This window comes from Acidimicrobiales bacterium, assembly GCA_040219515.1.
In the GTDB taxonomy this organism is placed as follows: Bacteria; Actinomycetota; Acidimicrobiia; order Acidimicrobiales; family Aldehydirespiratoraceae; genus JAJRXC01.
In genome coordinates this window covers 1-56971 of record JAVJSI010000016.1, presented here as the reverse complement: position 1 = coordinate 56971, position 56971 = coordinate 1, and the positions used below count along the sequence as shown (strand labels likewise).

The window sequence follows — 56971 nt, the reverse complement described above, 5'->3', positions numbered from 1 at the left end:
GCGAGGGTCGACTCGAGTTCGCCACTGGCCGCGGCGAAGAAGTCCTTCACCCGGCCACGATCCGACGCGACCAGCGCCGGTTCCATCGAGCGGAGGTGGTCGACGAAGAACCGGTAGCCCTTGTCGGTCGGAATCCGCCCCGCGCTGGTGTGCGGCTGGGCGAGATACCCCTGCTCCTCCAGGGCCGACATCTCGTTGCGCACGGTGGCCGAGGACACGGCCACGCCGGGCGCGTCGGCGATGCGACCCGATCCCACTGGCTGGGCGGTCTGGATGTACTCCTGCACGACCGCCGACAGGATGGCGGCTTTCCGATCGTCGAGCATCCGGCCAGGATACCGGCCGAGCCCGGCCCGACCGGCATCAATCGTCGAGCTGGAGCGCCGAGATGAAGGCTTCCTGCGGAATGTCGACCCGACCGATCGACTTCATCCGCTTCTTGCCTTCCTTCTGCTTCTTCAGCAGCTTGTTCTTGCGCGTGACGTCGCCGCCGTAGAGCTTCTCGGTGACGTCCTTGCGGAAGGCTCGCACGGTCGACCGGGCGATGATCTTGCCGCCGATGGCCGCCTGGATCGGCACCTCGAACTGCTGGCGGGGAATGAGTTCTTTCAGCTTCTCGGCCATCTTCTTGCCGTAGTCGTAGGCCTTGTCCTTGTGGACGATGGCGCTGAACGCGTCGACCGGATCGCCGTGGAGGAGGATGTCGACCCGCACGAGGCTGTCGATGGCGTAGTCATCGGTCTCGTAGTCGAGGCTCGCGTAGCCCTGGGTGCGGCTCTTCAGCTGATCGAAGAAGTCGATCACGACCTCGGCCAGGGGCAGCCGGTAGTGCAGCTCGACGCGCTCGGGCGAGAGGTATTCCATCTTGCTCATCTCGCCGCGCCGGGTCTGGCAGAGGTCCATGATCGTGCCCGTGTAGTCGGTCGGGGCGAGGACGGTGGCCTTCAGGTACGGCTCGGCGATGTGTTGGATCTCGCCGGCCGGCGGAAGCTGCGAGGGATTGGAGACGACGACCTCGGTGCCGTCGGTCTTGGTGACGTGGTACTCCACCGACGGTGCGGTGGAGATCAGCGACAGACCGAACTCGCGCTCGAGTCGCTCGCGCACGATCTCCATGTGGAGCAGTCCGAGAAAACCGCAGCGGAAACCGAACCCCAGCGCCCCCGAGGTCTCGGGTTCGTACGTGAAGCTGGAGTCGTTGAGCCGGAGCTTCTCGAGCGCCTCGCGCAGATCGGTGAACTCGTCACCGTCGATCGGATACAGCCCGGAGAACACCATCGGTTTCGGCTCGGCGTAGCCCGCCAGGGCGACGTCGGCACCCTTGCGGTCGGTGGTGACCGTTTCACCCGACCGGGCTTCGCCCACGTCCTTGATGCCGGCGATGAGATAGCCGGTCTCGCCCGGTCCGAGCTGGTCGACCGGCATGCTGTCGGGTGTCCGGACCCCGATCTCGTCGACCTCGTGACTCGTGCCCGCGTGCATGAAGCGGAGCTTGTCCTTGCTCGACAGCACACCGTTGACGACGCGAATGGACGACACCACGCCGCGGTACTGATCGAAGTGCGAGTCGAAGATCAGCGCCTGCAGCGGTGCCTCGGCATCGCCCTCGGGAGCCGGCGTGGTGGCGAGCACGGCGTCGAGGAGTTCGCTGACGCCCTCGCCGGTCTTCGCCGAGATGCGCAGGATGTCACGAGCGGGGATGCCGAGCACCTGTTCGATCTCGGCCGCGTACTTGTCGGGGTCGGCGGCCGGCAGGTCGATCTTGTTGAGACAGGCGACGATCTCGAGCTCGTTCTCCATCGCCAGATAGCAGTTGGCCAGGGTCTGCGCCTCGATGCCCTGGGAGGCATCGACGACCAGGATGACGCTCTCGCACGCGGCGAGCGAACGGCTCACCTCGTAGCCGAAGTCGACGTGGCCGGGGGTGTCGATCAGGTTGACGACGTGGCCGTCCCATTCGAGCCGCACCGACTGCAACTTGATCGTGATACCCCGCTCGCGCTCGAGATCCATCGAGTCCAGGTACTGGGCCCGCATGTCGCGGGCATCGACCGCGCCGGTCAGCTCGAGCATGCGATCGGCGAGGGTCGACTTGCCATGGTCGATGTGCGCGATGATCGACGTGTTGCGAATGCGATCGAGGTCCATGCTGACGGTGACGATACCGAACCGTGGGTGCGATCCCGTACCGCTTCCGGATACGCTCGTGCTGTTCTTTCGCACCCTCGGTGCACCATCTCCCGCTGCTCGCCAGCGGCGTAATCCGCTGCTCGCCAGCGGCGAAACGAGGCAGACGTGGCAAACATCAAGTCGCAGATCAAGCGCAACCGACAGACCGAGAAGCGCAACCTCCGCAACCGCAAGGTCCGTTCGGAGCTCCACACCCGTACCCGCAACGCCCTCTCGGCGATCGAGGACGACGGCGAGAACAAGACCGAGGCCGTCGAGGCCGCCATCAAGCGCATCGACAAGGCCGCGCAGACCGGGGTGCTCCACAAGAACACCGCGGCCCGCCGCAAGAGCCGCTTGATGAAGAAGCTCAACGCTTCCTGAAGCGCCCAATCGCAACGTTCGGCCGACCTTCGGGTCGGCCGTTCGACGTTTTGTGCTGCAATGGCCTTGGCGGGCGCCGCTACGAACGTCGGCCGGACAGGCTCGCGAGCCGGGCGACCAGCACCTCCATCACCAGCTCTGAGGGCCAGTCGACCGTGCCTCGCAACTGCATGTCGGCGGTGGCGAGCAGCTCGATCGCACGCGCCAGTCGCTCGGTGCCGAGCTTTCGGCTCTGCTGCATGGCCTTCTTGGCCGGGAAGGTCGACCCCTTCATGCCGAGCAGCGCCGCCGCCTGCTTGTCGGACCCGACACCGGCACCGTCGAGTCGCAGCATGTTGCTGTAGCGGCGGTGCAGCGTGGCCATCAGCCGAAACGCGGCACCGTTGCGATCAGCCGGCGTGCCGTCGTAGGGAATGAGGCGGGTCAACACGTCGAGCGCCTCGGCGACATCACCGCGGTCGATGGCGTCGTCGAGGGCCCACGGCACCGTGCCGCCCTTCTCGCTGCCGGCATAGGTCGCGATGTCGTCGACCGTCACGGTGGCGCCGTCGCCGAGTGCGCCCTCGAGCGTGCGGACGATGCCCACGACGCGTCCGGCATCGTCGCCGATCAGGTCTTCGAGGGCAGTGACCGCGGCCCGGTCGAAGTCGAGCGTGGACCGGCCCAGCTGATCGCGTAGCCAGACACCGGCCTCCTTGCCCCGCCCGGCCGAGGTCTTGACCGTCACCCCGCCGGCGACCTCGATCGCCTCCTTCAGCGCCTTGGGCAGTGCCGGCATCTTGTCGACCTTCGGCTCGACACCCTTCTCCCAGACCAACACGAGGTCGGTGCTGTCGAGGGGCTCGGCCAACATCCGCACCAGCGGGCCGTAATCGTCCTTGCGAGAGAAGCGGCTGACGTGGCGGCCCACCACCACCCGCCGGTCGGTGAGGAAGGGCGGCGTGCGGGCCGCGTCGATGAGCCGCAGCGGGTCGTGGCCGCCGTCGTCGTTCCGGTAGTCGGCCTCGCTCAGGACCTCGAGCATCAATCCTCGGTCGCCGTCGCCCACCAGCTCAGTGATCGCAGCCGTGACCGCCTCGCCGATCAGCACGGCGTCGTCGCCGAGAATGAGTTGCAGTGCCACGGCGTCAGCCTCGCCGATGGGTGAGCACTTCGCTCATCATGTCCGCCAGCCGGCGGTTGCCCTTCACGTCGTGCGCCCGCAGGACGCGACACCCCAGCGCGATGCCGAGCGCGTGCGCGCCGAAGGTGGCATCACGTCGATCGTCGACGTCGGTACCGGCCAGCTCCCCGAGAAAGCCCTTGTTCGACGCACTGAGGAACACCGGAAAGCCCAACTCGACGAGATCATCACTGTGACGGAGCAGTTCGGTGGACATCGCGGGGTTCTTGCCGAGATCGAGGCCGGCGTCGACCATGATGCGCTCACGGGGAATGCCGGCCGCGAGCGCCGCGTCGGCCCGGCGCCGGAGGAACTCGACCACATCGGTGCGCACGTCGTCGTAGATCGGCTCGGGGTCGGCGATGCGGGGCCCGATGCGTACCTGGGTTGCGACGACCGACGCGCCGTGGGCGGCGGCCACCGCCAGGTAGTTCGGGTCGGCGAAGCCCGAGATGTCGTTGCCGATGCACGCGCCGGCAGCCAATGCCTCCCGCAGCACCGAGGACCGGAACGTGTCGACCGAGATGGGAAGATCGAATCTGGCCCGGAGCGCCTCGACGGCGGGAACGACACGCTCGATCTCCTGGTCGGCAGTGACCTCGGGGCCGGGGCCGGCCTTCACCCCGCCGACATCGAGGAAGTCGGCGCCCTCGTCCACCAGGCCCTGCGCTTTGCGGAGGAAGTCGTCGAACTCCCAGTACTGACCACCGTCGTAGAACGAGTCGGGCGTTCGGTTGAGAATGCCCATCACCAGGGCCCGGGTGGTGATGTCGAATCGGGTGTCACCCAGCGCCAGATGCATCGGCGCCGACCATAGCGGCACGGGCGCCGCCGTCGGCCGCCACCGCAAGGGTCATGCGCGGTGTCACGTCGAGGACCTCGACCCGGATCCCGGCGGCGTCGATGATCTGCCCCGGGCCGACACGGCGACCGCCGGGCACGCTATGCAGCGGCGGTGCGGCGATCGGCAGTGGACCGAATCGGTCCCGCAGAGCGAGCACCGCGTCGGCATCGGCCCGATCGCCGTCGATCGCGACGACGAGCTCCGGCCGACGCACGCCGGCGAGGCGCAAACGCTCGAGCACGTAGCGGGCCGGACCGGGATCGTCGAGCACGACGATCGATCGGTCGCCGTGGTTGACGATCGTGACGCCGTCGCCCAGAACGTGGAGTCCCGGTGCGGGCGTCGGGGCCGAGAACATCGCAACGGCACACACCACGGTGATGACGGCCGCCGAGCCTCGGCCGGCGAGACGAGACCCCCGGAGCAGGGCGACACCGATCGCCACTGTGATGAGCGCCAGTGCAGGGCCATCGAGCGTGGCTGCCGGCGCAACCGCGGCGGCCCGGGCGACCTCCCCCACCCACCAGAGCAGCGCCGTGGTCGGCCAGTGGAGCACCGTGGCCGCGGTTCCACCGAGCAGACCGGCGAGAAGCCCGGCCGTGCAGCCCCAGATCATGACCGCCCCGCTGGCCGGCCCGGCCAGGACATTGGCCGGCAGTGATGCCAGCGGCATCGGTCCGAAGATGGCGATGAGCAACGGCGACACGGCGAGTTGCGCAGCGACCGTGGTCGCCACGGGCACCCGAAGCCACGCAGGACCGGGAAGACGGGCGGCGATGGGCCCGCTCATCCAGACGATTCCGGCGGTGGCCGCAGCCGAGAGCTGGAAAGCCACCACACCGACCAGGAACGGGTCGATCACCAGGAGCGCGGTGACGGCCCACGACAAACCGGCCCGCCCGTCGGTCGGGCGGCCGAGGGCCGACGACCCGATCGCCACCCCGGCCATCACGGTCGCCCGGAGCACCGAGGGCTCGAAGCGCGTCATCACCGCGAAGAGGCCGAGCAGCACGAGGAGCAGCAGCGCCCGCCCACCCGGGCGGAAGCGCCCGGCCACTGGCATGGCCACCGCGAGCACGAAGGCGACATTCTGGCCGGACACCACGAGGAGATGCCCGAGACCGGCGGCCCGGAAGTCGTCGGCGGTGACCGCGTCCTGTCCTCGGTCGTCGCCGATGACCATGCCGAGGAAGAGCGCGTGGTCGACGCGTGACAACGACGACGCCCCGTCGGCCAACGCGCGCCGAACGATGTTGGCTCCCGCAGCCACCGGCGCCGCCTCGGCGAAGCCGGGGACCTCTGCCACCGTGATGCGTCCGACCACGTGACGGCGAATCGAACGAACGTCGTCACGACCGACCGGTCGGACCGTGCCAGCCAGCCGAACACGCTCGCCCGCCAGTGCATCGTCGAGACGACCGCCCACGGCACCATGGGCCGTCGCGATCAGTCGCCGGTCGCCGGCTCGCACCGTGACCCGCACACCGATCGGCCCGCTGGCCCGGGGGTCGTCGACCAGCGTGACCCACCCGTCGAACTCGCCGGCGTCGGGAAAATCGAGACCCGCGGTGGCCCTCGTGGCCGACGCGCTCGTGACCAGGAAGATCGCGGGCACGAGAAGGAACCACGACCATCGGGAGCGACGGCCGAGACCCCAGACGGCCATGGCGGCGACCGCGACCCAGAGTGGTGTGGACGGCGCCACCCACGCTCCGGCCAGCGCACCGGCCATGGCGACATGGGCCTTCACACCGTGACCAGGTCTTCGAGCTGGGCCAGTCGCGACGGGCCGATGCCGGCCACCTCGAGAAGGTCCTCGACCCGCTCGAACGGGCCTTCGCGGTCACGATGCTGGAGGATCGCGCCGGCAATGCTCGGCCCGATGCCGGGTAGGGACTCCAGCGCCGCCTGATCGGCCCGGTTGAGATCGATCGGCCCGCTCGACCCCTGGTCGCCGCCACCGCCGGTTGCGCCGCCCCCGGCCACGCCGCCCTCGACCGCGATGACGGTCGGTTCCTCCTCCCCCACCCGGGGTATCCACACCCGTTGGCCGTCGAGGAGGGGGGCCGCCAGGTTGAGGCGCTCACGGTCGGCGTCGGCGAGGAGACCGGCCGCCGCGTCGATCGCATCGATGACCCGGGCGTCGACCGGCAGTTCGTGCACGCCGGGGCGGGCCACCGCCCCGTCGACGTGCACGAGGATGGTCGAGGCCTCCGCGACGGGCGCGTCGGCGGCCGTGACGATCGGCGCCATCTCTTCGACTCGCGGGAGCACTTCTTCGACCGGCGGCGGTGCCGGCGCGGCGAACGCCCACCACCCGGCAGCGGCTGCCGCCGCGACGGACAGCGTGCCGATGACGACGCTCCACGGGCTCACCCCGAGTCGATCCGCGAGCGAACCGAAGAACTCCGATACCCGACGACGAACGTCCACGCCCTTGCCTCTCCGGATGGCTCACAAGGGGGAAGTGGCGTTGGTGAGACCCTACTGCGGGGGTCGGACAGCGACGGGCGTCAGAAAAGTGCGGCGCTCAGCTTTCGGCGCCACTCGGCCGTGCGGGGATCCGCATTGCCGAGAACTTCGAGGAGGTCGACGAACTTCTGGCGAGCGTCCTCGTCGGTCTTCACCGAGCCGAGCAGCGAGGCGAGGGTGGCATCGACATCGTCGCCCACACCACCGGTGCGGGCGAGCGCGGTGATCCGGCGGGTGTCGGCCGATTCCGGAATGCGTTCGAGCAGCTTGAGACCGGTCTCGACGTCACCCTGGTCGACGAGGATCTCGGCGAGAGCCACCACGGCGGGCGGGTAGTCGGCCTGGATCTCGAGCGCCTTCACCAAGGACGCCTCGTCGCCGGCTTCGACGAGCTGGTCGATCTCGGGCAGTTCGCTCGGCGGCACGAGCTTGTCGATGAACTCCCTGACCTGCGCCTCGCCCTGCGCACCCATGAAGCCGTCGACAATCTGGCCGTCCTTCATCGCGTAGACGGCGGGAATCGACTGCACCTTGAACGCCTGGGAGACGCCCGGGTTGGCGTCGACGTCGACCTTGGCCAGCACGACCTGACCGTTGGTCTCGGCGACGACCTTCTCGAGGATCGGACCCAGCTGCTTGCAGGGGCCACACCATTCGGCCCAGAGATCCACCACCACGGGGACGGTCTTCGACCGCTCCACCACTTCGGCTTCGAATGTCGCGTCAGTTACATCAACCATGGTGACTTGCAACGTAGCGGGGCCCCGATCGATTCCCGTCACCACTTCGACGGGACCACCCTTCGCGTGCTCAGATGCTCCTCGGATGACCAAGTCCATCGACCCGACCGACCTCTACACCGTGCTCCGCACGCCCGACCTCATCGATCCCGTGCTGATCGTGCACTTCGACGGCTGGATCGATGCCGGGGTCTCGGCCGGTGCCGCCGTGCGCCACCTCGTCGACGCCACCGGCGCGGATCCCCTGGTCGACTTCGACACCGAATGGTTGATCGATCATCGGGCTCGGCGACCGATGATGCACATCGTCGACGGGGTCAACGCCCGCGTCGACTGGCCGAAGATCGAGCTGGCGGCGGGCCGCGACGAGAACGACCGCGATGTCCTGATCCTCCACGGGGCCGAGCCCGACCACAACTGGCGTTCCTTCACCACTGCGGTAGTCGATCTCGCCGACCGGTTCGGTGTGCGCCGAGTGGCTGCGATGGGCGCCTACCCCGCCGCGGTGCCCCACACCCGGGCGACGAGGTTGACCATCACCTCGCCCCGGGTCGACCTCGCCCGCAGCAATCAGCAACGGGCCACGCTCGATGTGCCGGCCGGACTGTCGGCAGTGCTCGAGCTCGCCTTCGATGCGGCCGACATCGAGGCGCTGACGCTGTGGGCCCAGGTGCCGCACTACATCCCGCCGGGCCCCTACCCGGCGGCGACCCAGGCATTGATCGAAGGGCTCGACGAGGCGGCCGGCGTGAGCGCAACGACCGGTGACCTCAGCGAACGGGCCCTGAACACCCGCACCCGGCTCGACGAGCTCGTCTCCGACGAGGACACGCACCGGGCGATGCTGCTCGAACTCGAGAATCAACACGACCAGTTCGGTCACGACGGCGAGACGCTGCCCACGAGCGATGAGCTGGCCGCCGAGGTCGAGCAGTTCCTGCGGGCCCAGGACGACAGCAACGGAGACGAAGATGAAGGTTGACGCAGGCATCATGGGCGATCTGCACACGGTGGGCGACCGTGCCGCCGCGATGGAGGCCTTCGGCTACGACGGTCTGCTCACCGCCGAGCTGAGCCACGATCCGTTCTTCCCGATCCTTCTCGCCGCCGACCGCACCGAGCGGGTCGAGTTGGCCACCGGTATCGCCGTTGCGTTCTCGCGGAATCCGATGATCCTCGCCAACATCGCGTGGGACCTCCAGGAGTTCTCGGGGGGCCGCTTCACCCTCGGTCTCGGGTCGCAGATCAAGCCCCACATCGAGAAGCGGTTCTCCATGCCGTGGTCGAAACCGGCGGCCCGCATGGAGGACATGATCGACGCGATCCACGCGATCTGGGACTGCTGGCGGACGGGCGAGAAGCTCGACCATCGCGGCGAGTTCTACCAGCACACGCTGATGACGCCGATGTTCTCGCCCGGCGTGAGCGACCATCCCGACCCGCGCATCACCCTTGCGGCGGTCGGCCCGCTGATGACGAAGGTGGCCGGGCGGGTCGCCGACGGTTTCGTCTCGCACTCGTTCCAGACCGCCGACTACCTGCGTGACGTCACCCTGCCGGCGATCGACGCGGGGCTGGCCGAGCGAGGTCGCACCCGCGACGACATCGAGATCTCGATCCCCATGTTCGTCGTCAGCGGCACCACCGAAGATGAGGTCGCCCAGCGTAAACAGGGAGTGAAGCAGCAGGTGGCGTTCTACGGGTCGACACCCGCCTACAAGGGCGTGCTCGACCACCACGGTTGGGGGGACGTGCAGCCCGAACTCAACCGCATGTCGAAGGAAGGCAAGTGGGTCGAGATGGCCGAGGTCATCGACGACGAGATCCTGTCCCACTTCGCCATCGTCGCCGAGCCCGGCGATGTCGCGGCCGAGGTCGAGCGACGCTTCGGCGGCATCGTCGACCGGGTGCAGTTCTCCGCCGACGGCGATCCCGAGGTCTGGGGTCCCGTGGTCGACGCGATCCGCGCGATCTAGCCGATCAGGGCAGCGCCCAGAGGGTCCCCTCGCCGAACTCGACGGCCGCGGTGGCGCCGTCGGGGGCCACGGCGTCGGGCGGCAACAGTTGATGTGTCACCGCGGCGAGCCGGTCGGTCGTCGTCCGGTCGAACCCGACCTCCCACGCCACCGCGCCCACCAGCGTCGAGGGCACCCGGCTGTCGACCAGCAGAGCGTCGATCTCCACATCGGCCAGCGACGTCTGCACCCAGCCCACGGTGGTCTGGTCCCTGAGCGAGTCGATCGTCGCAGTGCCCGAGATGACCGCCATCGCCACCAGGAGGGACATCACCACGGGTGCTTCCCACACGCCTCCTCGGGCCGCGGCCAGGATCACCAAGCCGGCGACAACCCCCACCGCGGCGGCGGCCCCCGGCTGGAACACCGAGCCGGCGAGTGGCGCGCCGCTGACGTCGACCCCGAGCATCATCACCGGCGTTCGGGGGTCGGCCCAGTTGTCGCCCCCACCCGCCCACGCGCCGTAGATCCCGGCGGCCACCACGGATCCGCTCAGCACCAGCGCGCTCGTTCGCCACGGCAGCCGGGCTGCCGCCACGACACCGAGCGTCACCAGCAGCGGCGCGAGGGTCTCGATGTAGCGGCCGTGCAGGTACGAGTCGGCCCGCTCGACACCGGCGAGGAACCACCCTGCCATCGCCACCGTGGCGACCACCATGGCCCCGTACGTGATCGCGATCGCGCGGTGGCGGGAGAGCAGGACCGCCCCCAGCACCGCCAGCCCTGCGGTGGCGAGCACGAGGTACGCCACCGTGCCGCCACCCTTCACGAGCATCTCGGTCGCGTCGTCGAAACCGCGCCGCCCGGCCAGGTCGGCGGCGTCATAGGTGGCGTCGGCCCCGAAGGTCCGGTCGGTGAGCGCCCGTCGGGCGATCTCGCCGAGGCCCACACCCACGGCGCCGAGCAAGGCGGCGGCCACACCGACCCGCAGGCTCCCGCGCCGACCGGCGATTCCCAGTGCCGCGAGCAGCACCACAGCCGCCACCACGATCGTTCGAGGATGAGTCGCGACCAGCGCAGCGACGACCGCTGCCACCTCGGCCCCGTGGCGCAGCGACGCCTCGTCCCGCACTCGCAGCAGCGCGAGGACGGCCAGCGCCGTCAGGAGCGGGAGCAACCGCTCCGTCCACACGATCGAGCCCGTGAGCAGGGCCGCCGGCAGCGAGGCGCCGATCGTCGCGGCACCGAGGGCCCGTCCGAACGACGCGTCGCTGAGTCGTCGCACCAGGGCGAAGAGCACCGGGAGCAGCGCTGCGCCGAGCACGGCGTTGACGAGCTGGGCGAACACGATCATCTGCGACTCGTCGAGCCCCATCAGCCACCCCGGCGCGAGCAGGGTCGGATAGAGGACGCCGTAGGGCGGTTGTGCCCCGAGCGGCGCCGCTCCCCCGCCCGCCAGAGTTCGCCCCATCGACAGATACGCCAGGTCGTCGATGGCCAGCAACGGGCCGGTGATCGAGGTCGCGATCCACGCCCCCACCACCGCATGCAGCACCGTTGCGGCAGCGAGGATCCGGCGGGGCGACGACATCCCCGCGACGCTACGCGTCACCCGGATTGCGAGGTGGGAGCCTCTGCCCCGCCTGCTACGATTCCGCTCCGAACACTTCGGGGCTATAGCTCAGTTGGTAGAGCGCTTCCATGGCATGGAAGAGGTCAGGGGTTCAATTCCCCTTAGCTCCACTCCCCGAAAGCCCAGGTCAGGCGTAAGCCCGGTCTGGGCTTCTTCGTTCTCCCATCGCCCTCACCCGGTGTGCAATGCTCGGGCAGCGGCGAGACGGAGGTAGCGAATGGCGCAGGCGTCGACCGAGCGGACCCAATGGGAGTACGTCCACATCCAGGCGGCGTCCACCAACGCCGCCGGATTCACCCGAGCGCTGAACGACGCCGGCGAGCGCGGCTGGGAACTCGTGTCGGTCACGAACAACGACCCGACCGTCGGCATCAACTCCATCCTTGCGATCTTGCGGCGCCTCATCGAGCCGCTGCCCGAGCCCGACGACCTCTCCGAGGACTGGAAACCCGACCCGTCGGGCCGGTTCGAACGTCGCTACTGGGACGGCGAGGCGTGGACGATGCGCACGACCACCGCCGACACCGAACATCGCGATCCGCCTACTCGACGGACGCCGGCGCAGGTGCCCCAGTAGGGCCCGTGCTCAGCCCGCCTCGGGTGCGCGCAGCGGTTCCCACGTGACGCGCGGCCGGTCGCCCCACAGCTTCTCGAGCTGGTAGAAGTCGCGCTGCTCCTGGTGGAACACGTGAACGACGAACGTGCCGTAGTCCATCAGGACCCACTCGCGGTCCTCCTTGCCTTCGACTCGGGCCGGCTTGGGCCCGCCGTCCCGCGTGAGACGCTCCTCGATGCCGTCGACGATGGCGTGCACCTGTCGGTTGCTGGAGCCGGAGGCGATCAGGAAGTAGTCGGAGACCGAGAACACCTCGCCCACGTCGATGATGATGACGTCGTTCGCCTTCTTGTCATCTGCTGCCGCGGCCGCGAGTCGAACCCACTGCCGGATCTCGTCGGTCGGACTATTCACTCAGGCTCGCTGACAGGTCGGCGGAATCAGCCCCCACGGTAACGGTGAGCTGGGCCGGATGGTCGAGTTGTTCGTCGAAACGCACCGACACGCCGAGCGAATCGGCGAGGTCGATGGCCGGCGCCTCGTCCACGACATCGTGGTACGCCACGAACGTCTCGGCGATGCCGAAGGTCGGGGCGTTGCCGATCACGGTGATCTCTGCGCCGGCGGCCACGACGGCCGGGAGGAACGCGTCGCGTACGGCGGCGTCGCCCGTCCCGTCGAGGAGCTGCACCGTGGGCCATACGCCGGCCGCGTAGGCGACGGGAAGGGGCACGATCCGTCGACCGGTTTCACGAGGCCAGTCCGTGTCGTCGTCGCCCAGGGCGTAGATCGGGTCGCCACCACCCAGGTCGTACGGGACCGCCGGAACCACTTCGAGGTCCGCAGTGCCGGTGGCGAAGGCCCGCAGGTAGGGCGGAAGACCGGCGTCGAAGGGCAGGGTGACCCGGATCAGATCGTCCTCGCCCTCGACCTCGCCGACCTGACCGAGCCACGCCTGCCAGACGGCGAGCTGCCGGGTGAACCGGCCGTCGTCGCGTTCGGCCGGGTTGCGCCAACGGTAGATCTCCGCCAGTTCCTCACCCCTGAACGTGCCGTTGCCGGACGGGTGGACGATCTGCTCGGTGCCCGACTCGTCGACCCGAACCAGGTCGTCGGCGAGGAAGTAGGGAATCGGTTCGACGAGCGTGAGGAACTCGGCGAGCCGAGCCTCGTCCATCAGCATCGGGTCGTCGGTGAATCCGAAGCCCATGTACTCCCCGATGGCCCGCTCGAGCCCCTCGGCCCCTTCGGCCGCATAGAGCTCGTCGAGGATCACGTCGTCACCCGAGAGGTCGACCAGCATGTCCGGCGAGTAGATGATCAGGGCGCCACCCTCGTCGAGGGTCGTTCGGGCCAGCACCGTGACGCCGACCAGTGCATCGTCACCATCGACATGGGCGACCAGCAGGGTCGGTGTGGGGGTGGCGAAGGCGAGGAATCCGGCCTCGGCCGGGTCGTCGACCGGTGAGAAGTCCTCGCCGTCGGTCGAATCGAGCACCGCTTTCGCGCCGTCTCGCCACAGCACAACGACGATCAACGCCGCCGCCAGGACCAACAGCGGGAATCCGTAACGGAAGAAGGCGTTGGCCGGCGGCGCGGGCCGGCGCCGCCGAGAGCCGGTGTCGGGTTCGGGTGCGTCGATCGTGGGAGTGGTCATGCGGGCGGGCGATAGAGGCCGAGACGGCGGATGCCGTCGCTGACCGTAGGCGGTAGAAACGCCTCGACGGGCGCACCCTGCGCGACGCGGTCCCGGATATCACTCGACGACACCTCCATCAACGGCACGTCGAGGACCACGTGATCCCAATCGGCAGGTGGCCGGCCGCCCTCGCGGCCGCCGCGGTCGACCACGACCGTCGTGGCGAGGCGCTGCACCTCGGCGGTGCGCTTCCACGTGTCCAGCCCGGCGGCGGCATCGGATCCGACGATGAGGAACAGCTCGGCCCCCGGCTCCGCCGCATGCAGCTCTGCGAGGGTGTCGACGGAGTAGGTGGCCCCGCCACGGCGGATCTCGAGGTCGCTCGCTTCGAGCACCTCGGCGCCCATCGTGTCGTTGATGCGGGCGACCTCGTCGACGACCATCGACAGTCTTGCCGCTGCCGGCGTGATCGCCCGCGCGGACTTCTGCCATGGGTCGTTGGCCACAACCAACAGCATCCGATCGAGGGTAAAGCGGTACCGGACCTCAAGTGCGATCATCAGATGACCGTTGTGCAGCGGGTCGAAGGTGCCACCGAAAACGCCGATTCTCACCCGATGCAGTCTACGACCGCCGTGTGAGATGCGCAGAAAGCGACGAAAAACCACGCAGAGTAGCCGAAGTGACGGAAGTCATACACCTTCGACCTGACAGAGCGGGAAGGATGTGCGCACAATGGCCAGGCTGGACCGGAGTGCGACGCGCGTATGTATCGCGAGGACACGGTACCGGCTTCCCCCCCAAACCCCACCCCAAGGCATTTCGCAAAAAGCAAGAAGTGCCAGAACGAAACCGGGAATACCGCGTGTGCGGTTCCCGTTGAGTGAGTTGTCATGAGCGATTCTGTAGGACAGTACCTGAACGAGATCGGCGCCGTTGCGCTCCTCAATGCCCAGGAAGAGCGTGAGCTCTCCCAGGTCATCGAGAAGGGCTTCGAGGCCCGTGCTCGGAAAGAAGATGGCGAGAAGGGCCGCGAGATCGATCGTGCGATCCGCGATGCCGCCGCAGCCAAGGACCGGTTCATCCGGGCCAATCTGCGCCTCGTGGTGAGCGTGGCTCGCCGATATCCCCTTCCCCCCGGCATGGAACTCCTGGATCTCATCCAGGAAGGCAACCTGGGCCTCGAGCACGCGGTCGACAAGTTCGACTGGCGCAAGGGCTTCAAGTTCTCCACCTACGCCACCTTCTGGATCCGCCAGGCCATCGGCCGGGCCCTCGACCAGAAGGCCTCCCTGGTCCGCCTTCCCGGCGACCGCTCGGCGTCGCTTCGTGCGGCCCTGCGTGCGGTGTCGGGCGACGGCGACGAGCTCGACGACGAGCACGCTCGCCTTCACCGGCTCACCACCCCCACCAGCCTCGACCGCACCATCGGCGACGACGACTCCAACGAACTCGTCGACCTCCTTCCCGACTCCAACCCCGGTCCCGAGATCGAGGTCATGGCGAAGGCCGAGGAAGAGATGGTCACCGGCCTTCTCGACATCCTCGACGAGCGGGCCAAGTACGCCGTCGAGCAGCGGTTCGGGCTCGGCGACGGTCGCAAGCGGTCCTACCGTGAGGTCGGCGAAGATCTCGGCGTCACCGCCGAAGCCGCTCGTCGTCTCGTGAAGCGGGCGATCAACTCCGTGCGCGAGCACGCCGCCAGCATCGCCGACACCGTCGACGCCGCGTAGCACCACCACAACCAAACGCTGATCCGAAGCCTCCGCCTCCGGGCGGGGGCTTCGGCCGTTTTCCAGGGCTTCTCGGGTAATTGGTTGGAACCCGGGACCCTGCGGCAGCAGACTTGCCGGGTGAGCACCACGTGGAGTCCCAGCAGCTGGCGATCGTTCGATGCCAAACACCAACCGGCATGGCCCGACTCCGCCGAGCTCGACCAGGCGCTGAAGACCCTGGCCGACCAGCCTCCGCTCGTCTTCGCCGGCGAAGCGCGCGATCTCACCGCCGGCCTCGGCAAGGTCGCCGAGGGCAAGGCCTTCCTGCTCCAGGCCGGTGACTGTGCCGAGTCGTTCGAGAGCTCGGCCGACTCCATTCGCGACCGCCTCCGCGTCATTCTGCAGATGGCGATCGTGCTCACCTACTCCAGTGGGTTGCCCCTCGTGAAGGTCGGTCGCATCGCCGGTCAGTTCGCGAAGCCCCGCTCGAGCCCCACCGAGACGAAGGGCGACACCGAGCTTCCCTCGTTCCTCGGTCAGATCGTCAACGACGTCGGATTCACCGAGGACGAGCGCCGCCCCGACCCACAGCGCCTCCTCGGCGCCTACAACCGGGCTGCGTCCACGCTCAACCTGCTCCGGGCCTTCACCAGCGGCGGTTACGCCGACCTGCGGCAGGTGTCGAGCTGGAACCGTGAGTTCGTGGCGTCGTCGCCGGCCGGTGAGCGCTACGCCCAAATGGCCGACGAGATCGACCGGGCCCTGCGGTTCATGAACGCCTGTGGCGTCAACGGCACCACGGTGCCGGCCCTCCACGAGGTCGACTTCTACACCTCCCACGAGGCGCTGCTGCTCAACTACGAGGAAGCACTCACCCGGCAGGACTCCCTCACCGACGACTGGTACGACTGCTCGGCCCACATGCTGTGGATCGGCGAGCGCACCCGCCAACTCGATGGTGCCCACGTCGAGTTCCTCCGTGGTGTCCAGAACCCGCTCGGCTGCAAGATCGGGCCCACGGCGACCACCGACGAGGTCCTCGGGCTGTGCGAGGCGCTCAACCCCGACCGGGTGCCCGGTCGCCTCACCCTGATCGTGCGCCAGGGCGCCGACAAGGTCACCGAAGGTCTTCCACCGCTCCTTGCCGCCGTGCGCGATTCCGGTCACCCCGTCGTCTGGGCCTGCGACCCGATGCACGGCAACACCTACACCGCCGAGGGCGGTCACAAGACCCGCCACTTCGACGACGTGCTCAAGGAGATCAGCGGCTTCTTCGCCGCTCACGAACAGGAGGGCACCTGGCCCGGCGGCGTCCACGTCGAACTCACCGGTGATGCCGTCACCGAGTGTCTCGGGGGCAGCGACGGCCTCGTCGATGGCGACCTCGCCCAGGCCTACGAGACGATGTGCGATCCTCGGCTCAACGGTCGGCAGTCGGTCGACCTCGCGTTCCGGGTGGCCGAGCTGCTCCGGGCCAGGGCCTGACCGTCAGCAGTTGAGCTGGAACGACCCGGGCAGTTCCTCGCCCAGGTCGAAGTTGGAGAACGTGAGACCGTCGGCGCTCATGACGGAGCCGTCGATCTGCACCGTCCCGATTTCGGCGGCGGCCCGGTAGCTGACGAGATCATCGGAGAACGGGTCTCCGATGTCGACGGTGATGTCATCGCCGGTGAACTGGCTTTCCTCGTCGTAGCGCGACACGTCGAGCAGGAGTTCGGTGCCGTCGGCATTGGTGCCGGAGCCCTGCCCGACGAAGAGAATCTTTCCGCCGCCGGCGGCCGCGTCCTGCTCCTCGAGGAAACAGCGGGCCGAGTCGAGCGTGATGGTCTCGTCGCCGAGGACCAGCGTGCCGCCCCCGCCAGCCGAGGGCGTTGCCTCTGCGCCGTCATCATCGGCCATGTCGTCGTCGGCCATCTCGGCATCGTCGTCGGCCCCGCTGCTGTCATCGTCGGCCGTGTCGGAATCGTCGTCGGCCGTGTCGGAATCGTCGTCGGTAGCGGCGTCGGTCGTGGGCTGCTCGGCGGTGTCGCCGCCATCGTCATCGCCACACGCAGTGGCCAACAAGGCCAGCACGGCGATGAGCAAGAGGAACCAGGACCGTCGGGCATTCATGGGTATCTCTCCGGGTAGCGGTTTCAGGTCTTCAACCTAGTGAACAGAGGACGAACTATTCGGGATTGTTTGCATCCACCGACACCGCGTGGTCCGTAGACCCCATTACAACCCATCCCTGGAAGGAAACAAGAAACCATGTCCAAGCGCTTACTCCGCATTCTGTCCGCCCTCCTCGCCTTCACGCTGCTCGCCGCCGCGTGTGGTGACGATGACGAGATCGACACGTCGACCGACACTCCCGAGGCCACCGAAGACGAGGCCACCGAAGACGAGGCCACCGAGGACGACATGGCCGAAGACGACATGGCTGAAGACGACATGGCCGACGAGCCGGGCACGATCGTCGACGTCGCCGTCGCCAACGACTTCACCATTCTCGTCGACGCCGTGCTGGCCGCTGAGCTGGACGGGACGCTGTCGGGCGAAGGTCCGTTCACCGTCTTCGCTCCCACCGACGAAGCTTTCGCCGCGGCCCTCGAGGATCTCGGTCTCACCGCCGAGGAGCTCCTGGCCGACCCCGGCCTCGGCGACATCCTCACGTACCACGTGATCGCCGGTGAAGTCGACGCGGCAACCGCCATCAGCCTCGATGGACAGTCCGCCGAGACCGTCAACGGTGCGGAGATCAACATCTCCGTGGTCGACGGCTCGGTCGTCATCAACGACACCGCCACCGTCGTCACCGCTGACGTCCCCGCCTCCAACGGCATCGTCCACGTCATCGACGCTGTCCTCCTCCCCCCGGCGTAGTAGGAGCCCCGCAGTGAACCACTCCCCCATGGTTCACTCCACCCGGCGAGCCGGCGCGGTCATCACCCTCCAGGTGACCGTGGCGGCTCGCCGTCGCGTGGGAGCTGACCCGACGTGATCTCCACCCTCGAACGGCCCGTCTCCCCCCAGGACTCCACATCCCTCTACGATGTATCCGTGACCTCCGCCGAAATCCGAGTTGTCGACGAGATCGACGCCGCCTTTCGGGAAGGCGGCGACGACGTACTCCGTCGGGCCTATGACGCCCACGGCAAACTGATCTACTCGTTCTGCGCCAGAACCCTCGGCCCCGAACGGGCGAACGATGTCACCCAGGAGGTGTTCATCAGCGCCTGGAGAGCGCGCGACCGCTTCGACCCCGCGAAGGGAAACCTCGCCGCCTGGCTCACCGGCATCGCCAAGAACCGCATCATCGATGCCATCCGCTCCGAGAAGCGACACAGCGATCGGCGAGCGCCGGAGTCCGTCGACACCGTCGCCACCGAGTCCGAGGCCGAGACCACGGCGGACAAGCTCCTCGTTGCCGATGCGCTCCGCACGCTCCCCGAGCGGGCGAGAACCGTCCTCACCCTCCACTACTTCGACGACCTGACCCACCCGCAGATCGCCGAGCGCACGGCGCTGCCGCTCGGCACCGTCAAGAGCGACATTCGCCGCAGTCTCGCCCACATCCGACAGCACGTCGAGGTCCAACATGTCTGACGAGCTCGCCCTCGACGGTGACGAGACCCGTGTCGACGCGATTCTCCGCTCGATGAGAGCGACCGACCTCGATCTCGACACCCCGCCCGACTCGGTCTGGGCCGGGATCCAGGCCGCCACCGCCTCGATCGTGATCACCGCGGACGACGCCGATGCCCCGGAGACGACGACGGCACCCGTGATCGATATGGAGAGTCGTCGGCGCCGGCCCGTGTTCATCGGCGCGGTGGCCGCTGCGCTGGCCGTGATCGCCGGTCTGGCGATCGTGCTCTCGATGGGTGACGCCGAACCCACCGAGCTCGCCTCGGCCCAGCTCGCCTATGTCGAGGGTGACCCCGCGTTCGTCGAGCTCGGTGCCGGACGCTCGGCCGCGGTCACACTCCTCGAGGAGTCCGACACCCAGATCGTGCGCGTCGACACCGCCGACCTCCCGGTCGTCGACGACGAGAACGACCTCGAGCTCTGGCTGATCGGCGTGAACGACGGCCAGATCGAGGTCATCCAGACACTCGGCATCGTCGCTGACCCCACCGACCCCGGCGAGTTCACGGTCCCCGCCGACTTCGACCGAGACGCCTTCGACACCGTGGCCGTCGACGTCAGCGTCGAACCCCACGACGGCGACGAGGCCCACAGCGGTCAGTCGATCGTGCGGGGACCCCTCACCAGCGCCTGACGCCGGGCCACGACCGGGCGGGCGCTTACAGCGTGTAGCGCATCTGCGACAGCAGGGCCCCAGGCAGCCTCGAGCTGTCGGTCGAACGCTGGTCGTAGGTCGAGGGGTCGAGGATCGTGTCGACCTCACTCGTCAGGGCCTCGAGGTTGTCGCCCAGCATCGAGTAGACCGTGTCGTCGAACCGAAGGACATCGATCGGGGCCACGATCTCACCACCTTCCACCCAGAACGTGCCGAACCGGGTCATGCCGGTGGTGCGACAGCCGGCCCGATCGGAGTAGTTGAGATACCAGAGGTTGCCGACATAGAGCCCCTCGCCGAGCGCCGCCAACGCGTTGCCCATCGGGAGATCACCGCCGGCCACGCTGATGGCGACCGGATACTCCTCGTCCTCGGCGCCGTTGGTGTCGACGTCGTACTCCATGGCCGAGCGTGGCGAGATCAGATGGCCCACGTAGCGGCCCCGATCGATGAGCGGGACACGACCGGGACGCCGGAAACCCCCGCCCTGGAAATCGGGCGATACGCCGCCACCGACGTCCTCGGCGATCGAGACGGTCGGGTGCAGTTCGACACCATCGGTGATCATGCGGAGGAAGGGCGTCTGCGTGGTCTCGTGACTTCGCAGTCCGAACCCGCCCCAGGCGATGAGGTCCACGATCTCGTTGAGCGCGGCCGGGGCCAGGAAGGTGCGATGGTCGCCGGGCGGCAACGGGTGCACCGGGCGGGACAGCGCGTCGAGCTCCGCAACGGAGCGATCCAGCTTGGTCGACAGGGTCGTGGGGTCCCAGTGGGTGCCGGCGTAGCCGCTCTTGGTCGCCTTGTCCCCCTGGTGATACAGCGACCAGTCGACGTTGAAGGTGGTGGCCGAGAACCAGTTTCGCTGGCCCAACGAGTTCGCAAAGCCCCGATAGGTCTCCCCCGCCGCATAGATGCCGACGAGATCCTTCCCGGCGACACCGTCGAGAACGGCGTCGATCGCGTCGGGCGCATCGAGCGCATCGCCCTCGACTCGCCGCTCGCTGCCGTCGAGCTCGGTGGCGTAGAGCAGATGCGGATCGTCGGGCACGGCCGAACGGATCTCGCGCAGCTCGGCCAGCAGTGAACGAACCCGCCCACGGTCCGTGGCCAGATCGCCGGAGAGCGTCAACGAGCCCTCGGCATGGCGACGGCCGAGGATGAGGTCGCAGGTCAGCTGGGCCTGTCGGACCGAACCGGCCTGGCGGATCGCGGCATGGTTGAACCGGACGAAGTCGGAGGTCTCTCCCGAGATGTTGACGAGCAGAACCTCGTCGCCCTGCAGGGCGGCCACCGCATCGTCGTGCACGGCCTCGAAGTGGGTCCGGGCATCGGCGCTCACTCTGCGCCGCCGAACACCTCGACCGCCGAGAACCGGCAGTGGGGCGAGGCATGCCCGACCCGGATCTGCTGGTTGGGCTCACCCTTTCCGCAGTTGCCCACGCCCATCACCCGCAACGAGTCGGTGTCGCCGACGCCGGTCAGGTTCCGCCAGAACGTGGCGGAGATGCCGCGATAGTTGGGGTTGCGGACGACGGCGCCGAGCTCACCATCGACGATGAGCCGGCCGAGCTCGCAGCCGAACTGGAACTTGTTGCGGCTGTCGTCGATCGACCAGCTGACGTTGGTCTCCATGAGCACGCCGTGCTCGATCCCACCGATGAGATCGGCCAGCGCGGTGTCGCCCGGCTCGACGTTGAGGTTGGCCATGCGGTCGATGGGAGGTCGATTCCAGCTCGACGCGCGGCTGTTCGCGACACCGTCCATGCCCGCTCGATGCTGGGAGATCGCCCCGCCGAGGGGCCGCTGGAGGATGCCGTCGCGGATCAGGTGGGTGCGCTCGGCCGGCGTGCCGTCGTCGTCGAAGCCGTAGGACGCAAGCTGCCCCGGCACGGTCGGATCGAACGTGACGTTGAGCAGTTCGCTGCCGTACCGATAGCTGCCGAACATGTCGGGTGTCACGAAGCTCGTACCGGCGTAGTTGCGTTCGTCGCCCAGGATGCGGTCGAGCTCCAGCGGGTGACCGATCGACTCGTGGATCTGCAGCACCATCTGGTCGGGCGCCAGGATCAGGTCCATCGTGCCACTGGGACAGTTGGGCGCGAGCAGGAGCTCGATGGCCTCCTCCGCGATTTGCGCCGGTGCATCGGAGAAGCCGTGGCGTCCGAGCACCTCGGCGCCGCCCTGGCCCACCAACGCCGCGCCGCCATAAGTCCGGGACTGGGTGTTGGAACCCTCGTTCGCCGTGGCCCGCAGGTTGGGGAACACCTGCGAGATCTCCTGACACACCCGACCACCGCCGTTGGTGACCAGGAGCGAATGGGTGTGGAACCGGGTGAGCGACGCGCTGCGATCGACGATGCGGTCGTCGCCGCCCATGGCTGCGTCGGCCGCCCGCAGCATCTCGATCTGATCGGCCGGTCCCAGCGTGTCGAAACCGACGTCGATCGGCGAGGCGTAGTCGCCCACCGTGTGAGCGAGGGGCATCCCGTGGACGAGCCCACCGCCGGCCGCGCGGGCCGCCCACTGCCCCGCCTCGTCGACGGCGCGGGCGAGACCGGCCTCGCTCAGATCGCTGGTGGCCGAGTAGCCCGAGCCACCGGCCCTCCAGACAGTGACCATGACCCCCTCGTCGCGACCGGTCCAGATCGGTTCGACCACGCCGTTGCGCACGTCGAGCGACACCGCTCGTTCGTGCATGTAGCGGGCGGACGCGAAGTCGGCGTCGTGGGGCAGGGCCGCCACCAATCGAGCCTCGAGCTGCTCGTCCGGAAACGCCATGATCAGGCCAGGTGTTCGACGAAGGCTTCGAGCTGGCGGAGGTTGCGGACCTCGAAGCAACCGTCGGTGTACTGGGCGTACTCGCCGACGATGGAGTCGCCGGTGTCCCAGTAGGACCGCGGCTCAGGGTTCAACCAGTGCACCTGGCGCGCCTTCTCCTTCATCTCCTTGATGATCCAGCTCTCCGACGCGTGGTAGTTGTTGCGCGCGTCACCCAGAATCATGATCGAGGTGCGGGGGCCGATGTCCTTGCCGTACTTCTCCCAGAAAACGCCGAGCGCGTGGCCGTAGTCGGAGTGGCCGTCGACCCACACGACGTCGGCCTCGGTGTTGACCCGGTGCACGGCCTCGTTGATGTCCTCCACCCCCTCGAAGTAGCGGGTGACCTCGTCGAGTCCGTCGATGAAGACGAACGCTCGCACCTTCGAGAACTGGCCCGAGATGGCGTAGACGAGGTGCAGGGTGAAGCGGGCGAACGCGGCGACCGAACCCGAGATGTCGGCGATCACGAAGATCTCCGGCTTGTGGGGCTTGGGATTGCGGAACTTCGGCTCGGCCGGAACGCCGCCGTAGGACAGCGAGGCCCGCACGGTGCGCCGGAAGTCGAGGGGTCCCTTGCGGCCGTGACGACGTTTGCGCTGGAGCCGGGACGCCAGCTTGCGGGTGAGCGGGTAGATGGCCTTGCGCAGGCTGGCCATCTCCTCGCGCGAGGCGTGCATGAAGTCGACGTCTTCGGGCAGCGGCTTGCGCAGTGTCTTGGCCATGGCCTCGACGCCGCGATCAGCCACCAGCCGACGGCGGATCTCCGCCTCGATCTCCTTCTGGAGCTGGTCGATACGGGTCTGGTATTCGTCGCGCTGGAGGCGTTGCTCGAACTCCGAGGCTTCGCCCTCGTCGTTCTGCTCCTGTTCGAGCAGGCGTTCGAGCACGCCCTCGAGGTCGAGGTTTCGCAGGGTGCGGTAGAGGTAATAGGTGCCACCGACCGGCCGCCCGGGCTCCATGCCCGCGTAGCGTTTCACCGACTGGCGGGCCACGCCGCGCATCATCTGCTGATCGCCCCGCATGAGCGCCTGGAACAACATCTCGGCCAGCTCCTCGGGCGTGAGGTTCTCTCCCCCGCCGCCGCCCTGCTGGTCGCCGGCGCCTTCCTGGCCCTCTTCGCCCTCGTCGTCCATCTCGGGCAGGTCGTCGGCACCGTCGCCGATCGAGTACTCCTGGCCCCGCAGCGAGAAGTAGACCTCGAAGACCGTCTCGAACGCCTTCCAGTGGTTGGCGTGCTTCACCAGCGTGGCGGCGAGCGCGTACTTGAACGTCTCGCGCTCGCCGATGGGGACGTGGCGCACCGCCTCCATCGCGTCGAGGTTCTCGGTGAGCGATACCGGCAGACCGGCATTGCGCAGCTCGACGATGAAACCGTTGAGCAGTTCGAGGATCGGGTCACCCAGCTCGGGCGGAACGGGCTCGGTGACGGCCACGGCTCAGACCGTGACGCCGTCGGCCGTGCTGAGTTCCTTGACGGCCTTGGTGATGTCGCTCTGGTACTTGAGCAGGATGTTGATGGTGTCGGTGGCCGTCTTCTCGTCGATCTTCTCGACGCCGAGCAGCACCAGGGTCTTGGCCCAGTCGAGGGTCTCGGACACCGACGGGTGCTTCTTCAGCTCGATCTGGCGGATCGAACGGACGACGCGAGCGACCTGATCGGCCAGATTCTCGGTGATGTCGGGCACCTTCGTGAGCACGATCTGCTTTTCGCGGTCGATGTCGGGATAGTCGACGTGGAGGTAGAGGCAGCGCCGCTTCAGCGCTTCGGACAGCTCACGGGTGTTGTTCGAGGTGAGGAACACCAGCGGGATCTGCTTGGCCTCGATCGTGCCGAGTTCGGGAATCGACACCTGATAGTCGGACAGGATCTCGAGCAGCAAGGCCTCGGTCTCGACCTCGACCCGGTCGACCTCGTCGATGAGGAGCACGACCGGTTCGTCGGCCGTGATCGCCTCGAGCAACGGCCGGGTGAGGAGGAACTCGTCGGAGAAGATGTCGTCGGAGATGTCGGCCCAGTCGTGATCGTCGCCACGTTCGGTCTGGATGCGCAGGAGCTGCTTCTTGTAGTTCCACTCGTAGAGGGCCTTGGCCTCGTCGAGACCCTCGTAGCACTGGAGGCGGATGAGGCGGGCGTTGCAGATCTTGGCGACGCTCTTGGCGAGCTCGGTCTTGCCGGTGCCGGCCGGCCCCTCGACCAGGATCGGCTTCTGGAGTCGGTCGGCGAGATACACCACGCCGGCGATGCCCTCGTCGGAGAGATAGTCGACCTTCTCCAGGTCGGCCTTGACGGAGGCGACGTCTTCGAATCGATATGACATGACTGCCCACGTTAGCGGGCGTTAACCGTGGTCCCGTAACCGATTTCGGCCACACCGCAGCGGTTCGGCCCCCGTCAGCCTCGAACCTGGCCCTCACCGCGGACGATGAACTTGCGGGTGGTGAGCTGCTCGAGACCCATCGGGCCGCGGGCGTGGAGCTTCTGGGTGGAGATGCCGATCTCGGCGCCGAAACCGAACTCTTCGCCGTCGACGAAACGCGTGGAGGCGTTGACCACCACCGCAGCCGCGTCGACTTCCCTGGTGAAGCGATCGGCGGCCGCGATGTCGCCGGTGATGATCGCCTCGCTGTGACCGGTCGAGGTGTCGTTGACATGATCGATCGCCTCGTCGAGGTCGGCCACGATCCGCACACTCATCTTCAGGTCGAGGAACTCGGTGGCGTAGTCGGCGTCGGTGGCCGGGCCGATCGAATCGACCAGGCCCTGCGACGCGTCGTCGCCCACCAGTTCGACCCCTTCGAGGGCCCGAGCGACCATGGGAAGGAACCGGTCGGCCACGGCGGCGTGGATCACCAGCGACTCGGCCGCGTTGCACACGCCGGGCCGTTGGGTCTTGGCGTTGACGACGATGTCGCGAGCCATGTCGAGGTCGGCCGCGGCATCGACATAGACGTGGCAGTTCCCGGCGCCGTCGATCACGTAGGGCACCGTGGCGTTGTCGAGGATCGACTGGATCAGGGCCGGTCCGCCGCGGGGAATGAGGCAGTCGACGAGGCCCCGCTGCTGCATGAACTCGACGGCCGCCTCACGACGCACGTCGTCGACCACCAACAGCGCGTCCTCGGGCAGGCCCGCCTTGCCGAGCGCCTCGCGCAGCACCGACGAGATCGCCATGTTCGAGTCGATCGCCGACGACGACCCCCGCAGGAACGCGGCGTTGCCCGACTTCAGGCAGAGTCCGAAGGCATCGCTCGTGACGTTGGGGCGGCTCTCGTAGATGATGCCCACCACCCCGAGCGGCACGTGGACCCGCTCGATCCGCAGACCATTGGGGCGTACCCAACCGTCGCTGATGCGCCCCACGGGATCGGCGAGCGCCGCGACCTGGCGCAGCCCCGCTGCCATGCCCTCGATCCGTGCCTCGTCGAGCCGCAGACGGTCAACGAGCGGCACCGCCATCTGATCGGCTTCGGCCCGGGCGACGTCGAGCGCATTCGCCTCGATGACCGACTCGGCGTTGGCGACGAGAAGATCGGCGGCGGCGTGCAGGGCGGCATCCTTCTCGGCCGTCGACGCCACCGCCAGGGCCCTCGACGCGACCTTCGCCCGGGCTGCGAGCTGAGGAACGGGCGTCGGCGTCTGGGCAGGAGTCGGCATCACGAGGCCCCAGGGTAGCCGTGGGCAGGACTAGCCTCGCAGCAGTGTCGCGTCGTCTCGAACCCACGGTCTTCCTGGCCATGATCTCGCCGGTCACGGTGGCGCTCGTCGTGGGGCTCGGCGCGCTGGCGCTCATCCTCAGCGGCTCCTGGGCGGCGGCGGTCGCCGTCGGTGTCGTCGCGTGGGTCGCCCGCGTCCTGCTCGCGACTCGCATCGCGAAACGGGTGAAGGGACTCGAGCGACGTATCGATCCGTTCGCCCTGCGCGAGCCGTGGCGCTTCTTCGTTCGTGATGCCCTCAACGCCCGTCAGCGTTTCGGCGACGCCATGCATGCGGCCGAGTCGGGTCCGCTCGAGGCCCGGCTGCGGGAGATCGGGGCCAATCTCGATCAGGCCGTCACCGTCACCTGGGATGTGGCGCAGCGGGGCCAGCAGATCACCGACGCCCGCCGCCGCATCGACGTCACTGCGCTGGAGCGCACGATGGCCGCCACACCGAGCGACGACGCCCGTCACATCGCGGCGGCCGCCCAGAAGGAGAGCCACGATCGACTGCGGGCCCGCGAGGAGCAGACCCGCGAGCGGCTCGAGATCCTCGATGCCCGCCTCGCCGAGACCATCGTGCGGGCCGATGAGCTCGCGACCCGCACGGGTGGCGCCATCGAACTCGACGAGATCGCCGGTCAGGTCACCGGCATGGTCGACGAACTGGACTCGTTGCGGATTGCGCTCGATGAGGTCGGGAACGACACGTGAGCGAACCCGAGTGGCGCGCTCGGAGACCGGCGCGGTCACGAGCGCTGAGCGGGTCGGCCCTCGTCGCCGGCGGGATCGGGCTGTCCCGCGTCGCCGGCCTGTTGCGCGAGATGGTCACGTCGCGCGTCCTCGGTCTCTCGCTCGCCGCTGACGCGTTCGCCACGGCCGCCCGCATTCCCAACCTGCTCCAGAACCTGCTGGGTGAGGGCGTGCTGTCGGCCAGCTTCGTGCCCGTTTACAGCCAGATGCTCGACGATGACGACGAGGCCGAGGCCAACCGGGTCGCCGGCGCCGTGGGTGCACTCCTCCTGATGGTGACCGGTGTCGCCGTGTTGATCCTGGTCGTCGCGGCCCGACCGATCACCGGAGTTCTCGCCCCGGGCCTGGCCGACGAGACCTTCGAGCTCGCGGTCAGCCTCACGCAGATCATGGCCGTGGGAGTCGGGTTCCTGGTGATGTCGGCCTGGTGCCTGGGCATTCTCAACAGCCACCGCAACTTCTTCCTGCCCTACGCCGCGCCGATCGTCTGGAACGCCGCCCAGATCGTCGCCGCCCTCTTCATCTGGTGGCGCGGCTGGTCGCTCGAGGACGCGGCCCGCGGCCTCGCCATCGCGGTGACCGTCGGCGGACTTCTCCAACTGCTCATCCAGCTGCCCACGGTGACCGCCCTCGCCCGCGGCCTCCGGCTACGCCCCGACAACCACCACTTCGCGGTCAAGGAGATCCGTCGACGGTTCGCACCTGCGGTCCTCGGCCGCGGCGTGGTGCAGATCTCCGCCTATCTGGATCTCTTCCTCGCGACCTTCCTCGCCGCCGGCGCGGTCGCCGCACTGTTCAAGGCCCAGATGCTCTACACGCTGCCCGTCTCGTTGTTCGCCATGAGCGTGGCCGCGGCCGAACTGCCGGAGATGTCCCGCCTCGTGGGTGACCCCGAAGCGCTCGTCGCCCGCACCCGACGCAGCCTGGACCGCATCGCCTTCTGGATGCTGATGGCGGCCTTCGTGATGATCGCGGCGGGCGACCTCGTCGTGGGCGTGTTGTTCCAGGGTGGCGAGTTCGACGCCACCGACGGGGTCCTGGTGTGGTTCATCCTCGCGGCCTACGCCCTCGGTCTGCCGGCCATCGGTGCGAGTCGCCTGCTCCAGAACACCTGCTACGCCGTGGGCGACACCCGGGGCCCTGCTCGCATTGCGGCGATCCGGGTCGGCATCGCCGCCACCGTCGGGGTCGTCGTCATGTTCCCGCTCGATCGCGTGCTCGTCGGCCCCGACGGACTGCTCGGCCTGGGCGATGTCGCCGCCTTCGGTCCCCTTGACGAGGTTCTGCGGGGCGCCGGCGGTCCGGTGCGCCTCGGCGCGGTCGGCCTCGCCATGGGCTCCGCCATCGGCGCGTGGGTCGAGCTCACACTCCTGTCCGCGCTCGTTCGTCGCCGGGTGCCCGGTATCGCCGACCCGCGACGCTCGCTCGTCGGACCGGCCGTCGCCGCGGCGGGAGCCTTCGTGCTCACCGCGGCGATCAAGCTCGTCGCCGCCCCCCTACCGTTGTTGATCGAGGCAGTCGTGGTCGGCGCGGTCGCCGTGGCCGCCTACGTGATTCTCTGCTTCCGCACCGGGGTTCGCAGCGCCGACCTGATCCTGCGGCCCGTTCGCCGCATGATCTGGCGTTGATCGACGCAACGCCGGCCGCTCGGCCAACTAGCATCGGGAGATGCTCAAGTACCTGAAGAAGCGCTGGAACTACATCGTCGCCAAGCTCAGCGGCAGTTTCGAGGAGTCCGCCGACCCCAAGGTTCAGCTCGAGCAGGCGATCACCGAGGCCAAGGACCAGCACAAGCGCCTCAAGCAGCAGGCCGCCAGCGTCATCGCCAACCAGAAGCAGACCGAGCTGCAACTCAACCGCCAGCTCGAAGAACTCGAACGGGTCAACGCCAACGCCCGCCAGGCCGTCACGATGGCCGACAGCGCCTACAAGACGGGTGACGAGGAGAAGGGCGCCCGCTACACCAATGCGGCCGAGCAGTTCGCCAACCGCCTGCTCACGCTCGAACAGGAGATCGACAGCCTGAAGAGCCTGCACTTCCAAGCCGCCGAGGCCGCGGAACAGGCCAAGGCCGCCGTCGAACAGAACAGCGACCTCCTCCAGAAGAAGATCAGCGAGAAGCAGGCGCTGCTCAGCCAGCTCGATCAGGCCAAGATGCAGGAGAGCGTCAACACGGCGATGGCCACACTCTCCGAAGCAGTCGGCGAGGACGTCCCCACGTTCAACGAGGTCCGCGACAAGATCGAGGCGCGCTACGCGAAGGCCAAGGCCAGCGCCGAACTCACCGAAGGCAACGTCGAGACCCAGATGCTCGAGATCGAAAAAGCCGCCCGCAACGTCGAGGCGCAGGGCCGCCTCGACAGCATCAAGGCCGAACTCGGCATCGGGACCACGCAGACCCCAGGGGAACTCAACGAGTGATCGCCCCTCAGTGGGGCAGGGTCACCAGGTCGTCGGCGTGCACGACGATGTGGGGCGCACCGTCGGGGAGTTCGTCGCTGCGCTGACCGGCGGCCGCCCGTAGCTCGCTCGCCGTGTGACGAGCGAGTCCCTTGGCGAAGATCTCCCCGTCGGTGTCGATCACCTCGACGGGCGAGCCGGCATCGAAGTCACCGACGATGTCCCGGACGCCGGCCGCCAGCAGCGACTTGCCCCGTTCGAGGGCTCGCCGCGCGCCGGGATCGACCACGATCGAGCCCCGGGCCACGACGGAGAACGCGATCCACAGCTTGCGGGCCGGCAATCGGGTCGGTCGCGCGTGGATCACCGTGCCGACTCCGGCCACTCCGGCGACGGCGTCGACGACCACACCGGGGCGGCTCGCGTTGGCGATGACGGTGGACACGCCCGACCAGGCCGCGATCTTCGCGGCGGTGATCTTCGATGCCATTCCCCCACTCCCCCGCGCGGTGCCGGAACCGCCGGCGAGCTCCTCGGTCTGGTGGTCGATCTCGATGATCTCCTCGATGAGTGACGCGTCGGCGTCGACCCGCGGGTCGGCGGTGTGGAGGCCGGCGATGTCGGTGAGCAGGATCAGCTGATCGGCGTCGACGAGATTGGCCACCAGGGCCGCGATGCGGTCGTTGTCGCCCCAGCGGACCTCGTCGTCGGCGATCGCGTCGTTCTCGTTGACGATCGGGATCACGCCGAGTTCGAGCAGACGTCGCAGTGTCTGCCCGGCGTGCACGTACTGCGTGCGCTGGATGAAGTCGAACGGCACCAGCAGCACCTGGCCGGCAATCAGGCCGTGGGTGCCGAGAACCTGCCGATACACCGCCATCAGCGCGCTCTGCCCGATCGTGGCCACCGCCTGCAACGTGATCGTGTCGGTGGGCCGACGCGCGCCGCCCATGCCGATCTCGGGCAGTCCCGCCGCGATGGCGCCCGAGGTGACGAGCACCACCTGATGGCCCTGGGCCCGCACCGCAGCCAGCTCGGCGCAGAGCTTCTCGATTGCCGCTACTGCGATCTCTCCGTTGGCGTCGGTGATCGACGAGGTGCCGACCTTCACGACGATGGTGCGGGTTGTCATCAGCGGGTCAGTCCTCTTCGTACTCGAACGCGAAGTCGCCGATGCGAACCTCGTCGCCCACGGCCACGCCGGCGCGCGCGAGGGCCCGGTTGACGCCCAGCTGTTGCAGGCGGTGCTGGGCGAACTCGAGCGCCTGTTCGTCGGTCAGGTCGCTCAGCGCCACGGCTCTCTGGGCGGCACGCCCGAGCACCTCCCACGACGCGTCGTCGTGGCGGGTGATCTCGATCTCGCTCGACACCGGATGGTGGATGGTGGTCGCCTCCACCAGCGGTTCGTTCTCGCGAGCGTCGGCGACCATCGCAACGAGATCGCCGACGAGCCGGGCCAGCCCGTCCCCCGTCATGGCGCTCACCGTGAACCCGTCGAAGTCGTGGTCGGGCGCCATGTCGGCCCGGCTCCCCACGACGAGGCGGGGCCGCTCGAGCAGGTCGGGCCGATAGTTGCCGAGCTCGGCGAGCAACACGCGTTCCTGCTCCTCCGGCGTGACGCCGTCGTAGGGCGCGAGGTCGAGCAGCAGCAGCAGTGCCCGCGCCCGCTCGACGTGGCGGAGGAACTGATGGCCCAGGCCTTTGCCGTCGCTGGCGCCCTCGATGAGCCCCGGGATGTCGGCCAGCACCATCTCGAAGCCGTCGTCGGTGCGAACCACGCCGAGATTCGGTTCGAGGGTGGTGAACGGATAGTCGGCGATCTTCGGCTTGGCCGCCGAGAGACGGCTGATCAGCGTGGACTTGCCCACGTTGGGAAACCCGACGATGGCGACATCGGCCAGCAGCTTCAGCTCGAGCCGAAGCCAGCGTTCCTGACCGTGTTCGCCCTGTTCGGCGAACGACGGCGCCCGGCGCTTGTTGGACAGGAAGCGGGCGTTGCCCCGGCCGCCCTCGCCGGCCTTGGCCGCCATCCAGCGGTCGCCGTGGTTCGTCAGATCGGCGAGCGGTTCGCGGGTGTCGTGGTCGAGTACGACCGTGCCGACCGGCACCGCGACCTCGAGATCCTTGCCGCGGTGGCCGTGCCGGTTCTGACCACTGCCGTGTTTGCCACTCTCGCCCTTGCGATGCGGGTGATCGCGGAAGGCGAGCAGCGAGGCGACGTTGCGATCGGCCACGAACCAGATGGAGCCGCCGTCGCCGCCGTCGCCGCCATCGGGACCGCCCTTCGCGACGTGGGCCTCGCGCCGGAAGGCGACGCAGCCCGCGCCACCGTCACCGGCCTGCACATTGATGTTGCACTCATCGACGAACGAGGACACACCGCAAGGCTAGGGGGTGGAACCGCCCGGCCCTGGCTCTTCGGCGCCGCCTACTCGATGAGGCGAATCGGATCGCCGGTGACCTCGGCCGACCAGGTCGTCGTGTCCGATGGAGTGCCGGTGAAGGACAACTCCGCGGTGACCCAGCAGCCGAACGGACTGGCGTCGTTGCACGTGTAGCCGACGGGGATGTCGATCACCGCGGTGATCGAGTCGCCATTGCTTCCGCCGTTCCGGAGCTGAGTGTTGTTCGTGTGACTGGCCGCGCAGTTCGAGTCGTTGAGGTCGACGGTAGCTCCGGTGCGAGAGTAGAAGATGAAGTCACAGCTGCCGAACGACCCGAGACCGGAGTCGGACGGGGGCACGAAGGCCACGGTGATGTCCGAGCCGTCGGTGAGGTCGAACACATCGAGGCTGAGCTTCTGACCAGCCCATTCCGGCAGTACCCGAGCGATGTAGAAGCAGGTCGGGCTGCCTGAGCAGGTCGACGGTGCGCCCGGGGGCACGTTCACGAACATCGGCAGGCGGCCGTCGGCCGAGATGGACACACCACTGCCGTAGGAGGCGTTCGACGACGAACCGAAGCCGGCCTTGAGACTGAAGCGGTTGCGCCCCCCTGTGTTGATCGAGGGGTCGCGGAGACTCGGGTTGGTGCTGTCGGCGTTGGTCCGGATCTGCACCACGTAGTCGCCCACGATCGGGCTGTTGATCGTGCAGAGATTTGCCCACTCACGGAAGTAGTCCCGGAAAGCGATGCTCGCTGCCGCAGGTGCGGGACCGGACGAGGCAACCGGCTGGCGTCCGGCGTCGTCGAGCAGGTCGTTCACGAACTCCGCTCGATTGGAAGGCTCGTCGTTGCCCCAACGGGTCCAGCACACGACCGGATTGTCGGTGTTGTCGAAGGGTGTGCCATCGGGTCCCCGCACGATGACGGTCATCTCGAAGTTGCCGCTCAGACCGTTGTCACCCGGGCACCATGCGGCACCGCCGGGATTTCCCGCCCCGCCACGTTCGTAGCGCTCCTCCGGATAGTCCGCGAGACCGCTGGTGTTGGCCGTGTACCAGGGCTCCGCTGCGACGGTCCCGTCGTTGAAGAGGTAGCCCACGCTGCAGAGATCCTCGTAGTCGTGGTGCACGGGGTCGAACATCTCGAAATTCAGCGGTGCCGCCTGTACCGCATCGACCGACACCGTGAAGTAGTAGCCGTCGGGTGCGTACTCGTCGTTCACGTTGCCGGAGCAGAAGATCGAGCTGCCGCACACTTCGGTGTGATACCGATCACCTGATTGCTTCGTCGTCTGCGGGCCGAACGTCGCCAGCCACAGGTTGGGACTGTCACCTTCGATGGGATCGTTGCCCAGGAAGTTCTCGGGGCTGCCCATCGGCACACTCTTGACGTATTCGGAGGTGGACAGGCGCCCGATGGACACGTTGTCAACGAACAAGCCGGCGAAGTAGAGATCCGCGTCGGTGTCGGTGATGCGCACCGACAACTGGTTCGTACCGGTGTTGAACACCTCGACGGTCACCCCGTCCACGCCGTGGGTGAAGCCGTTGCGCGACGCCGCGGCGCGCGCCTCGGCCTGTGCCTGGGTGAAGTCGGGCTGCCAGACGACGCCGGCGAGCGACGCAGCATCAGCCGCGCGTTGCAACGACGAGGCCCGGGAGTACCACGCACCGACGTCGATGGCGAAACCGGCGAATCCCATGAGCGGAACGAGAACCAGTGCGGTGAGGACCGCGGCGTAGCCGAAGTCCTTCCTGGCGACCCGGGCGCTACGAGCGGCGTCGGCGATGCGGGCGTGACGGTTCATCGTGGCTCCACTCTCATGACCGTTCGGTCGGTGATCGTCACCCCGTCACCGGGAATCAGTCCGGTGATGAAGTCGCGTTGTATTCGTATCCAGACACCCACGACAGTCGTGCCGGCCCCCTGGCTGTTGCTGCGACTCTGTGGACAGAAATTGGTCGCCCAACCGCTCGCGCAAGTTGCGTCGTCGGGGAACTCAGCGCAGGCGGAGGGCTTGCAGCTGATACCGGAGATCGCGTCGAGCTGGGCGGCGCTGTAGTAGTTGCAGCGCCCGGGTCGCGGAATCGGGTCACCGGCCGCATCGAAACAGCTCGAATGGGGCTCGCCGTCGGCCGCCGACGCCTCGTAGATGAGCACCCCTTCGATGTTGAGATTGTTGAGACCCGACATGCCGGCGTCCAGGGCGAGCAACGCTTCGTAGTCGGCGAGGTGATCGTCGCCGAGGTTGGATGCCACACGGGCCGCGGCACGGGTCGACGCCGATGCGGTCAGGTCGTCACGCCACAGCATCCCGTACTCCACGATGCCGCCGAGGATCAGGGCGAGAAGTGGTGCCACGATGGCCATCTCGACCATCGCCACACCGCGTTCACCGCGAGCGCGCCGCTCGGTGAGCGATCCCCGGAACAGACGACGGCAGCGGTTGATCATTGGTCCTGAGGCTCCACTTTGAGAATGAGTTGATCGTCGAGGTCGATCGACGATCCGAACAGCCCGGTGATGTACGTGTGGGTCGTCGTGATCCACACACCGACATAGTCCAGGCCCGTGCCGACGGAGACCTCCCGGTCCGTCGGACACCACGCGTCGTCGGGCGCGTTCGGCGTCACGGTCGAGGCGCCGTTACAGCCGAACTCATCGGCGGCCCGGGTGAAATCACTGGCGGTGTAGACGTTGCACAGATCGGTCTGGGAACCGCCAAGGCACGACGGGTCGGGAGTGTCACCGGGCCCGGTCGCCTTGAACACGATGATCTGTTCGATGGCGTCGTCGGGCAAGGATGCGGAGGCCCGCGCGATCGCCCGCAACATCCGATAGTCCGCATCGCCGGCATTGCCTGCGACGCTGACCTCACGGGCGCCGTCTCGAGCGGCGTTGGCCACCGTCAGATAGTCACGAAAGGCGAATCCGAACTCGAAGATGCCGAAGAGGAAGAGCATCAGGACAGGCGTGATGATCGCGGACTCGACAAGCGTCGCCCCTCGTTCTCCCTTGCACCGTCGCATGCTCACTGGGCTCCTCCGTGGCCCCCGCGCGAGAGCGCAGAGGTCCTGTTCCATTCTCCTTCGGCACACATTCCGAAGGGCATGAGTCATGTGGACGGATTCTTCGGCCTCTGGGTAGGGCTACCTGGGTCGTCGGGCCCAGGTTCGCTCCCGCGTAGGCTCGGTTGATGGCCTCGACCGACGGATTGACCGAGCGCGAGCGCGAGTGGGGATCGACGATGCACGGCCACGGCGCCGCCGGGGTCGAGGTCGCCCACGCCGACTCACATGCCGCCGTCGAACCCGGCGACGGCCTCGACCGAGCGGCACGCGAAGCCCGGGAGGACAATGCGATGCGGGTCGGAGCCACGCGAAGCCACGGCGCCGGCAACCGGGCGATCGAGGAATCGCCGGACCGCACCCGCACCTGCTTCGAGCGCGACCGCGACCGCATCCTGCACGCCACGGCCTTTCGGCGGCTGGCCGGCAAAACGCAGGTGTTCGTCTTCCCCGACGACCACCAACGCACTCGCCTCACCCACGCCCTCGAGGTCGCCCAGGTCGCCCGCAGCGTCAGCCGCGCACTGGGGCTCAATGTTCCCCTCACCGAGGCGATCGCTCTCGGCCACGACTGCGGGCACGGTCCGGGTGGCCATGCCAGCGAGGACGCGCTGGCGCCGTATCTGGCGAGTGGCTTCGATCACGCCGTGTGGGGAGCCGACGTCACCCTGGCCCCGCTCAACCTCTGTCGCGAAACCCTCGACGGCATCCGCAACCACTCGTGGTCACGCCCGGCGCCGGCCACGCCGGAAGCCGAGGTGGTGAGCTGGGCCGACCGGATCGCTTATGTCTGCCACGACTTCGAGGACGCGGCCACCGCCGGGGTCATCCGGGCTGACGAGCTCGACGAGCTCGTTGTTGCCCGATGCGGGACCAGCCGTCGCACGCAGCTGGCCGCGTTCATCGGGGCGATGATCGACGCCACCGAGCAGACCGGACGCATCGCCATGACCGCCGATCACGCCGAAGCGCTCGCCGCGTTCCGACGTTTCAACTACGAGCGGATCTACCTGCGCCCGGAGTCACGAGAACAGGCCGCTCGCGTCGTCGACATGCTCCAGGGCCTGGTCGAGCACCTCGCGGCCGACGCGACGAGGCTCCCCGCCCGCCTCCTCTCCGATGACTCGGAGGAAGGCGTGTGGAGAGCCTCGGTCGAATGGGTCGCCGGAATGACCGACCGCTACGCACGGCGAGCGGCCGGCGAATGGTTGGGCATGTCGCCCGACGCACTTCCTCGCGGCATCGACTGATGGCGCCGGGAGTTGCGAAGCAACTCCAAGCAACGCGGATCGTTGCCGCTACCCGGGGATGATGTCGACGAGCTTGCGGCCGCGCCGCTGCCCGAACTTCACCTTGCCGTCGGCGGTGGCGAACAGTGTGTCGTCGCCGCCCCGCATGACGTTCTCGCCCGGGTGGATCTTGGTGCCGCGCTGGCGGACGATGATCGCGCCGGCGAGCACCTGGCCGCCGTCGTAGACCTTCACACCGAGGCGCTGGGCGTTGGAGTCACGGCCATTGCGGGTCGACCCGCCGCCTTTTGTCTTCGACATGGGTCAGCCCTTCTTGATGCCGGTGATCTCGATACGGGCCAACGTCTGACGATGGCCGTAGCGCTTCCGGTTGTTCGACTTGTTCTTGTAGACGAACCCGTTGATCTTCGGGCCCTTCACTTCCTCGAGCACCGTGGCGGACACCGTGGCGCCCTTCAGCTGTGCGGGGGTGGCGAGGACGGTATCGCCATCGACAAGCAGGACAGGGTCGAGTGCGACGTCGGTGCCGGGCTCGCCCAGGCGCTCGACGTCGAGGGTCTGGCCCTCTTCGACGCGGTACTGCTTACCGCCGGTCTTGACTACTGCGTACATAGGCGGACAACTTTAGCGGTTCAGCCGAGCATTCCGTCGATCACGACATGGCCGCGTCCGTCACACGTCGGACACAGGTCGGACACCGATTCGAGCAGGCCTTCGCCGATGCGTTTGCGGGTCATCTCGACGAGGCCCAGCTCGGAGATGTCGAACACCTGGGTGCGGGTCTTGTCCCTCGCCAGGGCGGCGCGGAAGGTCTTGATCACCTCGGCACGGTTCTTCGCCACCTCCATGTCGACGAAGTCGATCACGATGATGCCGCCGATGTCGCGCAGCCGCAGCTGGTTGGCCACTTCTTCGGCGGCTTCGAGGTTGTTGCGGAAGACCGTCTCCTCGAGAGAGGACTTGCCGACGTTCTTGCCGGTGTTGACGTCGATCACCGTGAGCGCCTCGGTGCCCTCGATGATCAGCGATCCGCCCGACGGCAACCAGACCTTGCGATCGAGCGCCTTGCGGAGCTGCTCGTCGATGTGTTGGCGCTCGAAGAGGGGCAGCTTCTCGGCGTTCGTGTCGTAGAACTCCACGCGATCGGCCAGGGCCGGGGTGATGCTGCCGACATAGCCGCGAATCTCCTCGTAGAGCGCGCGGTCGTCGATGATGACGCCCCGGAAGTCCTTGGTGAACTCCTCACGGATGATGCGCACCGCGGCTTCGGGCTCGCGGTAGAGCAGCGCCGGTCCGTTGGTCTTCTTGGCGAGCGCCTCGATCTCGTCCCACTGGGCCACGAGGCGGCGCACGTCGCGCTCGATCTCCTCGGAGGTGACGTCTTCCGCGGCGGTGCGCACGATCACGCCGTGGTGCTTGGGCTTCGCCTTGTCGAGAATGGCGCGGAGCCGCTTGCGCTCGCCGTCGGGCAACCGCTTGGAGATGCCGTAGGTCGTGCTGTTGGGCACGAGCACGACGAACCGACCCGGCAGCGACACCTCCTGGGTGAGGCGGGCGCCCTTGTGGGCGATCGGGTTCTTGGTGACCTGACAGAGGATCATCTGCTTGGCCTTGAGGATGTCCTCGATGCGGGCCTGGGGCTTGCGGCTGCCCTTCTCGACATCGTCGGGGTCGTACTGCACGTCGCCGCGGTAGAGCACGGCGTTCTTGGGAGTGGCGATGTCGACGAACGCCGCCTCCATACCGGGCAGCACGTTCTGCACGCGCCCCATGTAGATGTTGCCGTGGATCTGGCTGACGTCGTCGGCCGGCCGCGAGACCTGGTGCTCGACGAGCTTGCGGCCCTCCAGCGTGGAGATCTGGGTGGCCTTGTCGCCCACCGACACACACATCATGTAGCGACCGATGGCCTGACCGTTGCGGGTGCGGCCCCGGCGGCTCTCGAGCGTCTTCTCGTCGAGTTCGACCGCATCGTCGTCGATGATGGCCTCCACCGGGGTGGGACGAGAGCCACGACCGTCGCCGCTGTTCCGGCCGGAACCGCGCTGGCCGCCCTGACGCTGCCCCCCACCGTTCTGGCCGCCGCCACTGTTCTGACCGCTGTTGTTCTGACCGCCCTGTCCGCCACCGCCCTGTCCACCGCGGCCGCGGCCTCGACCGCCTCGGCGCCGTCGCCGCTTCTTCGGGGCGCCGTCGCCGTCGCTCCCGCCAGAGGCTCGAGTGTCGCCGCCGGCGGCTCGGTTGTCGCCGGGGCGGCTATCGCCGACCTGGGGGGCCGGTCGGCTGTCGCCGATCTTGGGCTTGTTGTCGTCGGCCTGTGATTCGGCCATGGGTGAATTCCTTCGTTCGGGGCACCCTGCTCGGAGCGATCATGTCGCTCCCGCCGGTGCGGGCGACGCCGCGGCGCTCAGCGGATCGCTGCGCTCTGCGGTGTCGTCGTTCGTGATCCATTGATGAAGCCGTACTACTCGTCGCTCGGTGAGCGGTGGATCGAGGGCTGCGAGCAACTCTGCCACCCGAACCGCACGCGGTTGGGTACCCAGTTCTGCGACGAGCCTCACGCCGGCAACGGTGCCGGTGTCGTCTGCTTCAATCGGCCCGTGCACGTCGAGACTGAGCACGAGGGGTCGCAGGTCATCGGTGACCGGCTTTCCCTTGCGCTCTCGGGTGACGACGATGGTGTCGGCAGCGAGCGCACGGGCCACGGCGCCGGCTGCGGTTTCGGCATCGACGTCGTCGACGTCGATCTGCCAGGTACAACTGGTGACTGCTTCCTGCAGCGAGGGGGTCTGTCGGTCGATGAACGCCACCGTAGTGACCGCCATCCCCACCGGCAGGTGACCGGTGAGCTCTGAGGTGAGCACGTCGAGATCCATCTCGACGTCGGTACGGGCCGGGTCGAGCTCGATGTCGAGATACTCGACGTTCGACTCGTGACCGGTCGAGAGCGCCAGGCCGAAACTGAGCTTCGGCCGCGGCGAGAATCCCTCGCTGTAGGCGACGGGCAATGACACCCGTCGCAGGGCGCGCTCCCAGATGCGGGCCACGTCGCGATGCGAGGTGAACCGGATCTTGCCGTGCTTCGAGAACGCCACGCGGATCTTGAGATTGTCGTTTCTCACAATCCCTCCGAACTCATGGTGCCGCCTCGATCTTCGCTCGGGGTTGCAGCACCACGGGCACCGCACCGCCCGAGGACAGGTCGACCCCGGTCCCCTGGCTGCCGCCCGCCGGCGGAGTGGCCGACGCCACCCGGTGTTCGATGCCGTAGCCGGTGCACGCGCCACAGTCGTAGCACGGGGTCCACCGGCAGTCCTCGAGGCCGAGTTCGTCGAGCGCGTCGCGCCAGTCCTGCCACAGGAAGTCCTTGTGGAGACCGGCGGAGAGGTGATCCCACGGGAGCACCTCGTCCTCGGTGCGGTGCCGGTGGACGTACCAGTCGACATCGCAGTTGTGGGCGGCCATCGCCTCGAGCCACAGGTCGTAGCTGAAGTGTTCGGACCATTCCTGGAAAGTGCCGCCGTGGCGCCACACGTGTTCGATGACGGGACCGAGCCGACGGTCGCCGCGGCTGGTGATGCCCTCGACGAGCGTGGCCCTCGGGTCGTGCCACTTGAGCTGCACGCCTTTCGACGGGCGGGTGTCGTCGCGCAGCAGGCCGATCTTGCGCTGCAGCTCGTCGACGGTGTTCTGCCCGAACCACTGGAACGGGGTGAACGGCTTGGGTACGAAGCCACCGACGGACACGGTGACCGATGCCGAGCTCTTGTGGGTCTTGCCCAGGGCCACGCAGTTGCGGGCGAGTTCAGCGATCCCGAGGGTGTCCTCGTCGGTCTCGGTGGGGAGACCGGTGAGGAAGTAGAGCTTCATGCGTCGCCAGCCCTGCGAGAAGGCGGACTCGACCGCGCCGTAGAGGTCCTCTTCGCGTATGAGCTTGTTGATGACCTGGCGCATGCGCCACGAGCCCGCCTCGGGGGCGAAGGTGAGGCCGGTGCGCCGGGCCCGTTGGATCTCGGCCGCGATGCCCACGGTGAACGCGTCGACCCGCAGGCTCGGCAGGGCCACGGAGATCTGGCCGGTGCCCCTGTCGGACACGGCACCCTTCACCACGCTCTCGATGCCGCTGAAATCGGCGGTCGAGAGGCTCGTGAGGGCGACCTCGTCGTAGCCGGTGCGCTGGAGCCCCTCGGAGATCATGCGGCTGACCTGCTCGGCCGGGCGCTCGCGCACCGGACGGGTGATCATGCCGGCCTGACAGAAGCGGCAGCCCCGGGTGCAACCGCGGAACACCTCGACCGAGAGGCGGTCGTGCACGACCTCGGTCATCGGTACCAGCTGCTGCTTCGGATACGGCCATTCGCCCAGGTCAGCGATGGTGCGTTTCTCGATCGTGGTGGGCACGTCGCTGTAACGGGGCGTGATGCCGGCCAGGAACGCACCGTCGTACTCGACCTCGTACATCGAGGGCACGTAGACCCCCGGCATCTTGGCCAGTTCCCGCAGCAGCCCTTCTCGGGTGCCGCTGTTCTTGCCGGACTTCTTCCACTCGCGGACGAGTTCGGTGATCTCGCCGACGGCTTCCTCGCCGTCGCCGAGAACCACGAAGTCGACGAAGTCGGCGATCGGTTCGGGGTTGTAGGTGCAGTGGCCGCCCACCCCGATCAGGGGGGCGTCGTCGGCCCGGTCGGCCTGACGAACCGGTACGCCGGCGAGGTCGATGCAGTTGACCAGGTTCGTGTAGGTCAGCTCGGCGCTGAGATTGAAGGCGATGATGTCGAAGTCACCGGCGCCGCGATGGGTGTCGACGGAGAACAACGGAATCCGCTCGCGGCGGATCACGGCTTCCATGTCGGTCCACGGCGCGTAGCTGCGCTCGGCGGCGCCGTCGGGGCGTTCGTTGATGATCTCGTAGAGGATCTGGAGACCCTGGTTGGGCAAGCCGATCTCGTAGGTGTCGGGATAGGTGAGCAGCCAGCTCACGATGCCCGGGCCGTGCTCGGGCGTCTGCATGCCGTCTTCACAGCCGATGTAGCGGGCCGGCTTCTGCACGTGGGGCAGCAGCGGTTCGAGCTGCGGCCACAGGGAGTTCATGCCCCTACGCTACCGGTGCCCCCAGCCGGTCCGGTGATCCCCCGCGACGTGGGGGGTCAGTGACGTTCGGTGTAGTCGTAGCGGCGGCGGTGCACGCCGAGGACGAGGCCGATGGCGACGAGCGACGTGACCATCGACGAGCCGCCGTACGACACCATGGGGAGCGGAATGCCGGTGACGGGCATCATTCCCATGGCCATACCGGTGCTCTGGAAGATCTGGAACAGGAACATCGCCATCACGCCGACGGTGATCAGCCGGTCGAACGAGTCGGTGGCCCGCAGGGCGATGCGCCACATGCGAAACAGCAGCAGGGCGTAGACCGCGAGGAGCAACCCGGCCCCCCGGAAGCCCAACTCCTCGCCGGCCACCGAGAAGATCCAGTCGGTCTCCTGGAACGGCACCAGTCCACTGCTGGTCTGGGTGCCCTCGAACAGTCCCTGCCCGCCGAGCCCCCCGTTGCCGATGGCGATCTGGCTCTGCTCGGCGTTGTAGGCCACGCGGAGCAGGTCACGGTCGTCGAGGGCATCGAGCTGGTCGTCGTTCAGCAGGAAGACGGTGAGCCGGTCCTGCTGGTACTCGGCCAGGATCTTCGATTGGAAGAGTCCGACCACGAGGGTGAGTCCGATGATCGCCAGCAGGGCGATCACCCGGCCCTTGGTCTCGCTCATCAGGATCATCACCGCCACGATCGCCATGTAGACGAGCACCGTGCCGAGGTCGGGTTGCAGCAGGATCATCATCACCGGCAGGCCGGCGAGCCCGAGCGTGAGGGCCAACCGGCCGACGGTGACCCCCGCCGCACCCAGGACCGCGGCCAGCGCCACGATCAGGACGAGTTTCCCGGGTTCGGAGGGCTGGAACGTGAAGCCGGCGACTCGATACCACGCCCGCGCCCCATTGATGTCGACGCCGACCACCAGCACCCCGGCGAGCAGGACGAAGAGTCCGGCGTAGGCCACAGGGATGAATCGGCGCACCCGACGGATGTCGACGAGGGCCACGCCGAACGCGAGTCCCATCCCCACGACGGCGAAGAACGCCTGTCGTTCGAGGAACGAGGTGTCGGCCGGCTGGAGCTCGTTGGCCGGACCCCGGGTGGCGGAGTAGACGAGCACGATGCCGAGCAGCGTGATGAACACCGCCGACGCGATGAGGATCGGGTCGACGACGAACCACCAGCGCTCATCGTCGTCATCATGGCGAACCCGGGGCGGGCTCGTGTCGTAGGTGCCGACGACCGTCACTCCGCCACCTCCGTCTGGTCGCCGGTCGACTCAGGATCGTCGTCGGGATCTTCCGTGGCGACCTCGTCGAGCGTGCGAGCCACCGGGAGGGTGTCGTTGGCGAACATCTCCATCAGACTCCGCACGATCGGGGCGGCGACGGCGCTGCCGAAGCCCGCTTCCTCGAGCACTGCGGAGATGGCGATCTCGGGATCTCGGCCCGGTAGCACCGGGCCGTAGGCGGCGAAGAGACTCGTGTCGGCCTTTCCGTCGACCTGTGCGGTGCCGGTCTTGCCCGCCACCGGCCAGGTGCTCAGCGGGAAACCGAGAAACGCGGACTCCCCGGTGCCCGAGACCGGCACGCCCAGAAGTCCCCTCTCGACTTCCGCGAGATGGGCCGGATCGACGTCGAGGTCGTTGAGCTTGCGGGGCAGGAACTCGGTGACGTTCTCACCGTCGGCCGACTCGATCCGAAGCGCGACGTTGATCTGGTAGAGCTGGCCGCCGTTGGCGATCGTGGCGTAGGAGTTGGTCAGCTGGATCGGGGTGACCAGGGTGCCGCCCTGCCCGATCGAGAGCAGCACGGTGTCGCCGGCGAGCCAGAGATCACCATCACGGATGAAGATGCCTTCCTCGAAGCCCGCGTCGAGGTAGGCCCGGTCGGGAATGACACCGGATGCCTCCGACGGCAGCTGCACCGCAGTGGTGCTACCCATCCCGAAGCGTCTCGCTACCGTCTGGATGAACTCGTCACCGTCGGGGCCGCGCGGCTCGGGGAAGAAGGCTTCCGCCCCGAGCTTGTAGAAGAACACGTCGCTCGACCCGGTCAGGGCCTCGATGAGCGTGTAGGAGACGGCGCGTCCCGGGTTCGGTCCCGGACTCGTGAAAGTGCAGGTGTCAGAGGCCTCGAAGTCGGATCGGCACTGGGGCAGCTCGTAGGTGTGGTTGTCCTCGATGTTCCCGTTGCGGGCTTCGACAATGGGGCTGTTGGGGCCGAGGTAGTCCTTCTCCAGCGCCGCGAATGCCACGAACGGCTTGAACGTGGATCCCGGCGCGTAGGCGCCCTGGATGGCCCGATTGAGGATCGGGTTGTAGTTCTCCGGGTCGTTGAGCACTGCGAACTGGGCGAACGAGATGCCGTTGACGAACTCCGACGGGTCGTAGGTCGGGAAGCTCGCCATGGCCAGCAGCTGACCGGTCATCGGGTCGGTCGCGACGATGGCGCCGGCCGGTGCGGCGATGTCGTCCTCTCCCCCGCCCGGGAGCGGGTTGCGCACGGCGGCCAGGCCCTCGGCCAGCTGGGCCTCGGCCTCGGCCTGGAGGTCGATGTCGATGGTCAGGTAGAGGTCGTCGCCGGGGACCGGGGTGCGAGAGAACTCGGTGCGTTCGCCGATGATCTCGCCGACGTTGTTCACCTCGACGTAGCGCACCCCGGGTACGCCGCGCAGTGACGCCTCGAAGGTTCGCTCCACGCCGGTCTTCCCGATCTCGTCGCTGAGTTGGTAGATCTTCGCGTCATCGGCGGTCCCGTCGATCCGGGCGTTGCCGGCCTGCATCTCCTCGAGGCTGACACTGCCGACATAGCCGAGCAGATGGGCGGCGAGGGAGCCGTAGGGGTACGTCCGCACCGTGCGCGACACGACGTCGACGCCCGGGAACTCGTCGGGCCGTTCACCCAGATAGATCAGCAGGCTCGAATCGACATCGACGGCGACCGGGACGACATCGAAGGAGCCGTAGTCGGCGCTGAGCATCTCGTCGCGGATCGTCTCGACCTTCGTGAGTCGACCCGACCGGCTGATGGTGGTGGCCAGCCGCTCGAAGAGGGCCTGTTGCTCGTCGGCGGTCAGATCGTTGATCACCGACTTGTCGAGGGTGACGACGTCGACGACCTTGTTGTCGACGAGCACCCGTCCGTTGCGGTCGAGGATGCGGCCGCGGGGCGCCTGCTCGAACACCTCGCGGATGACGAGTGCTTCGGCTTCGGCCTGGAACCCCTCGGACTCGATGCCCTGGAGGAACCAGAGCCGAGTGAACAGCGCGCCGAAGAGAATCAGCGCCACGAAGGCGAACATGCGGAGCCGCAATTGGCCGGCGTCGTCGTCCACGGCCACGAGATCAGCACACCCTCATGAGCGAGTGGGCGCGGCGGCGCCGAACGTGGTGCGGGTACGCAGGGCCCACCGCATCGGCCGGGCCATGATCGGGGCGATCAGCGCGTTGAGCAGGCCCGCGATGGACGCCACGCGAAGGAGTTCGAGATCGACGAGGCCACGTTGACCGACCACTTCGCCCAGCAGCGCGTAGGAGAGGACGGCGGCGAAGGTGCCGAGGAAGGCGAGACCGGCCACCTGCAGCCGGGAGTCGTGGAACAGGCCGGCCTCGATCGATCCCATGGCGAAGGCGACGATGGCGAACGAGATGGCGGCCAGGCCGAGTGGGGTCGGGAGCCACACGTCCCAGACGAGGCCGGCACAGAAGGCCACGGTGGCGCCCCTCTCGGGGCCGGCGAGGAATCCGGCGAGCACCGCGACCAGGGCGAGGAGCTCGGGGGCGACGCCGGCCACGCGCACGTCCACGAAGAGCGAGATCTGCAGCACGATCGAGATGACGAGTACGACACCGACCTTGGCGAACGTCATCCGTCGGCCTCCTCGTCACCGGCGCCGCCGTCCGTGGCCTCGTCGGGATCTGCGTCGGGATCGGTGCCCGCCGGCACGACGTCGAGCACGGGGTCGAGCAACGGGAAGTCGGTCGGCGGAGCGAGCACGATCACGCTGACGAACTGGAGGTCATCGACCGCGTTCGACAGCTCCACCTCGACCCGCATGGAGGCCTCGTCGGCCGAGCGCTCGACCGACAGGACCCGGCCGATCGGGATGTCGGCCGGGTAGCCGCTCTCGCCGGCCGTGACCACCGCCGAGCCGACGGCTGGAATCAGTGCCGGATCGTCGGTGGCCGGGTAGTCGAGGCCGCGATCGATCACGAAGAGCCCGCTCCCCCCGGGATCGGCGTGACCCAGGCCGACCTTGTCGGTCGAGACGAGGCGGGCGCCGACGAACACCGACGTGTCGCTCAACAACTTCACCGTCGCCGTGGTGTTGGTGACCGCGTCGACCCGCCCGACCAACCCCGCGGCGGTCACCACCGCCATGCCCGGTGCCAGTCCTTCATCGGCGCCCTTGTTGATGGTGATGAGATGGTCGTCGAAGTTGCCGATACTGCCGTACTGGACCTCGGCTGCGACGGTCTCGACATCCCCGACGTAGTCGAGTTCCGTGGCCTCGAGGAGACGGCGCAGGGTCTCGGTGTCGGCCTCGCCGCGGATCGCCGCCCCCCGCAACTCCTCGACCTCGGCCCGCAGTGCCGCGTTCTCGTCTTCGAGCTCGCCGTAGTTGAACACCGAGTTCCAGGCATTGCCCACCGGCGAGAACACCGACGCGGTGAGCGATGTGACCGGGTTGAGCATGTCCCGGGCGAGACGCTGCGCGCCGGCGATCGGCCCGAAGCCGTTGAGATCGACGGTGAGGAGCGTGATGGCCGTGAGCGCGAGAAGGATCAGCCGGTGCCGGGACCGCCCGGTCCGCGGAGCCAATGCCATGACGGGTCTGGGATCAGAGCTCGCCGGAGCCGAAGACGACGCCTCGCAGCGCCTCGAACTCCTCGAGTACCTGGCCCGAACCGATGGCCACGGCGTAGAGCGGCTCGGGGGCCAGACGAATCGGCATGCCGGTCTCGTTGGCCAGTCGCTGATCGATGCCCTGCAACAGGGCGCCGCCGCCGGCCAGCGTGATGCCACGTTCCATGATGTCGGCCGCGAGCTCGGGTGGCGTCTTGTCGAGTGTCGACTTCACCGCATCGCAGATCGCGGCCACGGGCTCCTCGAGTGCGTCGCGGATGTCCTCGGTGCCGATGATGATGGTTCGGGGCAGACCGGTGACGAGGTCGCGACCGCGGATCTCGGCCCGCAGTTCCTTGAGGAGCGGTGCGGCCGAGCCGAGCTGCATCTTGATCTCTTCGGCGGTGCGCTCGCCGAGGGCGAGGCTGTATTCCTTCTTGACGAACTGCACGATGGCGTCGTCGAGCTCGTCGCCGCCCACACGGGCCGATTGGCTGGCCACCACGCCACCGAGGGAGATGACGGCGACCTCGGTGGTGCCGCCGCCGATGTCGACGATCATGTTGCCGGTCGGCTCCTGCACGGGCAGGCCAGCGCCGATCGCCGCGGCCATGGGCTCTTCGATGATGTAGGCCGGCTTCTGGGCGCCGGCGAACTCGGCGGCTTCCTGCACGGCGCGTTGCTCGACGCCGGTGATGCCCGACGGCACGGCGATGACCATGCGGGGCTTGGCCCACTTGCGCTGGTGCACCTTGTGGATGAAGTAGCGCAGCATCTTCTCGCAGATCTCGAAGTCGGCGATGACGCCGTCCTTGAGCGGCCGGATGGCCTGGATGTTGGACGGTGTGCGGCCGATCATCCGCTTGGCTTCGTGGCCCACGGCCAAGGGCTTGCCGTCGTGGACGTTGATGGCGACCACCGACGGCTCGTCGAGCACGATGCCCTCGCCGCGCACGTAGACGAGCGTGTTGGCGGTGCCGAGGTCGACCGCCATGTCACGGCCCATCACGGAGCGGAAGCCGCTGCCGAACGAGTTGAGAAATGCTTCAGCGGCCATGCTCTGATGCCTCGAGTGCGATGGTGGACGACCAACACGAAAGGACACGACCCGTACGGTCTCCCTCCGCTGGACCGCAGTGTAGGCGCGTGGTGTCACCGAAACGCAACAGAACGACGAACTGTACCAGTCGGCCCACTCTGCGTGAGCGACCGTGCTCGCGCACCAGCTGCGAGGGACCGCTCAGAGACCCGGAAAGAAGATGCCGATTTCGCGCTGGGCGGAATCGAGCGAGTCGCTGCCGTGGATCAGGTTCTCGGTGAACAGCGTGCCGAGGTCGCCCCGGATGGTGCCCGGATCGGCGTCGAGCGGGTTGGTCGCACCCATCATGTTGCGCACGACCTTCCATGTGTGATCCGGACCTTCGAGCACCACCACGAACACCGGTCCCCGACTCATGAACTCGACGAGTCCGTCGTAGAACGGCTTGCCGGCGTGCTCCTCGTAGTGACGAGCCAGTGTGTCGGCGTCGAGGGTGCGGAGATCGGCGGCGACCAGCGTGAGCCCCTTGGTCTCGAAGCGGCCGATGATCTCACCGACGAGGCCACGTTCGACGCTGTCGGGCTTGCAGATGACGAGAGTGCGATCCATGGCCGGGAGGCTACCGCTGCGCTCTACCGGTTGATCGTGTAAGTGGCCGGCGTCGGCGTGTAGGGCTCACCGTCGTCATCGATCCAGTCGATCGTGATCTTGACGGGGAAGTCGTCGCGATCGAGGCCACTCCAGCTCGGCGTCTTGTTGCCACCGTTGTTGGTGGTGTACTTCCGGACCCGTGTGTCGCCGTTGGCGGTGACCCAGGTGATCTGGAAGTCCGTCCGGCGAAGCTTGTCGCCGTTGTCGTCGTCGAGCGTGATCTTGACCCGAGCCCGCCAGCCGTCCCGGCGCTCGCTCGTCTTGTTCTGAAAGCCGATCTCGGCCGGCGGATCGGAGGGAGCAGCCGTCGTCGTGGGAGCAGCCGTCGTCGGCGGCGCCGTCGTGGCCGGGACCGTCGTCGTCGCCACCGTGGTGGTGGAGCACGGCGAGCAGGTCGTGGTGGTCACGTCGAAGTAGGCGAGGTCGGCCTGGCCGATGTCGGAGGCCGTGTCGTCGTAGTGCTCGGACACACGGTCGTCCATCATCTCGAACGTTGCCGTCGAACCCGTCAGCAGGAGCGCCACGATCAGGCCGTACTCGACGCCGCTCGCGCCTCGTTCGCCACTTCGACGCAGTCGGTTGATGATGTCGGTGATGTTTCCCACACCATGGTTAACGGAGAGCCGCCGTCCTCAACCGATAGGCAGGTCGTCCCATTTGCGGTCTTTCGCGCTGGGCCGCCCGACCCAGTCGTCCTGGGCCGGGCGGCCTGGCCCTGCGACATCTCCCCAGGTCAGAGCTTCAGAACGTAGGTGTTCACGTCCGGTGTGTACGACTGCGACCCGTTGGTCACCGAATCGATCACGACGGTGACGGGGAAATCGCTGCTCTCCAGGCCTCCCCAGCTGATGGTGCTGGATCCGTTCTTGGCCGAGATCGTGTAGTTGAAGGTCTTCGTCTCGCCCGACCTGGTGCGCATCGTGGCCGTCACGGTTGCGTACCGCAGTCCGTCGCCCTTCTCGTCGACGAGCCAGATTCTGGTCCTGGCTGTCGCGACCCCCTTCTTGCTGACGGAACTCTGGTCGTCGAACTCCGAACTCGCCGGTGTGCCGGCCGGCTTCGCCGTGGTGGTCGTGGTCGGCTTCGCCGTCGTGGTGGTCGTCGGCTTCGCCGTCGTGGTCGGCGCTGCCGTCGTGGTCGGCGCTGCCGTCGTCGTCGGTGCCGCCGTCGTCGTCGGTGCCGCCGTTGTCGTCGTCGACGACGGGCATGCGTTGCACGTCGTGGTCGTCACGTCGAAGTAGCCGAGGTCCGGTGTCCCGATGTCGTGGGCCGTCTCGCTGAAGTTCGATTCGACCTGGTCGTCCATCAGTTCGAGCGACGCTGTGGACCCGGTCAACACGAGGCTGATGATCAGGGCGTATTCGACACCGCTGGCGCCACGATCACGTCGTGGCCGTACCCTCCGACGAGCGGGAAGAGTGAGTTGCATGCGCGAGTTACGGCGTCAAGTGACCCTAGGTTGATAGGCGCAATGGCCCTACTTTCTCGACCCCCGAAAGTCCCTGCTGAACTGGGGTTTCTCACCACTCGTCGGCGAGCGTCAGGGCGGCGGCAACGACGGTGATCGAGCCGGCCACCACGACCAGGTCGTCGTCGGCCGCGAGCGACATCGCGTGGTCGATCGCGCCGGCGACATCGACCACCACGTCGACATTCGCGCCCACTCGCTGGGCAGCCGCGGCGAGCGCCTCGGCGTCGACGCCACGGCGGCTCGGCGCGGTACACGCCACCACGACCTCGTAGGAGGCGGCATCGAGCGCATCGAGCACCGCGTCGGGGTCGCGTCCGTCCTGCATGCCGATCACCAGGAACCGGCGCGATCCGCCACCGAACTCCTCCTCGACCGCCTGGGCGAGGGCTTCGGCCGCGGGAACATTGTGGGCTGCATCGACCACCACCAGCGGTGACCGGTGGACCACCTGCAGCCGACCGTCGACGACGATCGTGTCGAACACCTCGGCGACGACGTCGTCGGCCAGCCGAGCGTCGAAGAACTCCTCGGCCGCCGCAATCGCTGCCGCCGCATTCTCGCCCTGGTGCTCGCCGTGGAGGCGCACGAAGACGTCGTCGTGTTCGCCACGGGGCGTGCGCACGTCGATCAGTCGACCGCCGACCGCCAGCTGGTTCTGGACGACCGCATAGTCGCGGCCGCCCGCCACGACGACGGAGGGTCCCTCGACCTCGATGAGGGCGAGCAACTCGGCGTCGCTCTCCCCCACCACCACCGGCCGGCCGGCCTCGACGATGCCCGCCTTCTCGGCGGCGACACGGGCCCGCCATCCGTCGGCGCCGTCGGTGTGGTCGAGACCCACGTTGGTGACCACGGCGACGTCGGCGTGGACGACGTTCGTCGAGTCGAAGCGGCCGAGCATGCCGACCTCGATGATCGCAGCGTCGACGGCCTCGTTGCCGAAGAGGAGGAGTGCGGCCGACGTGACGGTGTCGAACCAGGTGCGGGGGCCGAGTCCCTGCACGTCCTCGACCCGCACGACATCGGCGATCGCGAGCGCGAAGTCCTCCTCGCTGATCATTTCGCCCCCGATGCGGATGCGTTCCCTGGGCTCGTGGATGTGCGGGCTCGTGTAGAGGCCCACGCGCAACCCCATGACGGTGAAGATCCGTTCGAGCATGCGCGACGTCGAACCCTTGCCGTTGGTGCCCGTGACGTGAATGACCGGATAGGCCAGGTGCGGATCGCCAATGGCGCCCATGAACGCGAGCATGGGCTCGAGCGTGAGCCCCTTGATGGCGCCGGCCCGCGGTGTGACCTCGTGGTTGATCAGCGAATCGAGATGATCAACGGCCTCGAGATAGTCCACTCAGCTCGCAGCGCGTTCGTCGTCGGCGGTGACGAGCGTGGGCTCGGCGCCGTCGATGACCGTGTCGCGGTCGACGACCACGCGGATGACGTCGTCACGACCCGGGAGCTCGTACATGACGTCGAGGAGCGCACCCTCGAGGATGGCGCGCAGGCCGCGGGCGCCGGTGGCCCGCTTGATGGCCTCGTCGGCGATGGCGTGGAGGGCATCCTCGGTGAACTCGAGCTCGACGTTCTCGAACTCGAAGATCTTCTGGTACTGCTTGACCAGCGCATTGCGCGGTTCGGTGAGGATCTCGATCAGCGCGGCCGCGTCGAGATGGCTGACGGCACCCACGATCGGGAGCCGACCGATGAACTCGGGGATCAGACCGAACTTGGTGAGGTCCTCGGGCAGCACGGCGTCGAAGATCGCGCCGAGATCCTTGTCCTCGGCCTTTCGGATGTCGGCCCCGAAACCCACGCCCTTGGCGCCGATGCGGTTCTCGACGATCTTCTCGATGCCGGCGAACGCGCCGCCACAGATGAACAGCACGTTGGTGGTGTCGATCTGGATGAACTCCTGGTGCGGGTGTTTGCGGCCACCCTGCGGCGGCACGGCGGCCGTGGTGCCTTCGAGGATCTTCAGCAGCGCCTGCTGCACGCCCTCGCCCGAGACGTCACGGGTGATCGACGGGTTCTCGCTCTTGCGGGCGACCTTGTCGATCTCGTCGATGTAGATGATGCCGGTCTCTGCCTTCTTGACGTCGTAGTCGGCGGCCTGGATCAGCTTGAGCAGGATGTTCTCGACGTCTTCGCCCACGTAGCCGGCCTCGGTGAGCGCGGTGGCGTCGGCGATGGCGAACGGCACGTTGAGCATGCGGGCGAGGGTCTGGGCCATCAGGGTCTTGCCGCAGCCGGTGGGGCCGATCAACAAGATGTTGGACTTCGAGAGCTCGACCTCGCCGTCGAGTCCGGTGCCGAGCTGCACGCGCTTGTAGTGGTTGTAGACGGCGACGGCAAGGATCCGCTTGGCGGTGTCCTGGCCGACGATGTAGTCGTTGAGGAACTGGTAGATCTCCCGTGGCGACGGGAGTTCACCGAGGCTCACCTCGGAGGTCTCCGCGAGCTCCTCCTCGATGATCTCGTTGCAGAGGTCGATGCACTCGTCGCAGATGTAGACACCAGGACCAGCGATCAGCTTCTTGACCTGCTTCTGCGACTTCCCACAGAAAGAGCACTTGAGAAGTTCTCCACCTTCACCGAACTTTGCCACGCAGATTCCCTTCAGCCCTGTCGACGCTGTGTGCTGAGTCTGTCAGCCGATCGCGGTGATCGGACCGGAGTTGTCGACCACATTACGCGTATCGATGACCTCATCGATGATCCCGTACTCCTTGGCCTCCTGGGCGCTCATCACGAAGTCACGATCGGTGTCGGTCGAGATCTTCTCGACCGTCTGCCCCGTGTGGAACGCGAGCACCTCTTCGAGCGAACTCTTCATGCGGGCGATCTCCTTGGCGATCAGCTCGATGTCGCTGGCCTGGCCTTGGGCCCCGGCGTAGGGTTGATGGATCAGGATGCGGGCGTGGGGCAGGGCCATGCGCTTGCCCTTGGCCCCGGCGGCGAGCAGCACGGCGGCCGCCGATGCCGCCTGACCGAAGCAGATCGTGGTGATGTCGGGCTTGATGTACGACATCGTGTCGTAGATGGCGAACAACGCATTGATGTCGCCGCCCGGCGAGTTGATGTAGAGGTTGATGTCCTTGTCGGGGTTCTCCGACTCGAGGTGCAACAGCTGGGCGCAGATCAGGTTGGCGATGGTGTCGTCGATCGGTGTGCCGATGAAGATGATGTTCTCCTTCAACAACCGGCTGTAGAGATCGAAGGCACGCTCGCCGCGGTTGGTCTGCTCGACCACCGTCGGCACCAGATAGTTACGCGGGTTGATGTCCATCTCGCTGTGGATGCTCACTCTTCTTCTCCCTCGGACACGGCTTCTTCGGCTTCGTCGACTACTTCGGCTTCGTCGAGTTCTTCGGCGTCTTCTTCCGGGAACTCCAGTGTGGCCCGGTCGATCGGATCGCCATTCTCGTCGATCAGCTCCACGTTTTCCGTGAGCCACTCCAGAGCATCGCGTTTGCCCAGGTCAGCACGTAGGGAACTGAGCTGGCCGACCTCGGTGAGTCGGGCCTTGAGTTCAGCGCCGTCCTGGCCGGACTGGGCGGCCATCTCGTCGATCGCCTCGGTGAGCTTGTCGTCGTCGGGCATCAGGTTCTCGGACTCGGCGACGGTACGCAGCGCCAGGTCGACCTTGACGGCCTGCTCGGCCGGCTCCCGGAACTCGGCCCGGAGCTGGTCGGGGGTCTGCCCCATCTGGGCGAGGTACTGCCCAGGGTCGATGCCCTGCTGCTGCAGTCGACCGACCAGATCCTGGAGGCGGGCGTCGATCTCGTTCTCGATCATCGACTCGGGCACGTCGACGGTGACCAGCTCGGCCAACGCCTCGGCGGTGTTCTGCTGGAGCGCCATCCGGGATTGGGCGATGCGCATGGCGCCCATGCGCGTGACGAGGTCGGCCCGCAGTTCGTCGAGCGTCTCGAACTCGCTGCTCTCCGCGGCCCACGCGTCGTCGAGATCGGGAAGCACGGCTTCCTTCACTTCCTTGACGGTGACCTTGAAGGAGAGCGGTGCTTCTTCGTCGGGGTCGGGGTGCTCGGCATCGAACTCGAGAGCGTCGCCGGCGGATGCGCCCCGGAGGTTCTCGTCGATCTCGGCCACGACGGCGCCGGTGCCGACCTCGTAGTCGTAGTCGGAGGTGGTGAGGCCGGGAACGTCCTCGCCGTCGTGGGTGCCGGCGATGTCGATGGTGACATGGTCACCGTCTTGCGCGGGACGCTCGACCGCGACGAACTCGGCGTACTGCTGGCGCATGCGATCGATCTGCTCGTCGATCTCCTCGTCGCTCGGCGTGGGGCTCGGGATCTCGACCCGGAGCCCGTCGTAGCCGGCGACCTCGACGGTGGGACGGATCTCTACGACGGCATCGAAAGTGACCGCTCCGGCCTCCTGGCCGGCGGTGATCTCGATCTCCGGTGGGGCGATCACGTCGACGTCGTGGGCGACCACGGCCTGGGCGTAGTAGTCGGGCAACGCCTCGCGGAGTGCTTCCTCGCGGCCGATGCCCGAGCCGAACTGCGCCTCGAGCAGCTTGCGCGGGGCCTTGCCCGGTCGGAAGCCCGGCATACGGACCTCCTTCGCGATGCGCTTGAAGGCGGCGTTGATGGCCGTGTCGAATTCGGCCTCGTCGACCTCGACCGAGAGCTTGACCTTGTTGTCGTCAAGGAGCTCGACCGTGCTGGAGATCGGGCTGGTGGATACTGCGCTGGAACTCATTGTTTGATACCCATTGCCGGGAAGCCTAACGGCGCGCCGACCGTCCGCAGTCGGCCGCTAGTCTCTCCTCACCCGCGGGTGTAGTTCAACGGCTAGAACTTCAGCCTTCCAAGCTGATGATGCGGGTTCGATTCCCGTCACCCGCTCCACCACCGTTGCAATCGGGGTCAGACCCCCGTTGCAGTCAGTGTCGGTCTACCCTCACTGCCATCGTGCAGACGGCCCCCTCGTCCGAGAATCAGAACGCGCCGGGTCAGCAGGGCAACCTGGGCACCTTCGGTGGTGTGTTCACCCCGAGCATCCTGACGATCCTCGGACTGGTCCTGTTCCTCCGCGTCGCCTACGTCGTGGGATCGGTGGGCCTGCTGCGGGCCCTTCTCATCCTCGGACTCGCCACCACAGTCTCGGTTCTGACCAGCATCTCGCTCGCCACCGTCGCGACGAACATGAAGGTTCGCGGCGGCGGCGAGTACTTCCTCATATCCCGCACACTCGGCATCGAGTTCGGCGGGGCCGTCGGGGTCGTGCTCTACCTGGCGATCTCGGTGTCGATCGCCTTCTACGCCATCGGCTTCGCCGAGGCGGTGGCGGCCTCGTTCGACAGCGACGACAGAATGCTCATCCGGCTGATTGCCGCTGGCCTGGTGCTGCTTCTCGCGGGTGTCGGAGCGATCGGAGCCGACCTCGCAACCCGCCTTCAGTATCTCGTCATGGTCCTGCTGGTGGTCGCGCTGGGGTCGTTCTTCTTGGGAGCGATCGGCGAGTTCGACGGAACGACACTCGGTGACAACATCGACCAGCCGACCGGCGGCGTCGGCTTCTGGGAAGCGTTCGCCATCTTCTTTCCGGCCGTGACCGGATTCAGCCAGGGCGTTGCGATGTCGGGCGATCTGCGCACTCCGAGCCGTTCCATCACGCGCGGCACCTTCGCTGCGATCGGGCTCTCGACCGTGGTCTACATCGCTGCCGTCGTACTGCTCGCGGGTGCCGCACCTGCGGCCGTCCTCGCTGCCGAGACGACGACGATCATGGGCGACCTCTCCGTCCTCACCTGGACCATCCTCGTCGGCGTGCTCGCGGCAACGCTCTCCTCGGCGCTCGCGTCGACGCTGGGAGCGCCACGTGTCCTGCAACGCCTGGGCGAGGACCACGTACTTCCCCGGCTCGACACCTTCGCGGTGGGTGTGGGCCCGTCGAACAACCCCCGCCGGGCGCTCGCGGTGTGCGTGGTCATCGCCCTCGTCACGGTGATGGCCGGCGACCTCAACGCGATCGCCCCGATCATCTCGATGTTCTTTCTCGCGACCTACGGGCTGATCAACTACGCCACCTACTACGAGATCCGGGCGGGCAGCACGTCGTTTCGTCCCCGATTCCGCTGGTACGACCGGCGGGCCAGCCTGGCCGGCACGATCGCCTGCGGCGGGGCCATCGTGGCCATCAACCCCCTGGCGGGCGCCGTTGCCGCGCTCGTGCTGCTCGCCCTCTTCAACTATCTGCGCCACCGCGATGTGCCCGACCGATGGGTCGACAGCTCCGGCTCGCATCACTACACGAAGTCGCGTCAGCACCTGCACTCGTTGGCCGCCGAACCGGTGGGCCATCACGACTGGCGGCCGGCGATCCTGGCCTTCGTCCCCCGCGACCCGACCAGCCGCCGCCGCATGGTCACGATCGCGTCGTGGCTCGAAGGCAACTCGGGCTTCCTCACCGCAGTGCGGGTGCTCCAGGGGTCGGGTCCGCTGCTGCGACGACAGGCCGGGCACATCGAAGCCGATCTCGCCGCCGAAGTCGCCGAACTCGCGCCCGGGGCCTTTGCCCGCACGCTGGTCGTCGCCGACACCGACGCCGGCGTGCAAGCCCTCGTGCAGTCCCATGGCCTCGGCCCGATCCGCGCCAACCTCACCGTCTTCGGCGTCGGCGACCTGCGGGGCAGCGAGGAGGACCTCCAGATCTATCGCTCGATGTTGCAGAACTGCGCCCGCTTCGGGACCAACGTCGCCATCACCAACGTCCGCGACGACGCCTGGGAGCGGTTCGAGTCCACACCGCCGAAGAGCCGATCGATCGCGCTGTGGTGGTCCGACGATCAGGCCGGTCAGCTCATCACCCTCCTGGGCTGGCTGGTGCAGCGTCACCCCGACTGGGGCGGCGCATCGATCGTCGTCCACGTGCCCGAGGTGGGCGATGACTCCGAGGCCGAGTTGGCCAGGGTGGCTGCGGTTCTCGAGGACGGCCGCATCGATGCCACCGTACGCGTCGTCGATCGGTCCCCCGCTGCGCTGACGAACGCGCTCGGCGACGCGACCCTGGCGCTGGCCCCACTGCGCATCCGCCGCGGCGCGGCGATCGGCCCCTTCGACACACCGCTCGGCATGCTCGTCGAGAGTCTGCCGCTTGCCGTGATGATCCTCGCATCGGAACAGATCGACCTCGATGCCGAAGCCGATGACGACGATCTCGTCGCCCTCGCCGAGCTGAGCGAGCAGGCCGCGGCGGCCCGCCGGTGGGCCGCCGAACTCGATGCCACCGCCGCCGGACTCCTGGTGACCGCCGAGGCACTCCGTCTCGAGGTCGGGGCGGCTGATCAGGCCGACGGCGACGCCCGGGCCGAGATGGAGGCCCGCCTGGCCGAGGCCGACGCTGCCGCGTCGTCCGCCTATCGCACCTATGTCGACGCCAAGTCGCGCAGCGCGGCGCTCGACGCCCGCGTGGTCGAACTGGCACCCCGGGGCTCCGGCGTGGAGGTCGATCCCGAGATCTGGACGAGTCGCGCCCGCAAGCCGAGTTGACCTGAACGGCCCGCTGCGGCCGTTCGACAGGTCAGGGCCCGACGTCGCCGGTGAGGACGACGAGGGCGGGCACGTCGCCCTCCAATCGCTCGGTGGCCATCGTCAGCCGCACCTCACCGGTCACATCGAACTCCAACGGCACCTGATCCCCCACCGACAGATCACCCGAGAACACCTCGACACCACCCACCGCCAACTCCACCCGCGTCACCGTCGCACCGGCCGACGAATCCGACACCGCCACGAACCCCACGAACGACGAGTACCGCGTCCCCAGATCGAACTCCGAACTCGTCTCCGAGATGTAGCGATTCGGTGTCTCACAACCCCACACGTCGCGATGATCCACCCCCAACACCGTCACCGTCGCCACCTCACCGCAATACACCGCCGTCTCCACCAACCCCCGAGACACCAACGACGCCGCCACCGCC

Annotated in this window: 55 protein-coding genes and 2 tRNA genes (1 of these 57 cut by a window edge); 17 read left to right on the top strand and 40 right to left on the bottom strand. The window is 67.7% G+C overall.

All coding sequences use genetic code 11. The features are described 5' to 3' along the window. Both hrcA and lepA read right to left on the bottom strand, forming a co-directional pair. Positions 1 to 326: the start of a heat-inducible transcriptional repressor HrcA gene (gene hrcA, locus RIB98_16250; GenBank protein ID MEQ8842535.1), read on the bottom strand. The gene continues 664 nt to the left of window position 1, outside the view; 326 of the gene's 990 nt are visible here — the first part of the coding sequence; it begins with the start codon at positions 324 to 326; its stop codon lies off the left edge, out of view. A 37-nt stretch (positions 327 to 363) separates the two neighbouring features. Beyond that, on the bottom strand, positions 364 to 2148 hold the full coding sequence (gene lepA, locus RIB98_16245; GenBank protein ID MEQ8842534.1) for a translation elongation factor 4: 1785 nt from the start codon (positions 2146 to 2148) through the stop codon (positions 364 to 366). A gap of 147 nt (positions 2149 to 2295) precedes the next feature. Here lepA and rpsT point away from each other — a divergent pair, with 147 nt between their 5' ends. Beyond that, on the top strand, positions 2296 to 2553 hold the full coding sequence (gene rpsT / locus RIB98_16240; protein MEQ8842533.1) for a 30S ribosomal protein S20: 258 nt from the start codon (positions 2296 to 2298) through the stop codon (positions 2551 to 2553). 79 nt (positions 2554 to 2632) lie between these two features. Here rpsT and RIB98_16235 read toward each other — a convergent pair whose 3' ends face one another. The 5 genes from RIB98_16235 to trxA all read right to left on the bottom strand — a co-directional run bounded on the left by RIB98_16235 (position 2633) and on the right by trxA (position 7771). Continuing rightward, entirely contained in the window at positions 2633 to 3676 is a 1044-nt protein-coding gene (locus RIB98_16235; GenBank protein MEQ8842532.1) for a hypothetical protein, read from the bottom strand. A 4-nt stretch (positions 3677 to 3680) separates the two neighbouring features. Then, a complete protein-coding gene (folP, locus tag RIB98_16230; protein MEQ8842531.1) occupies positions 3681 to 4517 on the bottom strand; it encodes a dihydropteroate synthase in 837 nt (278 codons plus the stop codon). Then, entirely contained in the window at positions 4498 to 6309 is a 1812-nt protein-coding gene (locus RIB98_16225) for a ComEC/Rec2 family competence protein (GenBank protein ID MEQ8842530.1), read from the bottom strand. The genes folP and RIB98_16225 overlap by 20 nt, the downstream gene beginning before the upstream one ends. Beyond that, positions 6306 to 6992 carry a helix-hairpin-helix domain-containing protein gene (locus RIB98_16220; GenBank protein MEQ8842529.1) on the bottom strand — a complete coding sequence of 229 codons (687 nt, stop codon included), beginning with the start codon at positions 6990 to 6992 and terminating at the stop codon, positions 6306 to 6308. The genes RIB98_16225 and RIB98_16220 overlap by 4 nt, the downstream gene beginning before the upstream one ends. Before the next feature lie 80 nt (positions 6993 to 7072). Then, positions 7073 to 7771 (bottom strand): thioredoxin, encoded by a 699-nt coding sequence (trxA, locus tag RIB98_16215; protein ID MEQ8842528.1) that lies wholly within the window; start codon positions 7769 to 7771, stop codon positions 7073 to 7075. An 85-nt stretch (positions 7772 to 7856) separates the two neighbouring features. Between trxA and RIB98_16210 the strand changes: the two genes are divergently transcribed. Both RIB98_16210 and RIB98_16205 read left to right on the top strand, forming a co-directional pair. Continuing rightward, positions 7857 to 8753, top strand: a complete 897-nt coding sequence (locus RIB98_16210) for a PAC2 family protein (protein MEQ8842527.1) — start codon at positions 7857 to 7859, stop codon at positions 8751 to 8753. After that, positions 8743 to 9747: a TIGR03617 family F420-dependent LLM class oxidoreductase gene (locus RIB98_16205; protein MEQ8842526.1), complete on the top strand. Its 1005-nt coding sequence runs from the start codon at positions 8743 to 8745 to the stop codon at positions 9745 to 9747. Before RIB98_16210 ends, RIB98_16205 begins: the two co-directional genes overlap by 11 nt. A 4-nt stretch (positions 9748 to 9751) precedes the next feature. Here the strand turns inward: RIB98_16205 and RIB98_16200 are convergent, their stop codons facing one another. Next, positions 9752 to 11317 (bottom strand): hypothetical protein, encoded by a 1566-nt coding sequence (locus RIB98_16200; protein MEQ8842525.1) that lies wholly within the window; start codon positions 11315 to 11317, stop codon positions 9752 to 9754. 79 nt (positions 11318 to 11396) lie between these two features. Here RIB98_16200 and RIB98_16195 point away from each other — a divergent pair. Both RIB98_16195 and RIB98_16190 read left to right on the top strand, forming a co-directional pair. Continuing rightward, positions 11397 to 11469, top strand: a tRNA-Ala gene (locus tag RIB98_16195). 107 nt (positions 11470 to 11576) lie between these two features. Beyond that, positions 11577 to 11936, top strand: coding sequence for a DUF2510 domain-containing protein (locus RIB98_16190; protein ID MEQ8842524.1), 360 nt, complete (start codon positions 11577 to 11579; stop codon positions 11934 to 11936). Between the two features lie 9 nt (positions 11937 to 11945). Here the strand turns inward: RIB98_16190 and rsfS are convergent, their stop codons facing one another. The 3 genes from rsfS to nadD are packed head-to-tail and all read right to left on the bottom strand — an operon-like array spanning position 11946 to position 14168. Then, positions 11946 to 12329 carry a ribosome silencing factor gene (gene rsfS / locus RIB98_16185; protein ID MEQ8842523.1) on the bottom strand — a complete coding sequence of 128 codons (384 nt, stop codon included), beginning with the start codon at positions 12327 to 12329 and terminating at the stop codon, positions 11946 to 11948. After that, on the bottom strand, positions 12322 to 13572 hold the full coding sequence (locus RIB98_16180) for a hypothetical protein (GenBank protein ID MEQ8842522.1): 1251 nt from the start codon (positions 13570 to 13572) through the stop codon (positions 12322 to 12324). Before RIB98_16180 ends, rsfS begins: the two co-directional genes overlap by 8 nt. Then, entirely contained in the window at positions 13569 to 14168 is a 600-nt protein-coding gene (gene nadD, locus RIB98_16175; protein ID MEQ8842521.1) for a nicotinate-nucleotide adenylyltransferase, read from the bottom strand. The genes RIB98_16180 and nadD overlap by 4 nt, the downstream gene beginning before the upstream one ends. Positions 14169 to 14447: 279 nt before the next feature. Here nadD and RIB98_16170 point away from each other — a divergent pair, with 279 nt between their 5' ends. Next, positions 14448 to 15287 carry a sigma-70 family RNA polymerase sigma factor gene (locus tag RIB98_16170; protein ID MEQ8842520.1) on the top strand — a complete coding sequence of 280 codons (840 nt, stop codon included), beginning with the start codon at positions 14448 to 14450 and terminating at the stop codon, positions 15285 to 15287. A 120-nt stretch (positions 15288 to 15407) separates the two neighbouring features. Next, on the top strand, positions 15408 to 16754 hold the full coding sequence (locus RIB98_16165; GenBank protein MEQ8842519.1) for a 3-deoxy-7-phosphoheptulonate synthase class II: 1347 nt from the start codon (positions 15408 to 15410) through the stop codon (positions 16752 to 16754). 3 nt (positions 16755 to 16757) lie between these two features. On the opposite strand, the gene RIB98_16160 is transcribed toward RIB98_16165, so the two are convergent. Beyond that, a complete protein-coding gene (locus RIB98_16160; protein ID MEQ8842518.1) occupies positions 16758 to 17381 on the bottom strand; it encodes a hypothetical protein in 624 nt (207 codons plus the stop codon). 138 nt (positions 17382 to 17519) lie between these two features. On the opposite strand from RIB98_16160, the gene RIB98_16155 reads away from it, so the two are divergent. The 3 genes from RIB98_16155 to RIB98_16145 all read left to right on the top strand — a co-directional run bounded on the left by RIB98_16155 (position 17520) and on the right by RIB98_16145 (position 19533). Then, positions 17520 to 18134 (top strand): fasciclin domain-containing protein, encoded by a 615-nt coding sequence (locus RIB98_16155; GenBank protein MEQ8842517.1) that lies wholly within the window; start codon positions 17520 to 17522, stop codon positions 18132 to 18134. A 177-nt stretch (positions 18135 to 18311) separates the two neighbouring features. Further along, positions 18312 to 18857 (top strand): sigma-70 family RNA polymerase sigma factor, encoded by a 546-nt coding sequence (locus tag RIB98_16150; GenBank protein MEQ8842516.1) that lies wholly within the window; start codon positions 18312 to 18314, stop codon positions 18855 to 18857. Then, complete coding sequence (locus RIB98_16145; GenBank protein ID MEQ8842515.1) at positions 18850 to 19533, top strand: anti-sigma factor; 684 nt, start codon at positions 18850 to 18852, stop codon at positions 19531 to 19533. Before RIB98_16150 ends, RIB98_16145 begins: the two co-directional genes overlap by 8 nt. Before the next feature lie 25 nt (positions 19534 to 19558). Here RIB98_16145 and RIB98_16140 read toward each other — a convergent pair whose 3' ends face one another. From RIB98_16140 to RIB98_16120, 5 genes are all read right to left on the bottom strand, one after another. Then, complete coding sequence (locus RIB98_16140) at positions 19559 to 20893, bottom strand: metallopeptidase TldD-related protein (protein ID MEQ8842514.1); 1335 nt, start codon at positions 20891 to 20893, stop codon at positions 19559 to 19561. Beyond that, positions 20890 to 22332: a TldD/PmbA family protein gene (locus RIB98_16135; GenBank protein ID MEQ8842513.1), complete on the bottom strand. Its 1443-nt coding sequence runs from the start codon at positions 22330 to 22332 to the stop codon at positions 20890 to 20892. The genes RIB98_16140 and RIB98_16135 overlap by 4 nt, the downstream gene beginning before the upstream one ends. Before the next feature lie 2 nt (positions 22333 to 22334). Continuing rightward, complete coding sequence (locus RIB98_16130) at positions 22335 to 23807, bottom strand: VWA domain-containing protein (protein MEQ8842512.1); 1473 nt, start codon at positions 23805 to 23807, stop codon at positions 22335 to 22337. A gap of 3 nt (positions 23808 to 23810) precedes the next feature. Next, positions 23811 to 24692 carry a MoxR family ATPase gene (locus RIB98_16125; protein MEQ8842511.1) on the bottom strand — a complete coding sequence of 294 codons (882 nt, stop codon included), beginning with the start codon at positions 24690 to 24692 and terminating at the stop codon, positions 23811 to 23813. 74 nt (positions 24693 to 24766) lie between these two features. Continuing rightward, complete coding sequence (locus RIB98_16120; protein MEQ8842510.1) at positions 24767 to 26029, bottom strand: glutamate-5-semialdehyde dehydrogenase; 1263 nt, start codon at positions 26027 to 26029, stop codon at positions 24767 to 24769. 44 nt (positions 26030 to 26073) lie between these two features. On the opposite strand from RIB98_16120, the gene RIB98_16115 reads away from it, so the two are divergent. The 3 genes from RIB98_16115 to RIB98_16105 are packed head-to-tail and all read left to right on the top strand — an operon-like array spanning position 26074 to position 29244. Next, positions 26074 to 26784 carry a hypothetical protein gene (locus RIB98_16115; protein MEQ8842509.1) on the top strand — a complete coding sequence of 237 codons (711 nt, stop codon included), beginning with the start codon at positions 26074 to 26076 and terminating at the stop codon, positions 26782 to 26784. Continuing rightward, complete coding sequence (murJ, locus tag RIB98_16110) at positions 26781 to 28451, top strand: murein biosynthesis integral membrane protein MurJ (GenBank protein ID MEQ8842508.1); 1671 nt, start codon at positions 26781 to 26783, stop codon at positions 28449 to 28451. Before RIB98_16115 ends, murJ begins: the two co-directional genes overlap by 4 nt. A gap of 40 nt (positions 28452 to 28491) precedes the next feature. Further along, positions 28492 to 29244, top strand: coding sequence for a PspA/IM30 family protein (locus RIB98_16105; GenBank protein ID MEQ8842507.1), 753 nt, complete (start codon positions 28492 to 28494; stop codon positions 29242 to 29244). Positions 29245 to 29251: 7 nt separating this feature from the next. Here the strand turns inward: RIB98_16105 and proB are convergent, their stop codons facing one another. From proB to RIB98_16080, 5 genes are read right to left on the bottom strand one after another with little or no spacing between them, the layout of a single operon-like run. Further along, positions 29252 to 30355 (bottom strand): glutamate 5-kinase, encoded by a 1104-nt coding sequence (proB, locus tag RIB98_16100; protein MEQ8842506.1) that lies wholly within the window; start codon positions 30353 to 30355, stop codon positions 29252 to 29254. A 7-nt stretch (positions 30356 to 30362) separates the two neighbouring features. Continuing rightward, on the bottom strand, positions 30363 to 31601 hold the full coding sequence (gene obgE, locus RIB98_16095; protein MEQ8842505.1) for a GTPase ObgE: 1239 nt from the start codon (positions 31599 to 31601) through the stop codon (positions 30363 to 30365). A 50-nt stretch (positions 31602 to 31651) separates the two neighbouring features. Continuing rightward, the gene (locus RIB98_16090) at positions 31652 to 33415 is read right to left on the bottom strand and encodes a Tad domain-containing protein (GenBank protein MEQ8842504.1); all 1764 of its coding nucleotides are present in this window, start codon (positions 33413 to 33415) and stop codon (positions 31652 to 31654) included. Beyond that, positions 33412 to 34062 carry a pilus assembly protein gene (locus RIB98_16085; GenBank protein MEQ8842503.1) on the bottom strand — a complete coding sequence of 217 codons (651 nt, stop codon included), beginning with the start codon at positions 34060 to 34062 and terminating at the stop codon, positions 33412 to 33414. The genes RIB98_16090 and RIB98_16085 overlap by 4 nt, the downstream gene beginning before the upstream one ends. Continuing rightward, on the bottom strand, positions 34059 to 34637 hold the full coding sequence (locus tag RIB98_16080) for a TadE/TadG family type IV pilus assembly protein (protein MEQ8842502.1): 579 nt from the start codon (positions 34635 to 34637) through the stop codon (positions 34059 to 34061). The genes RIB98_16085 and RIB98_16080 overlap by 4 nt, the downstream gene beginning before the upstream one ends. Positions 34638 to 34804: 167 nt before the next feature. Here RIB98_16080 and RIB98_16075 point away from each other — a divergent pair, with 167 nt between their 5' ends. Then, a complete protein-coding gene (locus tag RIB98_16075; GenBank protein MEQ8842501.1) occupies positions 34805 to 35926 on the top strand; it encodes an HD domain-containing protein in 1122 nt (373 codons plus the stop codon). Between the two features lie 48 nt (positions 35927 to 35974). Here the strand turns inward: RIB98_16075 and rpmA are convergent, their stop codons facing one another. The 13 genes from rpmA to RIB98_16010 all read right to left on the bottom strand — a co-directional run bounded on the left by rpmA (position 35975) and on the right by RIB98_16010 (position 48471). Continuing rightward, positions 35975 to 36226 carry a 50S ribosomal protein L27 gene (rpmA, locus tag RIB98_16070; protein MEQ8842500.1) on the bottom strand — a complete coding sequence of 84 codons (252 nt, stop codon included), beginning with the start codon at positions 36224 to 36226 and terminating at the stop codon, positions 35975 to 35977. Positions 36227 to 36229: 3 nt separating this feature from the next. Next, positions 36230 to 36538 carry a 50S ribosomal protein L21 gene (gene rplU / locus RIB98_16065; GenBank protein MEQ8842499.1) on the bottom strand — a complete coding sequence of 103 codons (309 nt, stop codon included), beginning with the start codon at positions 36536 to 36538 and terminating at the stop codon, positions 36230 to 36232. A 20-nt stretch (positions 36539 to 36558) separates the two neighbouring features. Next, positions 36559 to 38256 carry an Rne/Rng family ribonuclease gene (locus RIB98_16060; protein ID MEQ8842498.1) on the bottom strand — a complete coding sequence of 566 codons (1698 nt, stop codon included), beginning with the start codon at positions 38254 to 38256 and terminating at the stop codon, positions 36559 to 36561. Between the two features lie 39 nt (positions 38257 to 38295). Continuing rightward, positions 38296 to 39048 (bottom strand): TIGR03936 family radical SAM-associated protein, encoded by a 753-nt coding sequence (locus RIB98_16055; GenBank protein MEQ8842497.1) that lies wholly within the window; start codon positions 39046 to 39048, stop codon positions 38296 to 38298. Between the two features lie 13 nt (positions 39049 to 39061). After that, the gene (locus RIB98_16050; GenBank protein ID MEQ8842496.1) at positions 39062 to 41017 is read right to left on the bottom strand and encodes a TIGR03960 family B12-binding radical SAM protein; all 1956 of its coding nucleotides are present in this window, start codon (positions 41015 to 41017) and stop codon (positions 39062 to 39064) included. A gap of 56 nt (positions 41018 to 41073) precedes the next feature. Then, positions 41074 to 42264 carry an FtsW/RodA/SpoVE family cell cycle protein gene (locus RIB98_16045; protein ID MEQ8842495.1) on the bottom strand — a complete coding sequence of 397 codons (1191 nt, stop codon included), beginning with the start codon at positions 42262 to 42264 and terminating at the stop codon, positions 41074 to 41076. Further along, entirely contained in the window at positions 42261 to 44357 is a 2097-nt protein-coding gene (gene mrdA, locus RIB98_16040; GenBank protein MEQ8842494.1) for a penicillin-binding protein 2, read from the bottom strand. The genes RIB98_16045 and mrdA overlap by 4 nt, the downstream gene beginning before the upstream one ends. Before the next feature lie 15 nt (positions 44358 to 44372). After that, the gene (gene mreD, locus RIB98_16035) at positions 44373 to 44885 is read right to left on the bottom strand and encodes a rod shape-determining protein MreD (protein ID MEQ8842493.1); all 513 of its coding nucleotides are present in this window, start codon (positions 44883 to 44885) and stop codon (positions 44373 to 44375) included. Next, positions 44882 to 45844, bottom strand: a complete 963-nt coding sequence (gene mreC / locus RIB98_16030) for a rod shape-determining protein MreC (protein ID MEQ8842492.1) — start codon at positions 45842 to 45844, stop codon at positions 44882 to 44884. Before mreC ends, mreD begins: the two co-directional genes overlap by 4 nt. Positions 45845 to 45857: 13 nt before the next feature. Then, complete coding sequence (locus RIB98_16025; protein ID MEQ8842491.1) at positions 45858 to 46919, bottom strand: rod shape-determining protein; 1062 nt, start codon at positions 46917 to 46919, stop codon at positions 45858 to 45860. 183 nt (positions 46920 to 47102) lie between these two features. Beyond that, positions 47103 to 47510, bottom strand: coding sequence for a nucleoside-diphosphate kinase (ndk, locus tag RIB98_16020; GenBank protein MEQ8842490.1), 408 nt, complete (start codon positions 47508 to 47510; stop codon positions 47103 to 47105). A gap of 23 nt (positions 47511 to 47533) precedes the next feature. Further along, positions 47534 to 48157, bottom strand: a complete 624-nt coding sequence (locus RIB98_16015) for a hypothetical protein (protein ID MEQ8842489.1) — start codon at positions 48155 to 48157, stop codon at positions 47534 to 47536. Between the two features lie 128 nt (positions 48158 to 48285). Next, positions 48286 to 48471, bottom strand: a complete 186-nt coding sequence (locus RIB98_16010; GenBank protein ID MEQ8842488.1) for a hypothetical protein — start codon at positions 48469 to 48471, stop codon at positions 48286 to 48288. On the opposite strand from RIB98_16010, the gene RIB98_16005 reads away from it, so the two are divergent. After that, positions 48464 to 48793, top strand: a complete 330-nt coding sequence (locus RIB98_16005) for a hypothetical protein (protein MEQ8842487.1) — start codon at positions 48464 to 48466, stop codon at positions 48791 to 48793. The two genes, RIB98_16010 and RIB98_16005, sit on opposite strands and share 8 nt — an antisense overlap. Positions 48794 to 49072: 279 nt before the next feature. Here the strand turns inward: RIB98_16005 and RIB98_16000 are convergent, their stop codons facing one another. From RIB98_16000 to tig, 4 genes are read right to left on the bottom strand one after another with little or no spacing between them, the layout of a single operon-like run. Further along, positions 49073 to 50371 (bottom strand): Mur ligase family protein, encoded by a 1299-nt coding sequence (locus RIB98_16000; GenBank protein MEQ8842486.1) that lies wholly within the window; start codon positions 50369 to 50371, stop codon positions 49073 to 49075. Then, positions 50372 to 51625: an ATP-dependent Clp protease ATP-binding subunit ClpX gene (clpX, locus tag RIB98_15995; protein ID MEQ8842485.1), complete on the bottom strand. Its 1254-nt coding sequence runs from the start codon at positions 51623 to 51625 to the stop codon at positions 50372 to 50374. It lies immediately after the preceding gene. Between the two features lie 42 nt (positions 51626 to 51667). After that, positions 51668 to 52324: an ATP-dependent Clp protease proteolytic subunit gene (locus RIB98_15990; GenBank protein MEQ8842484.1), complete on the bottom strand. Its 657-nt coding sequence runs from the start codon at positions 52322 to 52324 to the stop codon at positions 51668 to 51670. Beyond that, entirely contained in the window at positions 52321 to 53745 is a 1425-nt protein-coding gene (gene tig / locus RIB98_15985; protein MEQ8842483.1) for a trigger factor, read from the bottom strand. The genes RIB98_15990 and tig overlap by 4 nt, the downstream gene beginning before the upstream one ends. Positions 53746 to 53819: 74 nt before the next feature. Between tig and RIB98_15980 the strand changes: the two genes are divergently transcribed. After that, positions 53820 to 53894: transfer RNA gene (locus RIB98_15980), tRNA-Gly, on the top strand. Between the two features lie 63 nt (positions 53895 to 53957). Beyond that, a complete protein-coding gene (locus RIB98_15975) occupies positions 53958 to 56537 on the top strand; it encodes a hypothetical protein (GenBank protein MEQ8842482.1) in 2580 nt (859 codons plus the stop codon). A gap of 31 nt (positions 56538 to 56568) precedes the next feature. Here the strand turns inward: RIB98_15975 and RIB98_15970 are convergent. Beyond that, positions 56569 to 56971: hypothetical protein (locus RIB98_15970; GenBank protein ID MEQ8842481.1), on the bottom strand; the 403-nt coding region annotated here is incomplete at its 5' end.

What these genes read in the sequence shown, in the direction of transcription:
- lepA (MEQ8842534.1), bottom strand. Translation starts at nt 2,148, where the DNA reads ATGGACCTCGATCGCATTCGCAACACGTCGATCATCGCGCACATCGAC.
- folP (MEQ8842531.1), bottom strand. Translation starts at nt 4,517, where the DNA reads ATGCATCTGGCGCTGGGTGACACCCGATTCGACATCACCACCCGGGCC.
- trxA (MEQ8842528.1), bottom strand. Translation starts at nt 7,771, where the DNA reads ATGGTTGATGTAACTGACGCGACATTCGAAGCCGAAGTGGTGGAGCGG.
- RIB98_16210 (MEQ8842527.1), top strand. Translation starts at nt 7,857, where the DNA reads ATGACCAAGTCCATCGACCCGACCGACCTCTACACCGTGCTCCGCACG.
- RIB98_16205 (MEQ8842526.1), top strand. Translation starts at nt 8,743, where the DNA reads ATGAAGGTTGACGCAGGCATCATGGGCGATCTGCACACGGTGGGCGAC.
- RIB98_16200 (MEQ8842525.1), bottom strand. Translation starts at nt 11,317, where the DNA reads ATGTCGTCGCCCCGCCGGATCCTCGCTGCCGCAACGGTGCTGCATGCG.
- RIB98_16190 (MEQ8842524.1), top strand. Translation starts at nt 11,577, where the DNA reads ATGGCGCAGGCGTCGACCGAGCGGACCCAATGGGAGTACGTCCACATC.
- RIB98_16180 (MEQ8842522.1), bottom strand. Translation starts at nt 13,572, where the DNA reads ATGACCACTCCCACGATCGACGCACCCGAACCCGACACCGGCTCTCGG.
- RIB98_16170 (MEQ8842520.1), top strand. Translation starts at nt 14,448, where the DNA reads ATGAGCGATTCTGTAGGACAGTACCTGAACGAGATCGGCGCCGTTGCG.
- RIB98_16160 (MEQ8842518.1), bottom strand. Translation starts at nt 17,381, where the DNA reads ATGAATGCCCGACGGTCCTGGTTCCTCTTGCTCATCGCCGTGCTGGCC.
- RIB98_16155 (MEQ8842517.1), top strand. Translation starts at nt 17,520, where the DNA reads ATGTCCAAGCGCTTACTCCGCATTCTGTCCGCCCTCCTCGCCTTCACG.
- RIB98_16145 (MEQ8842515.1), top strand. Translation starts at nt 18,850, where the DNA reads ATGTCTGACGAGCTCGCCCTCGACGGTGACGAGACCCGTGTCGACGCG.
- RIB98_16135 (MEQ8842513.1), bottom strand. Translation starts at nt 22,332, where the DNA reads ATGGCGTTTCCGGACGAGCAGCTCGAGGCTCGATTGGTGGCGGCCCTG.
- RIB98_16125 (MEQ8842511.1), bottom strand. Translation starts at nt 24,692, where the DNA reads ATGTCATATCGATTCGAAGACGTCGCCTCCGTCAAGGCCGACCTGGAG.
- RIB98_16120 (MEQ8842510.1), bottom strand. Translation starts at nt 26,029, where the DNA reads ATGCCGACTCCTGCCCAGACGCCGACGCCCGTTCCTCAGCTCGCAGCC.
- RIB98_16105 (MEQ8842507.1), top strand. Translation starts at nt 28,492, where the DNA reads ATGCTCAAGTACCTGAAGAAGCGCTGGAACTACATCGTCGCCAAGCTC.
- proB (MEQ8842506.1), bottom strand. Translation starts at nt 30,355, where the DNA reads ATGACAACCCGCACCATCGTCGTGAAGGTCGGCACCTCGTCGATCACC.
- RIB98_16090 (MEQ8842504.1), bottom strand. Translation starts at nt 33,415, where the DNA reads ATGAACCGTCACGCCCGCATCGCCGACGCCGCTCGTAGCGCCCGGGTC.
- RIB98_16085 (MEQ8842503.1), bottom strand. Translation starts at nt 34,062, where the DNA reads ATGATCAACCGCTGCCGTCGTCTGTTCCGGGGATCGCTCACCGAGCGG.
- RIB98_16080 (MEQ8842502.1), bottom strand. Translation starts at nt 34,637, where the DNA reads ATGCGACGGTGCAAGGGAGAACGAGGGGCGACGCTTGTCGAGTCCGCG.
- RIB98_16075 (MEQ8842501.1), top strand. Translation starts at nt 34,805, where the DNA reads ATGGCCTCGACCGACGGATTGACCGAGCGCGAGCGCGAGTGGGGATCG.
- rpmA (MEQ8842500.1), bottom strand. Translation starts at nt 36,226, where the DNA reads ATGTCGAAGACAAAAGGCGGCGGGTCGACCCGCAATGGCCGTGACTCC.
- rplU (MEQ8842499.1), bottom strand. Translation starts at nt 36,538, where the DNA reads ATGTACGCAGTAGTCAAGACCGGCGGTAAGCAGTACCGCGTCGAAGAG.
- RIB98_16060 (MEQ8842498.1), bottom strand. Translation starts at nt 38,256, where the DNA reads ATGGCCGAATCACAGGCCGACGACAACAAGCCCAAGATCGGCGACAGC.
- RIB98_16050 (MEQ8842496.1), bottom strand. Translation starts at nt 41,017, where the DNA reads ATGAACTCCCTGTGGCCGCAGCTCGAACCGCTGCTGCCCCACGTGCAG.
- mreD (MEQ8842493.1), bottom strand. Translation starts at nt 44,885, where the DNA reads ATGACGTTCGCCAAGGTCGGTGTCGTACTCGTCATCTCGATCGTGCTG.
- mreC (MEQ8842492.1), bottom strand. Translation starts at nt 45,844, where the DNA reads ATGGCATTGGCTCCGCGGACCGGGCGGTCCCGGCACCGGCTGATCCTT.
- RIB98_16025 (MEQ8842491.1), bottom strand. Translation starts at nt 46,919, where the DNA reads ATGGCCGCTGAAGCATTTCTCAACTCGTTCGGCAGCGGCTTCCGCTCC.
- ndk (MEQ8842490.1), bottom strand. Translation starts at nt 47,510, where the DNA reads ATGGATCGCACTCTCGTCATCTGCAAGCCCGACAGCGTCGAACGTGGC.
- RIB98_16010 (MEQ8842488.1), bottom strand. Translation starts at nt 48,471, where the DNA reads ATGCGCACCAGGTCGGGCGAGACGAAGACCTTCAACTACACGATCTCG.
- tig (MEQ8842483.1), bottom strand. Translation starts at nt 53,745, where the DNA reads ATGAGTTCCAGCGCAGTATCCACCAGCCCGATCTCCAGCACGGTCGAG.